We start from the raw sequence: 57,671 nt of genomic DNA on the forward strand, positions 1-57,671 counted from the left end.
ATCCCGTTTTGGCGCATGGCTAAAATGACAAGGTATTGTACTTAATAAATCTCTGGATATCATTAAGCATATCGAATCGGGGCGCTCGCAAAAAAACAAAAAAAGGTTTCGGCCGCGTTTGGCGGCCTGCAGAGCAAGGGGATCCTATGTTTGGTGTTTCTGAAAACCTTCGCCTTACGAGCCGTGAAACCGAAGTCGTCACGCTCGTCGCCCGCGGATTGTCGGCAAAGGAAGTGGCGATCACGCTGGCAATCGCGCCCTGCACGGTAGAGCGGCATGTGGAAAATGTCCGGCTCAAAACCCAAACCCGTAACCGGGTTCACATGATCGCTCACGTCCTTCAGCATGGCATGCTTTCGACCGAAATACCGATCATTGCGCACGTGGCCTGAATTTCAGGAAATCTGCGGACGTTTTGCGCACTACAACCTTAACGGACCGCTTGTCTTGTTTGCCAATAATCAGTTCTAGCATACATTTACATCTCAGGTGCCGTTCCGGGCCAGAGAAAGGGCTGGCAGCCGCAAGTTTTAGATCACTGGATTCGGGCTGCCGATCGGCGCTGGCCCTTAGGCGGTCAGTCCCGGCGCTTCGATCACTCCGTGTACGAACATCGCACAGCTCCAGACCAGCGTATTTCGCCTTTAATTTATCGAAGTTTGCGGTGCTTCGTCCTTCCTCGCGATAAATTGCCGTCGCCTTGATCCGGGGCCCTGTCCCTTGATCATCCGATAGCCTGCGCCTTAGGCAAGCGGCGCATCAGATCGTTGATTCTCGCGATTGAAACCAGCAGCCTCAGGCAATGGGTAGCGGCCAATAAATCCTGTCGCGCGGCCGCGAGGCTCGCGAATCGGTCGGTCGATATCGGTAATTTCCGAAGAATCGCTTCGAGTACGGGTCTCTCAGACCTGCTAATGCGGAATCAATGGCGCAACGCCGTCTTCGAAGGTGGAGGAGGATCGTAACCCGTGCCGTGCTCCCGAAAGCCTTGTTATTCGCCGTTTTTCCTCCAATATGGCCGCTGGCGGGGCCGCATGGAGCATCGTTGCCATGCTCTTGTGAGCCTCCTGCCGACGTCGTACAGTCGGTCCCGAGCGATCTACTGTTGATCTTGACATCTTTTCAGGCATGGTCGTTTCGGCAAGAATGCGCCGGCTTTTCCAAGTCACCCTTTCTTGTGTCCGGCGTGCTGCGGCCAAGCGCACGGACTGCTTATACAGGCCGCAGCGAAGGTACGTTCTGAGTCATGGGTTTTGATAGAGGCAATCGCGGCAGGGGTCGCGACAAGTGGGATCGCTTTGGAGATGGCGATTCCAATTCGTTCGGCGGTGGACAGGACCGTTTCGGCGGCTCCGATAGGTTCGGCGGCGGCGGCGGCGGCGATCGTTTCGGCGGCGGCGGTGGCGGCTTCGGCGGCGGGCGTAGCGGCGGTGGTTTCGGTGGCGGTGCTCCCCGAGGCGGCGGTGCGCCGTCGACGGTGATCGGTCAGGGCCGCGGTGTCGTCAAGTTCTTCAACTCGGACAAGGGCTTCGGCTTCATTCAGCCCGAGAGCGGCAACGAGGACATCTTCGTCCACATCAGCGCAGTACAGCGTGCGGGTCTCGATGGCCTGGCCGAAGGCCAGCAGCTTGAGTATCAGCTTGTCGACCGCGGTGGCAAGGTTTCGGCTTCCGATCTTTCGATCGTGGGCGACGTGATCGCTGTCACCAAGCGGGAAGCGCCCGCCCAGCAGCAGCGTGAGCTGACGGGTGAGAAGGCGACTGGCACAGTCAAGTTCTTCAATTCCATGAAGGGCTTCGGCTTCATCAACCGCGATGACGGCCAGCCTGATGCTTTCGTCCATATCAGCGCTGTCGAGCGCGCGGGCATTCAGGGCTTGAACGAAGGCGACCAGCTGGAGTTCGAGATCGAGGTTGATCGTCGCGGCAAGAGCTCTGCCGTCAACCTGGTTCTGCGCTAAGCTAAAAGCAGGTGGCCGAGCAACGTTGGTTGTTCGGCCACTTGTTGCCGACAATGGGGTGCAAAAGGTCGACCCCCACCGCCTTCCAATTGCGTAAAAGCACACTGGCGCCGTCAAAAAATCTTTCTATCCCTTTTCAAATCTTGTTCCCCGGCGAATGGTGGGGCTGGCGATAATCGGACGGGAGTTCGGTTGGAACCGCGCCCTTGCGGGCCAGGTTTCAGCATTGAGGTAAGGGTAGTGTTCCCTGCCCTGAAGTGCTATTGACGTATACGTGAACCAAGCAATCCCATATCGCTTTTCCATCGGCATTGATCCCGCTGACATTGATTTCATGGGTCATGTCAACAACGCCAGTTACCTGAAGTGGGTGCAGGCGGCTGTGTCCGATCACTGGCGCGCTTTCGCGCCGGCGGAAGCGATAGCCCAGCACCTTTGGGTCGCACTCAAACACGAAATCACCTACCGAAAGCCCGCCTTTCTCGAGGATGAGGTGATCGCCACAGTCCTGCTGGAAAAGGTGCAGGGAGCGCGCGCTTTTTATGAAACCGTGATCCGGCGCGGTGAGGAAGTGATTGCGGAAGTGAAGTCGAGCTGGTGTTGCCTGGATGCCGATACCATGCGGCCTGCCCGCATCGCTCGCGACGTGATGCAGAAATTTTTCGCGGCCGAAGAGAGCGAATCGGCCTCGCGGACATAGGCATCAGCCCGGAGTGCCCGCGCCTGACGCTACCTTCGGCCACTAAACGATCTCGGTCGGCCGAGGGAGGATTGCCCGGTCCTGCCCCCCGGCGCTGACAGCAGTGGCGGCGGCCGCGGGTGCGACGAGTGCCGAACGGATGAAGGCGTCGTTCACCGGGGCGCGTCCAAGAACCGGCGAACGGCCGCAATGGTGGGTTTGGGCTGTTCCTCCATAAGCCAGTGTCCGGCGTCCGGGATCGTCACTTCGGTAACGTCTGTGGCGGCGAAGCGCATGACTGTGGCCATCATCGGACCGAACGACTTCTCTCCGCCGATTGCCAGGATGGGCATCGTCAGCTTGCCTGCCGCGACGAAGGCACGGTCGTCTATGGCGTCCTGATCGAAAGCGGCGAACTGCGCGAAGCCGGCATGCATCGCGCCTGGCTGCGCGTAGAGCGCGGCATAGTGCACGCGCGAGGCTTCGCTGAAGCGCTCGGGCCGGGCGGAGAACTCGTTCCAGAAGCGGTCGAGGTAAATGCGCTCGCGCCCGGCGACAAGTCGTTCCATGTCCGGTCCGCCAAAGCGGAAGTGCCACAGCAGCGGGTTCTTGAGGATTTCGTCCCAGGGGCCTACGCCCGGCAGCGGGGCGTCCATCAGCACGAAGCGCGTGACCCGGGCACGGTTCTGCGCCGCAAAGGCGTATCCGACCATGTTGCCGATGTCGTGGGTCACGAGATCGGTCTTCGCGACTTTCAGCGCATCGAGCAGGCCGGCGATGTCCTGCCCCTGCGTTTTCTTGTCGTAGCCGCCCGGGGGCTTGGCGGAAAGGCCCATGCCGCGCAGGTCGGGCACGATGACGAGGTGATCGCGGGCGAGGTCTGCCGCCAGCGGCGCCCACATGTCCCCGGTCTCGCCATAGCCGTGGAGCAGGACGATGGCGGGGCCCCTGCCGCCGATGCGCGTATGAAGGACAGTGCCGTTGGTGGGCACCTCTTCAACGCGGAAAGCGGCGGGGAAGGGCTCTACCTGCGCGGCGGCAGGAGAGGTCATGGTCGTGGCGGCGGCGGACAAGGCGAGTGCCGCTGCGAGAATCCGGGTGAACATCTGTTGCCTCCTTCATTCCGCGTGGCGCGGGCTGTCGAGGACATGATGATTTCAGGTCATCGTGCGCACTAGCCGGCAAATTCCGGAACGGGCTTTCGGGAACGCCGAACGATGATGAAGTTGGAAGGGGTGGGCGCGGAAGCGGAAGGCGCGGAACTTTACATTGCCTGTTCGCCCAACTGCAGTGCCTCGGCTAAGGCCGGGGGCCGCAAATGACTTTCAGCCCGCATGTGGCGGGCCAGCCTTCTCCGGGCCTCGTCAATCGGCGGGAATGACCTGCGGTTGGGCCATTCCCTGCGTGGTCAAGACATCGAACAATTGGTCCACGGCCAGCGAGAGCCGTTCGTCCAGCAGGGCGAGCAGTTCCGTCCAGCCGGATAGTCCGTCCAGTTCGCCGGGACCGTCGGAAATCCCGCGCAGGCCGATCATGGGCACTGCAAATCGCTGGCATGCGCGCAGCACGGCGTAAGTTTCCATTTCAACCACGTCAGCGTCGATATCCGCGTAGCCGTCGCCGCCGACGATATCCCCGCCGGTCGACAGCGATGCGCGGGGCAGGTCGGGCAGGAACGTCGGCAATGGCATGATGGCAGGATGGTCGGCGAAGGGCGTAACACCCTTGGCGAAGCCGAGGCGCGAAGCGTCCATGTCGCGCCACGACACGCTTTCCACCTGATATACGCCGCCGAGCTGGCACCGCCGCGATCCTGCCGAGCCGAGCGAAACCACCAGATCGGGCAGTTCTTCCGCAGCAAGCAGTTCCTGAAGGCAGGTGGCGGTGCCGACCGCCGCCTCGACGGGGCCGACACCCGTTATCAACGGTATCATGCGCGCCTGAAGGTGCGGGCCATACTCATGATCGGTCGCCATGACGAACAGCACTCGCATGCCTGCTATCGAGGTTGGCTTCACAACTTGCTGCGGCATCATTCTGGTCCTTGCGGGCTTTGAGCATGTGAAGGACGGCGCGTCCGGCAGGCGCTTTCGCAAACGTGGCCGTTTCAGGCAACTCGGAACGGCGTTGTACGGGCCTTCAATGACGGCTTGATTTCCCGTCCGTCCAGGTGGCAGGTTGGGGGATGCATGCACACTCAAGGGCGATGATCGCCGCCGCCGCCTTTGCCATTCTCACCAGCAAGAAAGTCGCAGGTATCTACGACCATTCCGCAAAGCGAAATCTGCAGATTGCCGCGGAATTCCGAGACGGGCGGCTGCAAGGCTTCGACGGCGATCGGGCAGTGAAGTTCGGCGGGACGCTACCGGAGCTTTTCGACGCCGGCGACGGGACTTTTGTGTCCATCGAGATCGCGGGCACACAGGTGAAGGGATATGACAGAGGTTCGTCGACCTTCTTTACGGCTGAGGTCAACGACGATCTCGTGCAGGTCTATGAGCATGGGCAAGGCGCGTGGTTCGCCTACGATGTGCAGGATCCCCAATCGGTGAGCGACTATCATCGGACCGACAGGCCTGCCTAGGGCAAAACGCGTAAGGCTTGCGTCTGATTGAAAGATGAAATTCAGAACGCGGTCCTTACGCGTCTCAATTGAGAATCGTTGTCTCGTGGATGTGCAATAAAGGTGCTGGATTTTATATGTTTGCCGATGCAGGCTGCCAGTAAGGCCTGACGAAGGGGATATTGAATTGCGGCGAAAACTGGCACTTTTTCTCGCGTTGAGTGCAGCGTTTCAGGTTGGCGCAGTCCACGCCGCTGAAGGTGAAGCACCTGCCGGACCCAGCCGCACCTTTACCGGCGAAGACCTTTTTCGGTTGAGCGGCGTTACCGATCCCCAGATCAGCCCGGATGGCTCGAAGGTCGCGTATGTGCGGATGACCGCGGACGTCATGTCGGACAAGGAGGTGCCTTCGATCTGGCTGGTCGACGTCGCCACCAGGCAGCAGACACCGCTGGTCGCCGGGAAGGGTGCGCATCGTTCGCCGCAGTGGTCGCCGGATGGCAAGCGTCTTGCCTATGTATCTTCGGACGGAGCGGAAGCGCCGCAACTCTACGTCATCTGGCTCGACAGCGGGCGCAGCGTGAAGGTGACGGGCTTGCCCGATAGCCCCGGCAGTATTGTCTGGTCGCCGGACGGCAGGTCGATCGCCTATACCATGCGCGTACCGGGCGATCCTATGAAACTCGGCAAGGCGCCCGAGAAACCCGAAGGCGCAACATGGGCCGACGGGCTGGAGGTGATCGACCGGGTCGTCTACCGCGCCGATGGCGGGGGCTATGCGCAGCCGGGCCATGACCATGTGTTCGTAGTATCCACCGAAGGCGGCGCGGCCCGGCAGGTTACTTTCGGCAATTGGGACGATACCGGTCCGCTGTCGTGGAGTCCTGACGGTCGCGTGATCGTGTTGTCCGCCAATCGCCGTCCCGACTGGGAGCGAGATTCAAATAACACCGAGGTCTACGCGGTCGATGTCGCCGGTAGCACGGTGACGCCGTTGACCACGCGTAATGGTCCCGATGGCGGGGCGGTGTTCTCGCCCGATGGCAGGCACATTGCCTATCTTGGCTATGACGACGTCAATCGCAGCTACGAAAACAACGAGCTGTATCTGATGAACGCCGATGGCAGCGGCGCGCATTCGCTGACGGCGGGGCTCGATCAGTCGATCGAGGCGGTTTACTGGGCAGGCAATTCGCAGCTCTACGTGGCGTATGACGATCATGGAAAGAAGCGGGTTGCCCGGGTCGGCCTCGATGGAACGGTACGCACCGTTGCAGATGGGCTGACGGGCGGCACGCATTACGACCGGCCCTATACCGGCGGCGAGTTCACTGTCTCGAAGGGCGGCAGGGTCGCTTACACTTCCGGCAGCACCGATGCTCCGGCAGACCTGTGGGTCGATGGAAAGCGGCTTACCGACCTCAACGCCAACTGGCTGTCTGCCAAGTCGCTGGCGCCAGTCCGCAAGTTGCCGGTAGCCGCGCCGGATGGCCGGTCGATCGATGCCTGGCTGGTCACGCCGCCAGGGCTGAAACCGGGTCAGCGTGCGCCGCTGATTCTGGAGATTCATGGGGGGCCCAATTCTGCCTATGGCCCTGCTTTCTCCACGGACGTGCAGCTCTATGCCGCAGGAGGCTACGCGGTACTCTATACCAATCCTCGCGGCAGCACCTCTTACGGAGAGGAATTCGCCAACCTGATCGACCGAGCCTACCCAGGCACCGACTATGATGATCTGATGGCCTCGGTCGACGCCGCGATTGCGGACGGCGTGGCCGATCCGAACAATCTGTTCGTCACCGGAGGTTCGGGCGGAGGCGCGCTCACCGCTTGGATCGTCGGCAAGACCGACCGTTTCAAGGGCGCAGCGACGCAGAAGCCGGTGGTCAACTGGATCAGCGAGGCGCTGACCATGGACATGACGACTTTCACTTCGCGTTACTGGTTCGACAAGAAGCCGTGGGAGGATCCCATGTCCTATTGGCAGCGTTCACCGCTGAGCCTGGTCGGCAACGTCAAGACGCCGACGCTCGTGATAGTCGGCGGGGAGGATTACCGCACGCCTGTCAGCGAGGCCGAGCAGTACTATGCCGCACTGCAAATTCGCGGGGTGCCCACCGCGCTGGTCAAGGTTCCGGGTGCGAGCCACGGCGGCTTGACCGCGCGGCCTTCCCAGTCCGCAGCAAAGGCCGCCGCGATCCTTGCGTGGTTCGACAAATATCGGGTGAAGTAGGCGGTTCCTACCGCAGGCCCATCCTGTCCATCTTGAGCAAGCCCGCCTGGGAGAGGCCGATTTCGCGCGCGGTACGCGTGGGGTTGTGGCCGGTGCGGTCGAGGGCTTCGGTGATACGGCGGCGTTCAAGAATGGCCACTTCATCCCGCCGTGTCAGTCCGGGTAGGAGCGGCGTAGCGGCATCCGGCACCGGCGCGGCATCCTCTCCCATCGCGAAGGCGAGGTCGGCGATGCCATCACCAAGCTACCGCCTCCCTTGGGCGCAAGGGCTGCCACGACGATCAGCCGGTCGGCGCGGCGCACCTCGCGCGCGCCGACCGGCTGATAGCTGCCATCGGCAAAAAACGCAGTAACTTGACCTGCATGCTCGCCGGCATCTCGCCGATCTCTTCGAGGTACAGGGTTTCGTGCGTGGCGGTTTCGACATTTATATCAGCGGTATATGCCGATTGCCCGCGCCCCTAGCCCAACTTTCTATCAGCCGGCCATTGCCGCCTTTCGTGCAGCGAGCTTCTCTTCCTCGGTCCAGATTTTGCGCTCGCGCACTTTCTGAACTTTGACTTGTTTGACCGGCCCGCCGCCCAGCACCGGCGCGCGCATGGTCGAGTGTCGTGCCACTTCACAATGCCAGGGGTGATCGTCCTGAACGGTCAGGGTGCGGCCGATCTCCCGCTCCACATCGTGCAGCCAGGCCCGCTGCTCGGCATCGCAGAGCGTGACGGCGAAGCCGCTGCGCCCGGCCCTGCCGGTGCGGCCGATCCGGTGGACGTAGCTCTCCGGCAGGCTCGGGAGGTCGTGGTTGAAGACGTGCGTCACCGTGTCGACATCGATGCCGCGCGCGGCGATATCCGTGGCTACCAGAACCTGCACGGTCCCGGCGCGGAAGGCGTCCAGTGCGCGCTCGCGCTGGCCCTGCGACTTGTTGCCGTGCAGGGCCTCGGCGGTGATCCCGGCCTCGCTGATGAAGGTGCAGACTTCGTTGGCGATGTTCTTCTGCAGCGTGAAGACGACCGCCTGGCCGATCTCCGGCGTCTGCAGCAGCGCCAGCAGGGCCGCCTTCTTGTTGGCCGCATCGAGGAACATCACGGACTGGTCGATCCGGTCGACGGTGGTCGACGGCGGGGCGATTTCGACATGTGCCGGATCGCGCAGGAGGCTCTCGGCCAGCGCGGTGATGGATTTGGGCATCGTTGCCGAAAACAGCAGTGTGTGCCGGTCCTTTGGCAGGGCCTCGACAATGCGCTCGATCGGCTTGGCGAAGCCCATGTCGAGCATCTGGTCGGCCTCATCGAGCACCAGCGCCTCAAGCTCGGACAGGTTGCAGAGGCCCTGTTCGATCAAATCCAGCAAGCGACCCGGCGTCGCTACGATGATGTCCACGCCGAGGTTGAGCGCATTGACCTGGTGGAACTGGCTGACGCCGCCGAAGATCGTCGTGACGCTGGGCTGCAGATGGCGGCCGAAAGTCTCGAAGCCGACGGCGATCTGGGAAACCAGTTCGCGCGTGGGTGCGAGGACGAGGACGCGCGCGCCGCCCTTTGGCGCTGGGCGGGGATTCGCAGCAAGGCGGTGGAGCAGCGGCAGCGCGAAGGCGGCGGTTTTGCCGGTGCCGGTCTGCGCCATGCCAAGCATGTCACGGCCCTGGAGCAGCATCGGGATCGACTGGGCCTGGATGGGCGTAGGGCTTGCATAGCCCGCCTCGGCCAGTGCCTGCAGCAGGAGCGGCGCCAGCGAGAGATCGGCGAAAGTCATGTTCATCGTCAAGCGGCGCCTCCAGCGCTGAGCAAGGCTGCGCCGGATCGGGCTTAGCGTATTGAGCGCGGGCTGTTAGGTGCGATGCTGCACTGCGTCAACGCGGAAAACCGGAGTGACACCGGTTTAATGCCCCTTTTGCGATCTCACCCCGTTTTAAGGCGAAATGAGGGCGTGCAGCCGTCTGCCGGGCTCGGCGATCAGCCGAGAACACGCCGTGCGAAGGCCGTTGCGGCGGCGAGACCGTCTGGGCCGACGCTATGGCCGATACCCGGCGACACGTGCGTCTCTACAGCCACACCGGCTTCGGCGAGTGAAGTCGATGCCAGATCCATCGAGCGGAACGGTACGATGTCGTCCTCTGTGCCGTGGATGAGCAGGACCGGCGGGCGACTCCGGATGTCCGACTGCAGCTGTTCCGGCGCGACGAGCATCCCCGAGATGCCGACGATGCCTGCCATGGCGTCGGGCCGCCGAAGCCCTGCATGCAGCGCCATCATCGTTCCCTGGCTGAACCCGATGAGGAGCAGGCGGTCGCTGGACAGGCCGGCCTTGTCCAGCTCCTCCGTGATGAAGGCATCAAGGCCAGGCGTGGCCGCCGCCGCTCCGGCTGCCCGCTCGGCCATGGAAAAGGTCTCGATCGGCCACCATTGATGGGCGGCGGCCATATGGGGGATTTGCGAAGGGGCGTTGGGTGCAACGAAAGCGGCGCCGGGAAGCGAGGGGCGGATCATGTCCGCCAGCGCGATTAGGTCATCGCCATTGGAGCCATAGCCATGGATCAACACGACCAGTGCATCGGCCTTGGAACCGGACAGGGGAGCGAGGCGCGGGCCATCAAGCGGCATGGGTATCCTTTCAGCAGCGCGAACGGTTGGCGCGAGCACGTTAACGTGTGATGCTGGCTACCCGTCGGCCGGCTGTTGAGCCAGACTTTTTACCCAATGGGGCAGTGCAGACGAAACAGGGGGGGCGGCATGCGTTGATGGCCCGGCGCATAATTCTGGTTTCGGCTTGGGTATACCCATACTCACCCGAATCCATACCACCGTGCGTCAGGAAATTAAGCAGTGTCTATTTTCCTGTTCTTCCTTGAGGATACCCGAAGGGCATGCCAGCGTGAGCTTTCGCGCTCCTGCCTTTTCAGATTCGACTTCACGATTCCTGCGTTCGGCATGCTTTTCAACGGCATCATCAATACCTAAATGGCTTCCAATCAGGATCTGAAGAGAGATAGCTGGAATTTACAAGCTAGGTCAGGCAAGGGCGCCGTCAGATTCAATTTTTGTCCTGGCGAAGCGACCGTCATGGGCTGCGCACATGAGACAATGGCATACCTATGAGCAAAAACGACGACGCTGCGGATTTCGACGCACCGCTTATTGACGGGAACAGGGGGTCGGTTGCGCAGTTTATCGCCCGCGCCAAGCGCCGCGGCACGATAACCGTAAGCGAATTGAACGCTGCCTTGCCTCAGGATCAGATGACCACTGATCAGATCGAGGACATCATGGCCGCGATCTCGGAGATGGGCGTCAAGATCGTCGAGAACGACGATGAGGGCGACGAAGGCGATTCCCAGACCGATTCGCAGAACGAGGACGATCGCGAATCGGAGGACGACGCTGGCGAAGACAGCGAAATCTCCCAGCGCCGCGTGCCCGATAGCAAAAAGGCAGAAAGCCTCGGTCGTACCGACGACCCTGTGCGTATGTACCTGCGCGAAATGGGCGCAGTGGAAATGCTCAGCCGCGCAGGCGAAGCGGCGATCGCCAAGCGGATCGAAGCGGGCCGGGACATGATGATCCAGGGCCTGTGCGAGAGCCCGCTCACCTTCCACGCCATCATCCAGTGGTCCGAGGCGCTCAACGCCGGTGACATGCAGCTGCGCGAGATTCTCGATCTCGACGCGATGCTGACCAAGGAACCCGCGCCCGAAAGCCTGAACGAGGACGGCGAAGGCGACGACGACGGCGAGATCAGCGAAAAGACCGCCGGCCCTTCCTTCAAGGAAGATGACGACGTCGAGGAGGAATCCACCGACCAGGTCGACGAGGACGGCAACCCGATCCCCAAGCGCGAAGTCGAAGACGAGGAGGAGGGCAACACCATCAGCCTCGCGCAGATGGAAGCGGCCCTCAAGCCCGAAGCGCTTGAGAAGTTCCTGCTCATCACCGAGCTGTTCCAGACCTTTGAACGTCTCCAGTCCGAGCGCCTCGACGCGCTGGCATTGGGTATCGACTTCCCGGGCGCCAAGGAAGAGCATTACCAGCAGCTGCGTGAGGAACTCACGGGGCAGGTCGAGTCGGTGAAGTTCCACGCGGCGAAAATCGAACAGCTCGTCGACAATCTCTACGCCTTCAACCGCCGCCTCACCACGCTGGGCGGCCAGATGCTCCGACTGGTAGAGCGTCACAAGGTGAAGCGCGCAGACTTCCTCGAGACCTATGTCGGCCGCGAACTGGACGACACCTGGCTCGATGAAGTGGCGAAGAAGGACAAGAAGTGGGCGGCCTTCGCGGCTGCGGAAGCCGACCCGGCCGAACGTATCCGCCTCGAAGTCTCGGACATCGCCGCTGCCACCGGCATGGCGTTGCCCGAGTTCCGCCGCATCGTGAACATGGTCCAGAAGGCGGAGCGCGAGGCGCGCATCGCCAAGAAGGAAATGGTCGAGGCGAACCTGCGCCTCGTGATCTCGATCGCCAAGAAGTACATGAACCGTGGCCTGCAGTTCCTGGACCTCATCCAGGAAGGCAACATCGGCCTGATGAAGGCCGTCGACAAGTTCGAGTACCGCCGCGGTTACAAGTTCTCGACTTATGCCACCTGGTGGATCAGGCAGGCGATCACTCGCTCGATCGCGGATCAGGCGCGCACGATCCGTATCCCGGTCCACATGATCGAAACGATCAACAAGCTGGTGCGGACCAATCGCAGGTTCCTCCACGATCATGGCCGCGAGCCTACGCCTGAGGAGATGGCGGAGCGTCTGTCGATGCCGCTGGAGAAGGTGAAGCGAGTCCTGAAAATCGCCAAGGAGCCGATCTCCCTCGAAACGCCGGTCGGCGATGAGGAAGACAGCCATCTCGGTGACTTCATTCAGGATTCGAATGCGGTTATCCCGGTGGATGCCGCAATCGAGGCCAACCTCAAGGAAATGATCACCCGGACCCTTGCCTCGCTTACCCCGCGCGAAGAGCGCGTGCTGCGCATGCGCTTCGGCATCGGCATGAACACCGATCACACCCTCGAGGAAGTCGGCCAGCAGTTCTCGGTGACCCGCGAACGTATTCGCCAGATCGAAGCGAAGGCGCTGAGGAAGCTCAAGCACCCCAGCCGGTCGCGCACCATGCGCACCTTCCTGGATTAAATATCCGGCCAGCGCCGACAAAACCCCTCAGCCTTGGGCGAAGGGCTGGGCGGTTTTGTCGTAGCGTGTTTTCTTCCGGGCCGAACTTGCGATTGCGATCCGCAACCGCGAACTTACCGCCCCGATCTGCCAACAATGCACCTCGCGACATCGACGCGCACCGGGCGCAGGCCGGTTATCTGCGCGAACAGGGCGAGGTTCGAGTCGGGGAGGGGGCGGCCTCGACCGGAAAACCATGCTCCCGACTTACTTGGGGCTATGTGGATTTTTGCAGAATGACCGGCGCGATTTGGCGGCTTGCTACCTCGCGAAGCACGAAGCTGCTACGTATGCGCCGGACATGCGGCAGTACCGAAAGTTCTTTACGATAGATCATATCGTAATCTTCCAGTGACTGGACGTTGAGGATCATCAGGAAGTCGGTGTCGCCGGTGACGAAGGCGCAGAACTGCATCGACGGGCTTTCCAGCACTGCCGTCTCGAAGTCCTGCAATACCGCTTCCGTCTGCGAGACCAGCTCGATCGAAACCATCACCAGCGTCCCGTAGCCCAGTGAGCGCACGTTGAGGTTCGCGGAGTAATGCGTGATATACCCCGCTTCCTCAAGGATCTTGCGGCGGCGGGCGACCGCCGTGCTCGACAGGTGGACCTTTTCCCCCAACCAGACATCCGAAGCGCGTCCGTCCGAGACGAGAGCGCGCATCAGCCTGAGGTCGGTGTCGTCGAGCTCGTGCTGGGCAGGGCGGCCCCGCACCGCGTCGAGCCAGTGCAGTTTGCTGGACTGCATATCCATTTTGTTGAGCGCCCCTTTTTTCGATTTCGAAACCATAGTGCCGGATATCCGTTAGATTTCAAACAAAAGGGTTCGAAAGTGGCCGCTAATCGGACAGAATGTTGTCGAACCAGCCCGTATCTCCGCCAATGGGCATACCGGCGGGGATTGGTGGCCGTGGGCGGCTTTGTTTGCTGATCTCGGCATCAAGGCGCCCCGGATCGCCCAGCAGGCCCGCCATCGAAACCTGCCACAGAGCGTCTTCAGATGCGCCGCTGGCCTTACCGAACCCGCGCGCCGTGCCCTTGAGGAAGCCGTCGAGGAGGGCGGCGACGTCGGCCGGTGTGTCCGGATCGCGGCGAGCCGAGGCGATCGCGAGGAGCGTCGTTTGTGCGATCCGGCGCGAGATCGCGTCGTCATGGAGCGCGATCACCGGCGCCAACTTGCCGAGCAGCGTTCCGACGCCCGGTTGACCGGCGTCGTAGCCGTGCTGGATATGCAGCCGCGTGAGGCGTGAGGGAGCGAGCAGGCTGTCGAGCGTGACCTGCGCCGCCACTTGCGCCGCGACGAGTGGATCGAACACCGCGGAGCCGGCACCTCGCAGCATTTCGGGGGCGGCCTCCACATCGGTGCGCGCGCTGGTGCCGCTCGACAAGGTCATTGACAGCGCCGCTGGCACGGTCAGTTCGCGCGGTGACAGGGTGCCAATGAGCGCGTCCATCGCTTCCAGCTGTTCGCGGGCGAGAACAGGGGTGGGTGTATCGCGCCCGTCGCCGGCTACTGCGTATTCGTACCGCACGCCGCCGACCAGCTTGCCGGTGGCATCGATCGAGTAGCGGTGGAACAGCCAGATCGGCACGAACTTGCGGCGCAGGTTGGAGAGCGGTTCGCCCGCCAGCAGCGTGCCCGGGCCGAAGCTGGCGAGGGCGATGCGGCGAACGTCCATCGTATGGGCGAGGTCTGCGGGGGTGTCCGCGCCTTCGGTCCACATGTTGACCCCGGGGACCGCCAGGTCCGCAGCGCGGCCGTCGACGTCGGTGCCGTAGATCAGCCCGGCCTTGCGGATCGCATCGGCCTTCGCCGCTGCGTCCGCGTCGCCGTCCACGCCCGGCGCGGGCTGGCCGTAGAGCCAGTCGACCGTAAACTTGTCCCACTTGCCGATGCCGCTGGCATAAGCGTTGCCAAGGTCCAACCTGCCGTCGACGATGCCCACCTTCGGGCCCGGATAGTCCATCACCGAGGCGCGGTCCTGCAGGCTGGCCTTGAAGTTGTGCACGAAGCCGATGGCGTGGCCTACCTCGTGCGCGCCGAGCTGGCTGATGCGGGCGAGGGCGGCGCGGACCGGGTCGTTCGGGCCGCCGGTATTGTTCTGCGCGGTGCCGACGAGGCCCTCGAACACGGTGATGTCCTGCCGAACGCGCAGCGCGCCCAGCACGACCACGCCCTTGATGATTTCGCCGGTTCGCGGGTCGATCACGCCGCCGCCGTAGGACCAGCTGCGGTTCTGCCGGTCGGTCCAGTTGACGACGTTGTAGCGCACGTCCTGCGGGTCGACGCCGGGCGGCAGAATCTCCACCTTGAAAGCATCGATGAAGCCCGCCGCGTCGAATGCGTCGGCCCACCAGCGCACGCCGTCGGCCAGCGCGGTGCGGATCGGGTCGGGCGCGGCGCTGTCGATGTAGAAGACGATCGGCTTCCTGACCGGGGAGCGGGCGGCGGCGGGATCGGTCTTTTCCAGCCGGAAACGGTTGGCGTATTCGACCAGCATCGGCGTGCCGAGCGGGGTGCCGAAGTCATAGGCCTGCGTCGCGTGGCTGCCCGAGCGGATATCGAACTTGCGGGGGAGGAATCCGGGTTCGGGCAAGGCGACCAGTGAAGAATGTACGGTCACGCTCACCGCGCGGCCGTCCGGGGCGAGGATATCGAGTTCGCTGCCGGCGCTGTCCGCGGTGAAGGTCTGCACCGCCTCCAGTTCGACGTTCTTTGGGAAGACCTTCACCGACGCAGGATCGAGCGCGCTCAGCTTGTCGGACAGCTTGTAGCCTTTGGCGCTTTCGCCGATGGCGCCGGCAAGGTCCATTGCGTCGGTCATCAGAAGCGGGGTCAGGTCGACGGTGACGGGGCCGCCGGCACCCGGTTCACCCACCACGTTGAGCATTGCCACGGTGCTGAAAGGGAAGCTGGCACGTGCGCCCTTGGCGACTCCCGTATCGCCGGTGGCGCGGTAGCGCGGGTTTTCGAAAACAGCCGCTACCTTGCCGCCCATGCGGCGGAATGCGAGCATCCGGGTCTCCCCCTGCATGCCCCGGTCGATCCGGATTGCCGCCGATCCGAGGCCGGTCTTGATGGACTGCGTAAAGAGATAGCGCCCGGATACCCCTTCCGCATCGGCGGCGGGTAGCGTGAACAGAACTTTGCCCTGCGCTGCGTCGACCTGGACCGGCAGAAGTGCTCCGTCCGGCGAGGCAGTGACCGTTACCGGCGCGGCCCATGCGGACACCGGGCCGATACAGGCGGCCAAGGCGCAGCCGGCGGCAAGGAAAGGCTTCATGCGGGCGACGATCGACATCGTGATATTTCCCCTTTGGAGCGGATGGCGAGAACGTAGACCCCTTCATCTCGCCAATGCAGCAAAGCCTAGCCGAAACCCGGCGCAGCTTCCCCGAACTTATTGGGCCGGAAACGCACCGCGTTGATGGATTCCTGCGCGAATAAACAAATAGGCGCGTAATTCATGCGCTGGGCAAGGATGTGTTGCACAAGTCGAATGCTTTGAGGGCGATGCTGCGCTGCATTTCGCGAATCACGGCGCGCTCCGTTTCGGGAAAGTGCGTGTCAGGCGAAGGCCATGTCCTTTTCCTGCGCTGATGCCGGGTATGACGATGAAATCCATCACTCAGGTGTGAAATTTCCCCGAACTTTGTTGGGATCATTTGCACCCTTCCGGATAGTATCGACGGCATCAGGCAGCAGTCCGGATCGGGGCAGAACCGAAATCCAAGCGGACACTGCCCGATGATGGGCTTTCGCAAACTATGCGGCGGCGGGGAATACCGGTTTTTCAAAAGCGCTTTGCAAGCGGCACTGCGAGGGCGGTGCGTACATTCGTGTACCCGGAGAACCGCGTCTTTGCCGGTCCATTCGGGATGAGGGCGCCTGTGGCGAAGGGGATTCAGTCACAGGGAGTTTTCGCGATGCGCAATGCAGTCCAGACCTCGAAGGATCGAGGCAGAATGGAAACGTTTTCGGCGCGATCGATCCGTGCGCTGCTGCTGGCAGGCGCCGCCGCGCCGCTGCTGATCGCGGCTCCGGCCATGGCCCAAGGCGCACCGGCAGGCGAGGAGCCGGTCAACGACATCGTCGTCACCGGCTCGCGCATCGTGGGCGACGGGTACAGCGCCCCCACGCCGGTTGCCGTTCTGGGCGAGGCGGACATCGCCGCGCAGGCACCGGCGAACATCTCCGACTTCGTGAACCAGCTTCCCGCCATCGCCGGCAGCGGCACTTCGGGCAGTGCTTCAGGCGGCCTTTCGAACGCGGGCGCGGGCATCAACTCGATCGGCCTGCGCGGCCTCGGTGTTGGCCGCACGCTGGTGCTGGTCGACGGCCAGCGCTCGGTTGCCTCGACGGTGGGCGGCACGGTGGACATCAATACCATCCCGCAGGATCTGGTGAAGCGCGTCGAGGTCATCACCGGCGGCGCTTCGGCGGCTTACGGTTCGGACGCGGTGGGAGGCGTCGTCAACTTCATCCTCGATACCGGCTACAAGGGCGTCAAGCTGGGCGCAGACACCGGCATCTCGACCTATGGCGACGCCTTCAACTACCGCTTCACCGGGACGGCGGGCTTCTCGCTGCTGGACGACCGGCTGCACCTGCTCACCAACGTTTCCTACTTCAAGCAGAAGCGCGAGGAAGGCATCGACCGCGACTGGAACGATAGCGGTTACTTCCAGATCAACAACCCGGCCTACACCGCCACCAACGGCGCGCCGCAGCGCCTCGTCGGCAGCGGCATTGGCCCGGCGGGCTATACGGCCGGCGGCCTCATCTCCAGCGGCCCGCTGCGCGGCACCTACTTCCTTGGCGACGGGCAGACCGCGCAGCTCAATTATGGCACCGTTTCCAGCCCGTGGATGATCGGCGGCGACTGGCAGACCACGCTGGACGGGCACGTCGGCACCAACACCATGGTCCCGCTGGACGAGCGGCTCAGCGCCTTCCAGCGCATCGGCTTCGACCTGACGCCCGATATCGAGATCTTCGGCCAGTTCTCCTACAACCGCTCGGTCAGCGCCAGTTCGTACCAGCAGACGCCCAGCACGGGCGTCTCCATCGCGGCCGACAACGCCTATCTGCTCAGCCAGTACCCGAGCGTTGCGGCGGCGATGTCGGCGCAGGGGCTATCCTCGATCACGGTGGGCACCTCGAACGGGGGCTTCCCGATCCCGGGCAGCAACATCAAGCGCGAGGTTTACCGCGGCGTGATCGGCGCCAAGGGCAACCTGAACCTGTTCGACAAGCCGATGGCCTGGGACGTCTACTACCAGAAGGGCGTCACCAAGGCGCGCGAGGAGCTGACCAACACCTGGCAGAATTCGCGCATGGCGCTGGCGCAGGACGCGGTGTTCGATGGCTCCGGCAACATCGTGTGCCGTTCGACGCTGAGCGCGCCTGGCAACGGCTGCGTGCCGATCGACCGGCTCGGCACCAGCGGGCCGTCGCAGGAGGCGCTCGATTACATTTACAACGACGGATATCAGCCGCTGCGCCGCCAGACCATCAAGCAGGACGTTGCGGCGGCGACGATCTCCGGCAGGGCCTTTGCGCTTCCCGCCGGCGACTTGGCCTTCGCCACCGGCGTCGAATGGCGGCGTGAGCAGATCAACGGCGAGGTGGACCCGGTCCACAACTCCGGCTGGCTCTATGGCAACTTCCGCGTCAATCAGGGCAAATACGACGTGTACGAAGGCTTCCTTGAAGTCGACGTGCCGATCTTCGACGGCATGAACGTCAACGCCGCCGCGCGCGGTACGCACTATTCGACTTCCGGCTGGGTTGGCACCTGGAAGGTAGGCGCGAATTGGCAGGCTATCGATTCCCTGCGCCTGCGCGGTAACCTGAGCCACGATATCCGCGCGCCCAACCTGGAAGAACTGTTCGCGGCAGGCACCGCGCGCACCAACTCGGTCATCATCCCGGCGGGCGCCAGTGCGCCGCAGACCGGATCGTTGCAGTTCGTGCAGAACGCCTTCGGCAACCGCGCGCTCAAGCCCGAAGTCGCCGATAGCTGGACGCTGGGCGCGGTGTTCGAACCCACGTTCCTGCCGGGCTTCTCGCTCTCGTTCGATTATTACCAGATCAAGATCAAGGACGCGATCGGATCGATCACCGCGCAGCAGACGGTGGACCTGTGCTACGAACAGGGCGTCTCTTCCTACTGCCCGAACATCAAGTTCGTGGGCGGGCAGCTCAGCACGATCGACCTTACCCCGATCAACTTCGCCCGCCAGAACACCAAGGGCTTCGATATCGAGGCCAGCTACACCCGGCAGGTCGGCCCCGGCACCCTTCGCCTGCACGCGCAGACCACGCACTATATCGAAAACGTCGTCGATGACGGCATTAGCTTCCCGATCGATTACGCCGGCACCTTGACCAACACCACTTATGCCTCGCCCGACTGGGTGTACCGCCTGAGCGCGTTCTACGATCTCGATCCGGTGACCTTCAACCTGGTGGCGCGCGGCTTTACCAGCGGCGTCTATGGCAACGACTGGATCGAATGCACCAGCAACTGCCCGACCAGCACCGCGCAGTACCGCACCATCAACGACAATTCGATCAAGGGCGCGACGTATTTCGATGCCTCGATCGACTTCAAGTTCCCCGCCATGAACGACGGCGTCGGGCACCTGACCTTCATCGTCAACAACATGCTGAACAAGGACCCGGTGCTGGTCGGCAACGGTCCCGACGGCAACAACGTGCCCGCCTACGCCCAGACCAACCGTGGCCGCTACGACGTGATCGGCCGCACCTTCCGCGTCGCCGCCAAGGTCGAGTTCTAAGAGAGGATATCTTAACATGAAAACCTTCAAGCGCGCCGCCCTTGCCGCCGCTCTCACCACGGCCGCGCCGATCGGCGCCTTGCTGGCCACCCCGGCCCATGCCGAGGCCCCGCAGGCGCTTAAGGCCGAGGTCGCCACCGAAGTCGAAGCGCAGCGCAAGCAGATCCAGGTCATGGTCGACCAGATATTCAGCTACGCCGAACCCGGCTTCCAGGAGATCAGGACCAGCGAATACCTCACCGGCATTCTCGAAAAGAACGGCTTCAACGTGGAGCGCGGCGTCGCGGGCATTCCCACCGCGTTCACCGCCACCTGGGGCAAGGGCGGCCCGAAGATCGCGCTGGGCAGCGATATCGACGACGTTCTCGGTGTCTCGCAAACGCCGGGCCTGCCTTACCTCAAGCCCATCGTCGAGGGCGCGCCGGGGCACGGCGAAGGCCATAACTCGGGCATGCCGCTGATGGTCGCGGCAGCGATCGCGGTGAAGAAGGTGATGACGAAGCACGGACTTGAAGGCCGCCTGATGGTCTGGCCCGGCGTGGCCGAGGAACTGCTGGCGACGAAGGCGTATTATGTGCGCTCGGGCATGTTCAAGGATGTCGACGCCTCGATCTTCACCCACGTCAGTTCCGATTTCTCGACCGGCTACGGCGAGATGGGCGGCAATGGCATGGTCTCGGTGGAATATACCTTCCACGGCAAGACCGCGCACTCGGCCGGCATGCCGTGGGAGGGCCGCAGTGCGCTCGACGCGGCGGAGATCATGGACGTGGCATGGAATTTCCGGCGCGAACACCTGCCGCTGACGCAGCGTTCGCACATGATCATCACCAATGGCGGCGGGCAGCCCAACGTCGTGCCCGACAAGGCCAGCATCTGGTATTTCTTCCGCGAACGCACCTTCACCGACATCCGCAAGCTCTATGAAACCGGCAACGACATCGCCAAGGCCGCAGCGCTCGCCACCGGCACGACGATGAGCCAGCAGACCCTTGGCTACGCCGCGCCCAACTTCGGCAACAAGCCGCTTGCCGAGGCCGCCTATGCCAACATCAAGGCGGTGGGCATGCCCAAGTGGAGCGCCGACGATCAAGCGTTCGCCAAGGCCGCGCAGACCTTCAACGATCGCAAGGTGGAGCCGCTCAAGGACGAAGTGACTGAACTTTCGACACCGGAAAACCGCAAGCCCTCGACCGGCGGCGGCTCGGACGACATCGGCGACATCATGTGGGCGGTGCCGACGATCACCATCCGCTTTCCCTCGAATATCCCAAACATGATCGGCCACAACTCGACCTCGGCCTTCGCGATGGCCACGCCGATCGCGCACAAGGGCGTGGAGGCCGGGGCCAAGGCGGTGGCGATGACCGTGCTCGATATCCTGACGACGCCCAAACTCGTCAGCGATGCCAAGGCCTACTTCACCGATGTGCAGCTGAAGACCGACACGTACGCCCCGGTGCTGACCGAAAAGGACGTGCCGGCGATCTGGCTCAACGAGCGCAACATGCAGCTCTACCGGCCGCTGATGGAGAAATATTACTACAACCCGGCGAAGTACCCCAGCTACCTCGACCAGCTTGGCGTGAAGTATCCCACGCTCACCAAGCCGGCCGAAACGGGGGCGGCGCAGTGAAGCGGGCGATGAACAGGCGCAGCCTGATCGCGGCTGCGCTCGCGGCGACGGCGATGGTTCCGAACATGGCTCAGGCAGCCGCAGACCCGGCGATCAAGCAGGAAGCCGCCGCCGCCGTGGAGGCGCAGCGCAAGCAGATCCAAGTCATGGTGGACGAGATATACTCGTTCGCTGAACCGGGTTTTCAGGAAGTCAGGACCAGCGAATATCTGGCCGGGATACTCGAAAAGAACGGCTTCAAGGTGGTGCGCGGTGTTGCCGGCGTGCCCACTGCCTTCACGGCGACATGGGGCACGGGCGGCCCGAAGATCGCGCTCGGCAGCGATATCGACGGCTTGCTGGGCGTTTCGCAGGTGCCCGGCGTGGCGGATGTGAAGCCGCTTACCGAAGGCGCGCCGGGGCACGGCGAGGGGCATAATTCCGGCATGCCGCTGATGGTCGCGGCGGCGCTTGCCGCCAAGCAGGTGATGACGAAGCACGGCATTCAGGGCCGCCTGATGCTGTGGCCCGGCGTCGCCGAGGAACTGCTCGCCACCAAAGCCTATTATGTGCGCGCCGGCATGTTCAAGGACGTCGACGCCTCGATCTTCGCCCACGTCAACACCGGCTTCGGCACCGGCTGGGGCGACCTTGGCCTGACCGGCATGATATCGGTCGAGTACGAGTACAAGGGCAAGACCGCGCACTCCGCCGGCATGCCGTGGGAGGGCCGCAGTGCCCTCGACGGGGTGGAGCTGATGGACGTGATGTGGAACTTCCGCCGCGAACACCTGCCGCTGACCCAGCGCTCGCACGATGTCATCACAAACGGCGGCGGCCAGCCCAACGTCGTCCCCGACAAGGCGAGCAGCTGGTACTATTTCCGCGAGAAGGACTTCTCCTCGCTGCGCGGTCTCTACGATACCGGCAATCAGGTGGCGGAGGCGGCGGCGCTGGCTTCGGGCACCACGGTAAGCCGCAAGGTGCTGGGCTTTGCTGCACCCAATTACGGCAACAAGCCGCTCGCCGAGGCGCTATATGCCAATATCGAGACGGTAGGCGTGCCGCAGTGGTCCGCCGCCGACCAGGCGTTCGCCAAGGCGGTGCAGACGAAAAACCACCTCAAGGTTGCGCCGCTACCGGACAAGGTCGCGCCGCTATCCACGCCCGACACGCGCGGAGATGCCAGCTTCGGCGGCTCGGACGACATCGGCGATGTGATGTGGACGGTCCCCACCGTCACCATCGGCTACCCGGCGAACGTGCCCAACGTGATCTTCCACCACGCCACCGCCGCGATGGCGATGGCCACTCCGATCGCCCACAAGGGCACCGTAGTGGGCGCCAAGGCGGTGGCGATGACCATCCTCGATCTGGTGACCACGCCGCAGCTTATCACCGAGGCGAGGACCTGGATGCGTGAGGTCCAGCTCAAGGACCAGAAGTACGATCCCCTGATTGCCGCCACTGACATGCCCGCGATCGACCGCAATGCCCGCACCATGGAGCAGATGCGCCCCTCGATGCAGCCCCAGTACTACGATGCCAAGAAGTACGACACGTACCTGCAGCAGCTTGGCATAGACTACGAGGCTTCGGGTCGCGAAACCTCGGGCGCCGGGAGCTAGCCTCCGAAACAAAGGCGCCGACCGGCCGGGGTGCGAACACCCTGACGAGACCGAAACTACCCCGGCCGGTCTCTTTTCTCCCGACATTCTCCCTCAACCAAAGGGATTTGCAGATGGCCCGCATCATCGTCATCGGCGCCGGTATCACCGGCGTCACCGCCGCCTATGCCCTGCTTGCGCAGGGGCACGAGGTTACCGTGGTCGAGCGCCACCGCTATCCGGCGATGGAAACGTCCTTTGCCAACGGCGGCCAGCTTTCCGCCAGCAATGCCGAAGTGTGGAACTCGATGGCGACGATCGCCAAGGGCCTGCGCTGGATGCTGCGCGCCGATGCGCCTTTGCTGTTCAATCCGCGTCCTTCGCTGCACAAATATGCGTGGATGGCCGAGTTCGTTGCCGGGATCGGCAACCACCGCGTCAACACGGTCGAGACCACCCGCCTCGCCATCGCCGCGCGCCGCCATCTGTTCGATATCGCCGAGCGCGAGGGCATCGACTTCGATCTTTCGCGCTGCGGCATCCTCCACTTCTATCGCAGCCCCGAAACCTTCGATGCGGCCCGCCGGGGCAATGTATTGCTGCGCGAAGGCGGCCTCGAACGTGAAGAAGTCGGGCCTGCCGATATCGCCCGGATCGAACCGACGCTGACCGGCGATTTCTGCGGCGGTTTCTTCACCCCGTCGGATTCGACGGGCGATATCCACAAGTTCACCACCGGGCTTGCGCGGGCCTGCGAAAGGTTAGGCGCGCGTTTCGTGCTGGGGGGCGAGGTGGATGGGGTAGCACTTCGGACCGACGGTGTGTCGGTACGGCTGCAGGCGGCAGGCGGCCTTGGGGAAGGATCCGATACCGGCCGCCTGCAGGATCTTTCAGGCGGCGATCTCGGCGGGGAAATGCTGGTCGAGAGCGACATGGTGATCGTCTGCGCGGGCGTGGCCAGTCGCGCGCTGGCAGCTAAACTGGGTGACCGGGTGAACATCTACCCGGTCAAGGGCTATTCGATCACGGTGATGCTGAACGACGAGCGCAGCCGCACTGCCGCCCCGCAGGTCAGTCTGCTGGACGAGGACGCCAAGATCGTCACTAGCCGGTTGGGCGGCGAGCGCTTCCGCGTCGCCGGCACCGCTGAATTCAACGGCTTCAATCGCGATATCCGCGCCGACCGCATCCGCCCTCTGGTGGAATGGAGCGAGCGGCACTTCCCCGACATGTGTACCCGGCAGGTGGTGCCGTGGGCGGGCCTGCGCCCGATGACGCCGACGATGATGCCTTTCGTCGGACCCGGGCGCCATCCGCGCGTTTTCTACAATACGGGTCATGGCCATCTGGGCTGGACGCTTTCGGCGGTCACCGCGCAGATGACGGCTCTTGCCGTAGAACGGGCGGGTGCCGGGGCTTGAAACACTTACCCGGCCTTGAAGGGCGGACCTGCCGCGTGCTCAGCGCCAAAAGCGCTTTGCATCCACGAATGTATCGTAGTCCTCCGCCGCCGCTTCCAGAAGGCCACCGTCGTGGCCCTTGCCGATGAGATCTGCTGCACCCGGCTGGTCGGCGAGCGCGAGGCTGGCAAGCAGTTTTGGCGTGCCTGCCCGGTCGTTAAGCAGACCCAGACGATCCTGAAGCGCCTCCAGCGCCGACACAAACCGCTTGAGTCGCCGCTTTTCGCGCTTCTCGCCGTAGAGGGCGGCGAAGAATTCGGTGGCATAGCGCAGTTTCTTCGCTGCCTTGCGGACTTTGTGCCTGGCCTCGTCCTCCAGCTTCTCCAGGTTGCGACCGTCCTTCTTCACCTTCCGACGAAAGCGCTGGAGGGCCCCATCGGCAAAGGACCTCGATTGCATCTGGCGCAGGTCAGAATTGCCCTCCAGCGATAGCCACTCACCCAGAGCGATCCATTCCACGATGTCGAGCATAAGGGCGCGCGCGCGATTTGATCGCAAAGCGGTTATGGCATCGTCATAGGCCTGCGTCCGGGCGGGCAGCAGATGGGGCTGTATCGCACTATCGCCGGCCTGCTCGATCAGCACGTCAAGCTCGCGGGCCATGCCGAGTTCGCCTGCCAACCAGCGCAGCCCCTTGTTGAAGCGTGCGGTGTGGCCGTCGGTCAGCATGTCCCTGAAGATGGCCAGAGCCGATCGCAGCCGCCTCAGGGCCACCCGCGTCTGGTGCAGCGCCTTGGCGTCCCGCTGATCCAGCACGAGCGGCACGTTGAGCCGGAAATGCTGCAGGCATGCATAGGCGATCGTCTGGAAGGCGGTCGCCGCGGTCATCGTGGCGTTCAGTTTGATGGGGGCCGCCTTGGACCGCGATGGTATCGGGCCGAGCAGCCGATAGCCGCGCTCCGCCTTGCTCAGCACGGCAAGGTGGACAGGAGTCACCGCATCGATATTCCGTGCCAAGGCGAAGAGAGTAGCGGGATCGCCGCTCTTGCGCTCCAGTTCGACTTCGAAAACCGACGATTCCCGGTCACCCGCGATGATCCTGCTTCGATCCAGAGCCACCTCGATGCCGGCGTCGTCCCAGATACGTCGCTCGTTCTCTACCACGAAGAGCGGGGCGATGGCCGCAACCTTGTCTCCGAGCAGCGCGGAGATGGGGGTGGAATGATCGATGATCGGCTCGTCGTCCGCGACGTCGCACTCCCACTCCGGACGGATGAACATGCCCGCTGCGCCGCCGCTGGCCTTCACCGTCTGAACACGTTGATCGCCGCTCCGCCTGATGCGCAGGGACAGGCCGCTGCGGGCAAGATCGTGATCGGGCGTGTCGAAGTAAATCGCATACTGCCGGATGGCCTTGGCCGTGCCGGGAAACAGACCAGAGGCTTCCAGGGTGTCCGCCCCTTCAGGGCTGAGTTCCAGCTTCAGTTCGACCTCGACTTCGACGGAGTCGGGAGACATCACGCGCGGTCCTTGGATAATTGATCGATAGCAGACCTCATCTCAAGATTTGTTCGCCCGCCAACGTCAGGCTGGAAAATTGAGAACAAAGCCTGCGCCACTGGTTGCACCCTACGCGAGGATTGTGAACTGTGCGAGACCCTTGGCGCCCAATTCCTTGCATCTCAGATCGTCGCCATGCTCCCCAGTATCACCGTTGCCTGGCTGGAAAGCGTACCGCCGTTGCCATGTGCAAGGGCGAGATCGATACCGGGTAACTGGTTTGCGGCCACTCCGCGTATCTGCCGGGCGGCCTCGATCACGGCGAACAATCCGTACATGCCGGGATGGCAGCACGACAGGCCGCCGCCGTTGGTGTTCACCGGCAGGCTGCCGCCCGGTGCGATGGCGCCGCTGCTCACGAACCGCCCGCCTTCTCCTTTGGGGCAAAAGCCGAGGTCTTCGAGGAACAGCACCGTGTTGATCGTGAAGGCATCGTAGAGCTGTGCGGTCTGGATATCGGACGGGGCGACACCCGCCATCGCCATCGCCCGAGCGCCGGATTCCTTGGCGGCGGTGACGGTCACGTCCTTTGACTGCGCGACCGAGTTCCACCACGTTGCCGCCGCCGCGCCCAGCAACGGAACGGGCGCCGCCGGCAGATCGCGCGCGCGGTCGGTGCGGGTCATCACGATCGCCGCTGCGCCGTCGGTGACGAGGCAGCAGTCACGCACCGAGATCGGGGTGCTGATCATTCGAGCGCAAAGGCAGTCCTCCATCGTCAGCGGCCCCCTCGCGAAGGCTTCCGGGTTGGTGCTCGCCCAGGCCCGCGCGGCCAGCGCCACGGCCGCAAGGTCTTCGCGGGTCGTGCCGAATTCATGCATGTGCCGTGCCGCCGCCAGCGCGTAGGAGGTGAGCGGGAACAGCGGCGCATAAGGCGCGTCCCAGGCATTATGGGTGATCTTCGTCGCCAGCTTGCCCCCGTTGCTACGCTGGTTCGAGCCATAGGCGATCAGCGCGCAGTCGATATAGCCCGCATCCAGCATCAGCGCGGCGCTGGCCATATGGCTCATGAAGGCAGAGCCGCCGGTGCGGTTGTTGTCGGTATAACGCGGCTGCAGGCCCAGATATTCGGCGAAGGACAGGCCTGCGAAGAAATCGTCGGGCTGGCAGATGAACAGCGCGTCGACTTCGGGCAGCGTCAGCCCGGCATCTTCCACCGCCAGCAAGGCGGCCTTGGCGGTCAGCTCCATCGAGCTGTAACCGGGTGTCTCGCCCACGCCGAACGTGGCGAGGCCGGCAATCGCAGTGCGGCCGCGCGGGAAAATATCGCCCATGGTCAGTCCTCCAAGGCGCGGAAAAGCAGCAGCGGCTCTTCGCCGCTGCTGTCGATGAAGGCGGACACGCGCTGGCCGATCCGCAGGGTTTCGGGCGTCATGCCTTCCACCCGGCTCATCAGCCGCGCACCTTCGTCGAGGTCTATCAGCACGACGTTGTAAGGCTCCGCCGGCGGTCTGCGCTGCACCCATGAGAGGGTGTAGACGGTTCCCAGCCCGGACGCCTCGATCCATTCCAGATCGTCCGTCCCACTACCCGGAGCGGTAAGGCGCGGCGGAAATACCGCGCTGCCGTCACCCGCGCGCTGTAGCAGGAACCGGCCCTGCGCCAGCGCTTCGCGCCAATGGTTCGCCGGGCTGGTCATGCCGCTGCCTGCACAGCGCCGCGTACCATGAGATCGGCGATTTCCGCGTCCGAGAAGCCTGCCTCGCGCAGCACGTCCTCGCTCTCGCCGCCCAGCGCCGGGCCGGGGTCGCCGATGGCGCCGGGGGTTTCGGAGAACGTCGTCGGAATGCCGGGGAAGCGCAGGGTGCCCTGATCCGTCTCGCGCTCCTGCCAGAAGCCGGTCTCGACGAGGTGGGGGTCATCCAGCAGGTCGGTCAGGCTTTTTATCGCCGTCGCCGGGATATGCGCCTGCCGCAGCAGGTCGACCCATTCCGCCGTACTGCGCCCCTCGATCACCTCGGCGACCTTGGCCAGCACTGCCGTGATGTTCTGCGTGCGGGACCGCATCGAGGCGAACATCGGGTCCTGCGACCATTCGGGATTGCCCAGCGCATCGAAAAAGGCGCGCCAGTGCTTGTCGTTGTAGATCATCACGCCGATGTAGCCGTCCGCCGTGCGATAGGGGCGCCGAGCTTCGGATGTGGCGCGGGGGTATTCGGGCGGACCTTCAGGCGGCACGAACAGCGATCCGCACAGATGTTCCACCATGGCGAAGGACACCAGCGTCTCGAACATCGGTACCTCGATTTCCTGACCGGCGCCGCTTTTCTCCCGCGCGAACAGGGCCGCGATCACCGAGTAGGCGCCGGTCAGACCGGCCACCTTGTCTGCGATCACGGTCGCGGCATAAGTCGGCTCGCCGCCGGAAAGGCGGGCCTGCAGGTCGACGATGCCTGACGCGGCCTGCACGATGTCGTCATAGGCGGGATAGTCGCGGTAGGGTCCGCTCCGCGCAAAGCCGTAGAGGTTGGCGTAGACGATCTTCGGGTTCGCGCCCCGCAGCGCCGCATAGTCCAGCCCCAGCCGCCCGATCGCGCTCGATCGCATGGAGTGGATGAACACGTCGGCGCTCTCGGCCATGCGCAGCAGGGCGGCGCGTGCCTCCGGTTGCTTGAGGTCCATCACCACGCTGCGCTTGCCGCGATTGACGTTGAGGAACATCGCCCCGCGCGACGCATCCGGGCCGGGCGGGATGAAGCGGGTGGTGTCGCCGCTCGGGCTTTCCACCTTGATCACGTCCGCGCCCAGATCCGCGAAGATCTGCGTGGCATAAGGCCCCATCAGCACGCTGGTGAGGTCCAGGACTTTCACGCCCGCCAGCGGTCCTTGTCCGCGTCCGCTCATCGAAATTCTCCGGTCATTGCCAAGTCTCTTCCCGAACTTATCCTCGTGTACGCGCAACGCACGCACGAGGGGAGTTTGCCAAAATGAAGGTTCACCTGATCGCCGCGGGGAAATTCCACGACATCGATTTCGCCCGTCTCGAACTGCTCAAGCTGCTGGCCGAGCGTCCGCAGATCCGCACCTCGGTTGCGGCCGATTACGGCGATCTGGCGAACCTCGCCGCCGCCGACCTGCTGATAACCTACACCTGCGACCTGATGCCGGACGGCGCGGAGCAGGTCGCCGCGCTGGAGGCGTTTCTGGCGCGCGGTGGGCGCTGGCTGGCGCTGCACGGGACCAATGCGACACTGCGGTTCGGCGCCGACGGCGTGGTCGACACGCCGGATGCAGTCCCCGCTTTCACCCGGATGCTGGGCACGCGTTTTGCGGGCCACCCGCCGATCGCGCCGTTCAAGGTTTTCGTCACGCGCGGCGATCATGAGATGACCGAGGGCCTGCGCGATTTCCGCGTCGAGGACGAACTCTACCTCACTCACCGCACGGCCGAGATCGACATTTTGCTGCACACCAGCTTCACCGGCCGCTGCGACGAATTCCGCGATGCCGACTGGGACGAGGCCGAGGTGCCCGTGCTCTATGAGCGCAAGGTGGGCGAAGGCCGGGTCCTGTACCTCACACTGGGGCACTGCCGGGGCCATTACGACCTCCAGCCGGTAGCCGAGTTCTGGCCGCATCCGCAGCGCTGCGCGTGGAATTATCCGGTGTTCCACGAACTGCTGCGGCGCGCGATCGGCTGGGGTCTGGCTCATGCGGCCTGATCTTCAGAAGAGGGTCGCAGCGCATGCATCTGCTCCTCCAGCGAATTGAGGAGCGGCTCCACCAGTGCGGCGTCCATCGCCCCGGTCAGCAGGTTGATCGCCATGCCCTCCATGGTCGCCTGGGAAACGGCCATGGCAAGGGCGAAGCGCTGCGGGCTGGCCTGCCATTCGGGATAGAGTTGCACCGCAAGCTGGTTGAACCGCTCGCGAAATTCCACCTGCAGGGGCATCAGCACGGCCGCCAGTTCGGTGTTCGTGCGCGCCGCCACCGCCAGTTCGTGAAAGGCGATGAAGGCTGGTTTCTGGATCTGCCGCCAGTAGGTGCGGACCATCGCATTGTGGTCAAGGGCGCTGCGCTCTGCTGCGCGGCGAAAGGCGCGTAGCCGCCTTTCGTGGAGGTGGGTGATGGTCGCCTTGATGAGCGAGATGCCGTTGTCGAAATGGTGCAGCATGGCCCCGCGCGAAAGCCCTGCCTCGATGGCGACCTGCGGCGTCGTGGTACGGGCATAGCCGCTGCGCACCAGCACCCGGATGGTTGCATCGATCAGGCGTGCGCGGGTCTGGGCGCTTTTGAGCGCCTGCATCGTCGGTTCGTCGGCGGCGCCGGGCAGCCCGGTCCGGGCCTTGTCGGCGCTCGTGCGTTTCACAGGCAAGCGGCGCTCTCCCACGATGGCCTCCAGCCCTCTTTCCTAGCGCATGGACGAACATAAAAAAAGACATCCATGAATGTCTTTTATGGATATGTTCACGGCGACAATCAAGCGAATCGCATGACCTGTGCAGATCGCGCCGAAGGAGAGGTCAGATGAGCGGAGCGGGCCGTTTTCCCCTGTCGCTGCACCAGCTTACCGCGCTCGATGCGCCGCCCGCGCAGCTGGTCGAACTGGCAGGGCTGGCGGGGTGCGCTCATGTCTGCCTGTTCACGTACGTGCCCGAGGCGGCGCGCGGCCGCTACCCGCTCGTCACCGCCGCCGATGTGCCGGACCTGCACGCGCGCATGGAGGATGCTGGGGTGAGCCTGTGCAACCTCGAAGTGTTCCCGCTCGACGGGCGCGAGGATTTGGATGCTTTCGCGGTGGCGCTGGAGACCGGCGCGGCGCTGGGGGCCACGAAGGCCACTGCGCATATCCATGAGATCTCGGGGAGCGAGGAAGCGACCGCGCGCTTCGCCGCTTTTTGTGACCTTGCAGCGACTTACGGAATTATGGGAGGGCTGGAATTCAACGCTTTCACCGGCGTGGCTGATATCGCCTCTGCCGCTGCCATCGTGCGCGCGGCGGGGCGGGCGAACGGGCAACTGGTGTGCGATGCGCTGCATCTGTTTCGCAACGGTGGCAGCGTGGCTGACCTTGCTGCACAGGCTGATATCGTCGGCTACGCCCAGCTTTCGGACGGCCCGCTGGTCCGCCCGCGAGAGGAGTGGTGGGGCGAGGCGGTGCGCGTCCGCGCGTTGCCGGGGCAGGGCGAACTGCCGCTCGTCGAACTGGTTACGGCGCTGCGGGATGGTACCGTGATCGAAATCGAAGTCCCCCGCGCCGACGATGCCAAGGCCGGGATGGCCGCTGCCGAGCGCGTTGCGCGCGCCGTTGCCGCAACGCGCGCCGTCATGGCGCTGGCCGGTGAGCTTGCCTGATTTAATCCGTCGTCCGGGCGCCCAGCAGCGTCTCCATCCGGTCCACCAGCCCGGCGAGCCGATCCACGTCGGGGAGCGGCGTCGGAGCGATCGGAGCTGTCAGTATGCCTCCGAGCAGTACCTCGACGAAGCGCGTTGCCTCGGCATCGATGTCGAGCGGGCGGCCGATGAAGCTGGTGCGCATGGCGATGTGTTCCAGTCCGCCGAACAGCATGTCGCGGATCATCACCGGGTCCACGTCCGCCCGCGCCTTTCCCTCGGTTTTGGCGCGTTTCACCGCGTCCACCACGGTCTGGGCAAAGGTGTGGTTCTGCGCGTGGAGCGTGGTGCCGCGATAGTCCGCCCAGCGCAGTTCCTGGTAGAAAACGCGGTGCAGCTTGGGCGTTTCCTCCATCGAGCGCAGGAAGCGCACTGCGATCAGCGTCAGCTGCGTGCGCAAATCGGCGATGTGCTGCAGTTCGCCGGTCAGCCGCTCGACGAAGGGCGTGGCCCAATCGGTCAGCACCTGGTTCACCAGTTCCTGCTTGTTGTCGTAATACTTGTAGACCGTTGCTTCGGACACGCCGGCCAGCTTCGCGATCTTGGCCATCGAGGTGGCCTTGGCGCCTTCCTCCTCGATCAGTTGGCGCGCAGCGGAGAGGATTTCCTGCGGGCGGAAGTCCTTGCGCCGCCGCCAAGCGAGCTGTTCAGCTTCGGCAGGCTTCATCGCGGGGCCTCGGATGGTAATTGAACTATCCTCATTTGCGGTTGACTCCCAGTGGGCCAATCGGCAGCTTTACGCGCAATCGAGCGACTTGCAACAAGTCAGGCTCTACGTATCAAGCGGGCGATCGACAAGCCCGGCCCGGAGAGACATGGACGCCACCGACAACCCCATCGGCAAGGCTATCGGCGGGGCCGCCTGCACCGCGCAAGGTTTCGTAATTCCGCCGGGCGCGTTCCACCTTTCGGCCAGCCTCGATGATGCCATCCGCCGCTCCTGCGCCGCGCCGCTGCGCGACGGGGAGCAGGCACATCCGATCTTCGCCTTCATCGCCGCGCTGGGCGGGATGGGCAGCCGCGTAGGCGATGTGTGCCGGGGTCTTGGCCTCGCGTTCGACAGCGGCGCCGTGCTGGGCCGCTGCCGTATCGACTACGATGCGCCGCTGACCGTCGATACCCGCTATGACGTGGCAACCAGCGTGGTGGCGCTGGAACGTAAAAGCAGCCGCCGCTTTGGCGCGGCCGATCACCTGACGCTGGGCATGAGCATAAGCGCCGCCGGAGACGTGCGTGCGCGGGTGCGGTTGACCACCATCATGCCGGCGCCAGCATGACTTCCAGCCGCTGGGAACTGCCCTTGGTCCCCGCCGAAGCGATGGCGCTGTGGTGCGAGGCGCTGGGCGATGACAATGCCATCCACGTCGACCCCGCTGCGGCGGAAGCACTGGGCTTTGGCCCACGCACCGTCAATCCGGGGCCGACGAACCTGGCCTACCTGCTTAACATGGTGATGGAAGCGCAGCCGGACGCGTGGGTGCGCTGCGTCGAGGCGGCGCTGCTGGGCAATGTGCTGGCGGGAGACGGCGTGACCGCGCAAGGGACATGGGACGAATACGGCATGATCTGCGACGCCGAACTGGCCTTAGAGACAGGTCACGTCGTTCTTAAAGCAAGAATAGAAATAGAAAACGGGAGAGATGTCGATGGCGATGGAGAAGGCATTCGCAGCCAGCGTCTATGATCTTGTCGCCATGCGGGCGCGGGCTAACCCACGCGCTCTGGCGATCGTCCAGCGGGATCTGCGGCTGGACTACGCCGCGCTATTGGCTCGGGTAGAGGCCATTGCCGCCGATTTCGCTGCGCGCGGGCTGAAGCGGGGGCAACGCATTGCAATCCTTTCCGAAAACCGCTTCGAATATACAGGCGCGCAGCTGGCCTGCGCCAAGCTGGGGCTGATCGCCGCCTGCCTCAACTGGCGGCTGGCCGAGGCCGAACTTCATCACTGCGTGGACCTTGTGGAATCGGCGCTGCTGGTGACCTCGCCGCGCTACCGCGAGGTGGCGGAAACGGTGGCGAAGGGGCGGCCTGTCGCGGCCATCGACGCGCTGGGTACAGCCCTGGGCGCCGGGGCCGAAACGCAGAGCGCGGCGCAAGGCGAGGACGGCCTGCTCATCATCTATACCAGCGGCACCACCGGCCTGCCCAAGGCGGCGGTCATCAGCCACCGCGCCGAGATCGCCCGCATGTGCGCCATGCGCCTCGACATGGGGGTGGAGATGACCGACGCCTATGTCTCGTGGGCGCCGATGTTCCACATGGGCGGCACCGAGCATCTGCTGGCGACCCTGATGTGCGGCGGCACCGGGGTTATCGTCGACGGTTTCGATGCCGATGCGATCGTCGACGCGCTGGAGGAATTTGCCATAGGCTGGCTTATGCTGGTGCCTGCCACGATCGAACCGCTGCTGGAATGCCTCGCCGCCCGGCAGGCGAAAGTGCGAGGGGTGAAGGCGGTGGGCTGCATGGCAGACCTTGTCCCCTCGGCCACGATCGCGGCGATCACGCGGGCTTTGGGCGCGCCCTATCTCAACTCCTTCGGCGCGACCGAGACCGGGATGCCGCCGCTTTCCGCCGATCTCATTCCGGTCGGCGCCACGCCCGATGCTTTCCCCAAGCAGCTGAGCATGATGGTCGATCTGCGCCTGCTCGACGCGGCGGGCAACGAAGTGGCGGATGGTGAAACGGGCGAAGCCTGCGTGCGCGGGCCCACGCTGTTCAGCGGCTACTGGAACGCGCCCGCCACCAATGCCGAGTGCTTTGCGGGCGGCTGGTTCCACATGGGCGATCTGTTCCGGCGCACGCCTCAAGGGTATGATTTTGTGGGACGCTCCAAGTACCTCATCAAGTCGGGGGGTGAGAACATCTATCCGGCGGAGATCGAGCGGGTGCTGTTCGCCGATGCGCGGGTCAACGATGTCATCGTCGTGCGCAGGCCCGATCCGCAGTGGGGCGAAGTGCCGGTTGCCGTCATCGCCCGCAACGATGCCTCGCTGGACGAGGGCGCGGTCCTGCAACTGTGCCGCGATGCGCTGGCGGGGTACAAGCGGCCCCGGCACGTGCGCTTTATCGAGATGGAGGCGTTTCCGCGCAGCGCCAGCGGCAAGATCATCCGCGAGGAAGTGGAAGCGATGATCGGGTGAAAGCGGATAAACCCACATTGACAGTTATAACCGTATAGGTTAAATGCCGCAATGTGACGGGTCGGGAGTGTGTAGCTGACACTCCATGCTCCCGAAGCGGTCGGCGTCCGGTGCGGACCGGACAAGCCGCAATTCATGGATGCGTGGATGAACTTGAGGGTATGCCCTCAGGGAAGAGGGCAAGAGTGCGAACCCGCCCCCTCACCCCCATGCACCGCAGGGTCGAGCTGGAAGTCACACGAGGTCACGCCCCTTACCAGCCGTTCGCGATCAAAAGGCAGGGCCCAGCACTAGTCGCCTGATGCTGGCGACCAAACTTAGCGCCGGCCGCAGCCCGTCCGCTGAATTTCCCGGCGTCATAATCCGCGTTCGCCTGCGGAGGGGTTTTGTCGTCCCGGCTCGCGTCCGGGACGACGGATCGCCATCAGCCCCTTCCGCGCGACTTTTCGTAGGCGACCCAGGTCGGCAGATTTTCCGGAAAATCGGCCGGTTTCGGCTCGGCATAGGCGTGGTTGCGCAAGAGGGTGGCGAGGATGTTGGGGTATTCCTCGATCGGCACGTAATAGAGAAAACCGATGGTGCGCTCGGCGAATTTCCAGCCTGCATCGGTGTTCACGTACTTGTCGTCGTAGCGGATGGCGGTGACCATCATCTTGCCGTTCCGCCACAGTTCCGCATGGCCGATCACGCGGCCGGTCGCCTCTGCGGCGCCGTCGCCGACGAAGTCGATCTGGACGTCGTGCATGAAATGGTGGCCGGGGCCGAGGACGTCGAAGCGCCCGTCGTACTGCGTCATGATCGCATCGACGCCGGTGGCATTCATCACCCCGTCGGCGGATTTCAGAACGGCATCGGGCGCGAAGAGGGCGCGGATATTGGGGATGTCGCGGTCGTCGATGGTGAAGCAGTAGCGCGCGATCAGCTGGCGGATCTGCGATTCGGCTTCGAGCCGGGCGATACGGTCTTCAAGGGTGCTTTCAGGCTTGGGCATGGTTCTCTCTCCGGTAAGTGTCAGCGGGCATCCTCGAGGATCATGGCGGCGCATTTCTCGCCTATCATGATCGAGGGGGCGTTGGTGTTGCCGGCGGGCAGGCTGGGCATGATCGAGGCGTCCGCTACGCGCAGGCCCATGACGCCGCGCACGCGCAGGCGTGCATCGACGACGGCGTCCTCGCCCACGCCCATGCGGCAGGAGCCGACCGGGTGCAGGTTGGCGATGGCATTTGCGCGCACGTAGGCTTCGATCTCGTCATCGCTGCGGGCCTCGGCGCCGGGGGATATTTCCCCGGCATTGTAGGGCGCCAGCGCGGGCTGGGCGGCGACGCCGCGCACCACCCTGATCGCGGCGATCATCGCGTCCACATCGACCCGCTCGGTCAGGAAGTTCTGGCGGATTTCGGGATCGGCGAAGGGGTCGGCGCTGCGCAGGCGCACGGTGCCGGTGGCGCGCGGGTTGAGGTGGACCGGGCTCATGGTGAAGCCGGGGAAGGGGTGGGCTTTCATGCCGGCGGCGGTGCGGCTCTGCACGGTCCAGATGTTGGTGTTGACCTGAAGGTTGGGGCGGTCCTGCCGCTCGTCGGTGCGGGTGAAGATGCCGGCGAAGATGCCATTGCTGGCCAGCGGCCCGCGCTTGAACAGGACATAGTCGATGCCCGCCTTCAATTGGCGCAGCGGGCTGTTCGCCAGTTCGTTGATGGTGATCGGCTGCGTGCAGCGGAACATCAGCGAGATGTAGAAGTGGTCCATTAGCTTTTCGCCCACGCCGGGCAGGTCGACCAGCGGCGCGATGCCGCGTTCGCGAAGGTGCGCGGCCGGGCCGATGCCGGAAAGCTGGAGAAGCTGCGGCGATCCGAAGGCCCCGCCCGAGACGATCACCTCGCGCCGCGCCCGCGCCACTTGCAGGCCGGCTTTCGTCCGGTACTCGATGCCCGCCGCGCGGCCGTTCTCGAACAGTAGGCGGGTGGCGTGGGCGCCGGTCGCGACCTTGAGGTTGGCGCGCCCCCGCGCCGGTTTGAGGTAGGCCTGCGAGGTATTCCAGCGCCGGTTGCCCCGGGTGGTGGTCTGGAAAAAGCCGGTGCCTTCCTGCTCGGCGCCGTTGAAGTCCGGGTTATAGGGAATGCCCGCTTCCTGCGCGGCGGCGACGATGGCGTCCGCGATTTTGGAGCTGCCGGGCTGGTCCGATACGGTGAGCGGGCCGCCGGTGCCGTGGTATTCGTCCGGCCCGCGCTGCTGGTCCTCGGCCTTGCGAAAGAAGGGCAGGACGTCGGCGTAGCTCCACCCCTCGCAGCCGAGCTGGCGCCAGTAGTCGTAATCGCGCGCATGGCCGCGGATGTAGAGCATCCCGTTGATCGAACTGGTGCCGCCCAGTACTTTGCCGCGCGGCTGGTACATGCGCCGCCCGTTCAGCTGGGCTTCCGGCTCGCTTTCGAACATCCAGTTCACCTTGGGGTTGGCGAACAGCATGGGGTAGCCCATCGGCGGCCTGATCCAGAACGCGGTGTCGGCAGGGCCGGCCTCTAGCAGCAGGACGGTGTACCTGCCGTTCTCGCTCAGCCTTGCGGCGACCACGCAGCCGGCAGAGCCTGCGCCGCTGACGATGAAATCGAATTCTTCGCTCACGCCTCCCGCCCCGCAAGGTGGCGCCCGGCGATATAGGCGAAAGTCATGGCCGGGCCGATCGTCGCCCCCGCGCCGGGATAGGCACCGGCGAAGACACTGGCCTGGTCATTGCCCACGGCATAGAGGCCGCCCACCGGCGCGCCGCCCTCGTCCAGAACGCGGGCGTGGCGGTCGGTCCTGAGGCCCGCGAACGTGCCGATGATCCCGGCTTCAAGGCGCACGGCGTAGAACGGCCCCTTGGTCAGCGGGCCAAGGCAGGTGTTGGGCTGATGTTCGGGATCGCCCTGATAGACATCGTAAACGCGCCCGCCGCGCCCGAAATCGGGGTCGACGCCGGCCTGCGCATTGGCGTTGAAGGCAGCGATCGTGGCGGCCAGCGCAGCGGGGGCGATGCCGCAGACCTGCGCCAGTTCCTCCAGCGTATCCTCGCGCTTCAGGTAGCCGCTGCGCAAGTGCTTGCCGTGGGGAATGGGGAAGGGGCGGACCATGCCGATGCCCCATTTCTTCACCGCCGCAGCATCGCCGATCAGCCAGGCGAAAGCGCTGGAATCGCCCTCGCTGGCCTCGATCATCTGCGGCACGAAATCGTGATAGGCGCTGGATTCGTCGCCGAAGCGGCGGCCATCCGGGCGCACGGCAAGGAAGCCGGGCTTCTGACGGTCGATCAGGTGCGGCCAGACTCCGGTGAAGTCCCTGGAGCCGGGGATCACCGAAACCGGCATCCACGGCGCCGGATGGGCGACATTGCCGTTGAACGCGCCGCCCATGCTTTCGGCCAGGCGGATGCCGTCGCCGGTGTTGCCGGGGTTCGTGGGATTGCGGTGGTCGCGGTTACCGGCAGGCCCGGGGAACGTGGCAGCGCGGCGGTCGGGGTCGTTGGGATAGCCGCCGCAGGCCAGCACCACGCCTTTGCGCGCCGTGACGCGCACCACGCCGCCGGGGGTGACGATCTCCGCGCCGGTGACGCGCCCGTCCTCGCGGGTCAGCGCGCCAACGGGAGAGGACAGCCAGATCGGCACGTCGAGGTCGAACAGCGTGCGGGCAAGGCGCGCCACCAGCGCGCGGCCGCGCACCACCTGCTGCCCTTCGCCGTAGCGCAGGACATCGACGAAGTGCTTCATCAGCTTTTTCGCCACGAAGCCCAGCGCCTTGACCGAGCGGCCGGCCTTCATGAACTGGATCATCTCCACGCCCGAACCCACCGCAAAGCCGAGGAACAGCGTCTGCGGCAACTGCTGCTTGAGGTTCTTGAGGTGCTTGCCCAGCGCGCGCGCTTCGTAATCGACGGTGCCGATCGAGCGGACGATCGAGCTATGTGCGCTTTCCGAGTGATAATCGGGATAGTCCATGCCGTAGAAACGGACGTGGCTCTGTTCCTCCAGAAAGCGTACCATGCGCGGCGCGGTGTCGAGGTAGGCTTCGACGCGGTCCGGCTCGATGTAGTTGCCGGTTTCCTCGATCAGGTAGGCGCGGGCGTTCTCGATGTCGTCGCTTTGGCCAGTGGCGCGCTGCATGGCCGGGGAATAATGGTTGCCGGGCACCCACAGCACCCCGCCAGACGTGGCGGTGGTGCCGCCGAACACGGCTTCCTTTTCGACCACGAGTACGTCCAGTCCCGCCCGGCGCGCGGTGACGGCGGCAGTGAGGCCCGCCGCGCCGCTGCCGGCGATCAGGACGTCGACGGTCTTGGTTTCGATCGTCATGCGGCTGCGGTCCTTGTCATCTGGGTTTTTTCAAGGGCAGCACCCCGGCCGGCGATGCGGCCGAAGATCACGGCGTTGCCGATCGAGGCGCCGCCCGCTGCGTAGCATTGGCCGAACATGCCGCCGGTCGTTTCCCCGGCAGCATAGAGGCCCGGCACCGGCCGGTCGGCGGCGTCGAGCACGCGGGCCTGCGTGTCGATGCGGATGCCGGTGCCGGTCCAGCAGATGATGCCGGGGCGGATGTGGGCGGCATAGAACGGCCCGTCGGCCACGGGGCGCAGCATTTCGGCGGGCTTAAAAAAATCGCCGTCTGTACCCATCTGGTTAAATTCGTTGTAGCGCTCGGCCGTGGTGGCCAGCCGCTTTGCAGGGAGGCCCAGCTTATCCGCAAGCTCTGCCAGAGTGACGCCGCGCACCAGCGTACCGGCCTCGACATGCTCGGCAAGGCGCTCGGCGGTCCAGCTTGGCGCGGGGCGGTAGCGGGTGGTGCGCGAGGCGAGGCGCGAGGCTTCGTCGAAGATGGCGTAGCAGTCCTGTCCCGGCTGTTCGTCCAGCACGGCGGCGAGCACCGAATATTCGATGGTCTCGTCCACGAAGCGGCGGCCATCGCGGTTCACCATCATCAGCCATCCGGGCAGGTAGCTTTCCAGGTCTTTCGCAAAGCCGGGTGTGATGAGCAGCAAGCCGCGATTGTGCTGGCTGACCTGCCCTTCGACCTGCTGCGCCAGCTTGATGCCATCGCCCCTGCAGGTGGGGGCGCCGATGTACCAGTGCAGGTCACCATAGCGCGCGGCGTCGGGGTAGAGCTGGGCCAGCATCTCGGGGTTGGCGCCGAAGCCGCCGGTGGCGAGGACCACTGCGTTGCTGCGCACCGGCTGGCCGTCCGCCACGATACCGGCGACGCGGCCCTGTTCCACCAGCAGGCTCTCCACCCGCGTTTCGAGCACGGTATCGACCGCCTTGCCGGAGAGGAACCCTTCCAGCACCTCGACGATGCCCGCGCCGTCGCCGCTGGCGCGGTGGCCGCGCCGCATCTTGTCGACGCCCGAGGCGTAGAGGTTCTCGGTGGTGAAGCCGACGCCGAGTTCGCGCAGCCATTCGAACGCCTCGGTCGACTGCTCGCACAAGGTGCGCACCAGCGAGGCTTCCAGCTTGTACTGGTTGAGCGTCATGTAATACTGGTACATCGCCTCGGTGGTATCGTCCGCGATGCCCGCCTCGCGCTGGAGCGAGGTGCCGGCGGCGTAGAACACCCCGCCCGACAGCGCGCTCGATCCGCCGGTGCGGTCCGCCGCTTCCACCATCAGCACGCTGGCGCCGTTTTCCACCGCCAGCGCCGCCGCGCTCAGCCCTGCCGCGCCGGTGCCGATGACGATTACGTCGTAGTCGGTTCCATCGTAGTCGGGCGCGCTCATCGGCGGGCCTTGCGGGCGCTGTGCGCTGCATCGCGATTGTTTCGAGCCTGAACCGGCATCGCTCGCCTCTCCATCCGTTTTTCGTTGGGCGCACGCCGTCCGCCGGGGGCGGGCGATGCTGCCTGTGACTTCAAGCATGACTTCGCGAAACTAATAAGTCTAGCTCAATTGCATCGTTCCGGGCTTTGCCGAATGCGCGGCGCGCCGAACCCCGCAGGGAAGGCCGAAAAAGTGGCGCCGCTAAAATATAAAAAGCAATCATGCCGGACTTTTTTATTGTCAAGTTGAAGGACTGTGCGCATAAAGCGGGGCATAACAGAAAAGGGAATGGCCAAGGACGAATCGTTCGGGCCTCCCCGGGAGTGGGTGAAGACTGGCACGGCCTCTATGATCCGGCAGTGAATCCGGGCGAGGGCGCCGCCTTCAATTCTAAAATAAGTCATCCTTCGCAGTATGGGGGTGACCGGGAGGAAGAGGATGAAGGATCTGAAAAATATCCATCGCGCGTGCCTTGTGGCCGGGCTACTGACTTCGGCGTCCGCGCTGGGCCTGTCGAGCGCGGTCATGGCGCAGGAAGCGCCTGCTCCCGAGGCTCCGTCGGCGGCGCAGCCCGCTGGCGGCCTTGAGGAGATCGTCGTTACCGCCCGCAAGCGCTCCGAGTCACTTCAGGACATCCCGGTCGCGGTGACCGCCTATTCGCCCGCGCAGATCGCCCGGCAGGACATCTCCAATATCGAGCGCATCGCTGCCTCCACGCCGAATCTCACGGTCGGACGCGCAACTACCGGGTCGGGCGCGCAGATCTCGCTGCGCGGGATCGGTACACCGGCCAGCGCACTGGGCATCGAATCTTCCACCGCGATCATCGTCGACGGCATCTATTACGCCAGCGGACGCATTCTGAACGAAGGCTTCTTTGATCTGGCGCGGATCGAAGTGCTGAAAGGCCCGCAGGCGCTGTTCTTCGGGAAGAACGCCACCGCCGGCGTGATCTCCATCACCACCGCCGATCCGGGGTCCAGCTTCGAGGGATCGACGCGGGTCGGCTACGAAATCCGGGCCAAGCGGCCCTATATCGAGCAGATGATCTCCGCTCCGATCACCGACACGCTGGGCATTCGCGTGGCACTGCGCGGGTCCAAGATGTTCGGCGGTTACACCCGTAACTACGCAACCGCGCAGCCCTTTACCGTGACGGATCAGGCGGGCGGCCCGGTGCAGAACCTCGTTGCGGCACCGGGCGATCGGACCGGGCCGAAGGAAGGCGAACTCGTCGGCCGGGTCACGCTCAAGTGGGAGCCGACCGACAACATCACCAACACCTTCAAGGTTTCCGCCAACCAGAGCACGACCAACGACGGCGCCTGGAACAATATCGTGTTTTCCTGCGCCAACGGGTTCAGCACATTGCAGCCTACCGTGCGCTGCAAGCGCGACTGGAAGTATTACCACAATGAGATGCCCAAGGAGATCGCGGCGAATTTCCCCTTCGCGCGCGATGATGGCGAACTCTACACCAAATATCGCTCGTTCCAGGCCACGAACAATCTGGAGTGGAAACTGGGCGATGTCACGCTGACATCGGCAACGAATTTCCAGCACCAGAACAACCGCTGGCTGACCGACAGCGACTATCAGCAGCGCGCAACCCAGATCTACGTCGGCTCGCGTGAGAAGTGGACCGCGTTCTCCGAGGAACTGCGTGCGCAGACCAATCTCGACGGCCCGCTCAACATGATGGTCGGCGTGCTTTACCAGAAAACCAAGCTGCAATCGGACCAGTATGTCTATTCGGGCAACGTCCGCGTCAGCACGCAGCGTCCCGATTGGGAATATGTCGCTTTCGGCAAGGATTCCTATACGAAGGGCGAAACGATCTCGCCTTTTGCGCAGGTTACCTGGAAGGTCATCCCCGAAATCGAACTGGGCGGCGGTATCCGCTATACCCATGAGACCAAGGATAGCTTTTTCGTCCACCCGGTGAACCGTCCCGGCCAGATCAACCGCCTGAACGATCCGATCTATGCCGACCAGACGTTCACCAACTGGAGCCCGGAACTAACCGCGTCTTACAAGCCGGTGCCCAACGTCAATATCTACGGCGGCTTCAAGACTGGCTACAAATCAGGCGGTTTCTCCAACCAGAGTTCGTACACCCAGGCTTCGGCACCGGGCGACCTTTCTTTCGGGCCGGAGCGCGCCAAGGGCTTCGAAGGCGGTGTGAAGACTACGCTGTTGAACAACCAGCTCCGCTTCGACGTGGCGATCTACAACTACAAGTATACCGACTTGCAGGTTGACTTCTTCGAAGCCCAGACCTTCCGTTACGTGACCACCAATGCCGGTTCGGCCCGCACCAAGGGTATCGAAGTTTCGACCGAATTCGCCCCGCATTCGATGCCGGGCCTGATCCTGCGCGGTGCGATCAATTACAACAAGGCGCGCTATCTCGATTTCATCGCGCCTTGCGTCACCGGGCAGACTCCCGCGCAGGGCTGCAATCCCACGGCGGCCAGCCCTTATGGCGGCCTGTTCGTGCAGGACCTCAGCGGCAAGCCCACCGCCAACGCGCCGCGCTGGACCGGCGCCGTGGGCGCCAGCTACGAGATGGATGTCAGCCAGGGCATGTCGGTCGCGCTGTCTGCGGATGCGCGCTATTCCGGCAGCTACAACGCCTCGCCTTTCGCCAATCCGCTAGCGACGCAGCCCAAGTACGTGAACCTCGACGCCTCGCTGACGTTGAAGTCGAAAGCGGGCTGGGACCTTGCTGTCATCGGCAAGAACCTGACCAACCAGTTCGTCATCTCGGGCGCGCTGGATTCTCCGGCCACCGGCAGGGGCACGGGCACCGATGGCGGCGTTCTGGGCGACCAGCGCGGCTATGCCAATACCCCGCGCACGGTGCAGTTGCAGGTGACCTACCACTACTGAGGCACCGCACCGGATCGTCTGCCCCGGCAAGTTCCGGCGGACACCTATCCTCTCCTGGCCGGTGCGCGCAAGTTCGTGCGCCGGCCTCTTGTTGTTGAAGGGCACGCATGACCATCGACCCCGGTCTCATCTTCCACACCGGCATTGCCGTGACGGATCTGGCGCAGGCGCAGGACTTATATGCCCGCACGCTCGGGGTCGAATGGGCGCCGGTGCACCGGTATCGTCCGCTGCCGTTGTGGATCGCGGGCCAGGGGTGGTGCGAGGTGGAGATAGACGCGGTCTATTCCCGGCACGGCCCGCACCGGCTGGAATTGATCCAGGGGTCGAAGGGTAGCTTCTACGACCCGGCGCTGATGCGCAGCGCCAGCCATACCGGTATATGGGCCGCGAATGTCGGCGCTGAGGTGGAGCATCTGACGGGCATCGGCTGGCGCGTGATGGCGGCCAAGGGTTCCCCGCAGGAGCGCTATGGCAACATGGCCTATGTGACCGACCCGGCAGGCGATATGGTGCTGGAACTGGTCGACCGCGAACTGCAGCCGATGCTGGAAGCCTGGTTTGCCGAGACCTGAAAAGCTGTGCTCAGGCCAATCTGATCGGATTGAGGATCAGGCGGCGATAGGCCTTCAGGCTGAGCCAAAGCGCCGCGCAGCTGAGAAGCGCGGAGACGGCGCAGACGATGCCCAGCGAGTCCCCCACGCGCAGTTCGTCGCGAAACACCTTGTCGGTGAGGAAGGCCACGGTCACCGGCGCGATGCCCAGCCCCATCAGCGTCACCAGCACGATGTACAGTGAGGAGGCAAGGCCGCGCATCCGGTTTGGGGTCACCACTTGAAGCGCGGTAGCGGCCATGGCGGTGGGTATGGAATAGCAGAAGCTGATGATCCCGCCGATGGCCAGCACCATCTCGTAACCACTGCGCAGCAATAGTGCAGCGCAGCAGGCGAAGACCGCCAGCGCACTGATCACGCCAAGGCGCATGTTGGCGTCGGGATAGCCGGCGCGGACCAGCCACCGGCCCAGCGTAGGCCCGGTCAGCACGCCCAGCGATCCGCCGACCAGCGTGAGCAGGCCATATGTCATGCCGATCTGCCCGATCGAGACGCCGTACTGGCGGATCGCCACGGTCGGCAGCCAGGCCGGGAAGGCGTAGATCGGGATGATAGCCAGCGCCATGCCGATATAGAAATATCCGTAGAACCCGCGATTGGCCCAGAGGATCGAGAGGGCCTCTCCCAAGGTAAGCGGCGGGGGGTTGCCGGTCTGGTCGGGGTCCACCGCGCCGCGCGGCGGCTCGCGCATCACCGCAACCATGGCGATGCATACCAGTCCCAGAGCGCTGACGATCACGAAGGTGATCTGCCAGGGCGCCAGCGCGCCGATCACTGGTACGGCGGAAAGGTCGGCGCGGGTGGCCCATTCGATCACCACGCCCCCCAGTAGCAGGGCCAGACCGCTGCCGATATAGGGGCCCATGTTGTAGATACTGAGCGCGCGGGCAAGGCGCTTTTCGTCGAACAGGTCGCTGAGCAACGACCACGAGGAGGGCGTCAGCCCCGCCTCCGCCGCGCCCACGCCCGAACGCGCGGCGAACAGTGCGCCGAAGCTGCGGGTGAAACCGCAGGCGGCGGTGAACACGCTCCACACCGCGATGCAGCCCAGCAGGATGCGGCGGCGGCCCGAAACGTCGACCCAGCGCCCGAACACCGGGCTCATGATGAGGTAGGCGATGGAGAATGCCGCGCCTTGCAGCAGGCTGATTTCCAGGTCGCTGAGCCCGAAGTCGGCCTTGATCGGCTGCACCAGCAGGTTGAGGATCTGGCGGTCTACGAAGCCGACGCTGAAAGTGATCGTCAACGCCGCTAGCGCGAACCACGGCGAACGGCGCAGCGCGGAAAAGCTCAAAGACCCGCTCCATCGAGGCGCGCAAGCTGCGCCGTATCGAGTTGCAGCCGGGTTCCGGCGACGAGATCGCCGAGTTGTGCAGGCCGCGATACGCTGGCGATGGGCGCGGTCACGCCGGGCTGGGCCAGCATCCAGGCGACGGCGATGCTCACCATCGAGGCGCCGGTCTGCGCGGCGACTTCGTCCATGGCGGCGATCACCTCGGTTACGTTGGCGCGTTCGAACAGAGGTTTGAGGTACTGTTCGCGGGCATGGCCGGCGACGTCGTCGATGCTGCGGTACTTGCCGGTAAGCAACCCGTTCGCCAGTGCGAAATATGGAACGACCGCAAGGCTTTCGCGAAGGGCAAGCGCCTGCAGCGCGCCTTCGTAGCCATCGCGTTCGAGCAGGTTGTAGCGCGGTTCGATCACCGCGAAGCGGGCCCAGCCGTTGGCGTCGCTTATTTTTAGCGCGGTTTCGAGCCGATCGGCTTCATAGTTGGAAGCGCCGAGCGCCCGGACCTTGCCGGACTTCACCAGCCGGTCGAAGGCGTCCAGGGTTTCTTCCAGCGGAGCCGAAGGATCGTCACGGTGGGCGAAGTAGATGTCGATATGATCGGTGCCAAGGCGCTGCAACGATTCCTCTACCGCGCCGGCAATGCGCGACGCTGACAGGCCCTTGCCGCCCGCGCCGTCAAGCAGGCCGACCTTAGTGGCGATCAGCAGGCTTTCGCGCCGTCCGCCGCTGCGCAGCCAGTCCCCGATCAGGGTTTCGGATTCCCCGCCGACGTTGCCCGGCGCCCACGCCGAGTAGACGTCCGCGGTGTCGAGCAGCGAGCCCCCGGCATCAACGAAAGCGTCGAGGATCGCAAAGCTCTCCTTGCGGCCGGCGGTCCAGCCGAACACGTTGCCGCCCAGCATGAGCGGGGCGGCGCTGAGGCCGGTCTGGCCGAAGGGGCGCGGTGTCACGTCGGGTCTCCGGCAGCCATCAGTAAGCACGCATGGGATCGCGTCCATCCCAGCCTTGCGAGGCGGCGCGCATGCGTTCGTAGATTTCGGTCATCACCGGCACCATGTCGATCAGTTCGATGATCGGACCCGGCGCACCGGGCGGCGGTTGCAGATAGGCGAAGCGGGTGCGCTGTGAGGCGCCTTCGGTGGCGACCGTCATGCCTGAGGCGATGGCTGCCTCGCGCTGTTCGTCGAAGCGGTCACTTGCCATGCCGAGGTGGTGCATTCCGCTCCTGCCGCTGCCCAGAAAATCGCGGTAGGTCGAGGGGGCAGGGCCGGGGACGATGAGTTCGATCTGGATATCGCCGCTCTGCGCCAGGGCGACCTGACCGATGATGTCGGTGCGCGCCGCGTCCTGTCCGCCGTGGCGCAGCCATGCGAATTGGGGCGGAGGCATAACGAAGAACGGTCCTATGCCCAGCGTACCCGTCCAGAACGCGATCGCCGGTTCCAGGGCTTCGACAAGGTAGCCTGCCTGAATGGCATTTCCGTAGAGCCTGCTCATGGACCTCTCTCTTTGTCGCGGTTCCGACCACCTCTTTGTCATGCCTGTAAAACAAGCAGTCAAGACTGTATTATAATTGATGGTGTCGGATGCGTCCACCTTGCTGCATGATACTCATCGGATACGTGAAATAGTCCCTGAGAATGAGCGTAGCGTCGGGCTGCAGAGGCAATTTTCTATGTGCGCACGCGGTGGAACGAGCCGGGAAGCATCTGGTGCCTGCGGGTTGCAACACTGCATAAGATCGATATAAAACAAGCATCACTGAATGTAAAAAAATGGAGAGATGATGATGCGGCTCGGCGGCAAGGTCACGGTGATCACAGGCGCCTCCAGCGGGCTCGGCGAGGCGACGGCGCGGCGCTTCGCTCGCGAGGGTGCGTTGTTGGTGTTGGGCGACATTCGCGAGGATGCGGGCCTGGCTCTGGCCGATGAACTCGGTGCGCAGTTCGTGCCTTGCGACGTGACCCGCGAAGTGGATGTGGCAGCACTGGTCGCGCGGGCGAGCGAGGTGCACGGGCGGCTTGACTGCATGATCAACAATGCCGGGCAACTGGGCGCGGTGGGCCGGGTGGAGGAGATCGAGGACTGGGCCTGGCGCGATACTCTGGCGGTGCTGCTCGACAGCGTGTTCTACGGCATGAAGCACGCGGCCAGGGCGATGCGGCCGCGCGGGCAGGGGGTGATCCTTTCCACCTCCAGCGCGGCGGGCCTCGCGCCGCTGGGGCCGCACGCCTATACGGCGGCCAAGCACGCGGTGATCGGGTTGACCCGCTCGGTCGCAGCGGAACTGGCGGGAGACGGTATCCGGGTGAATGCCGTGGCGCCGGGTAACGTGCCAACGCGGATGACCGAACTGGCCTATGGCGACGCGGAGGCCATGCGCAAGGCGGCACAGGCGCGCAATCCGCTGGGCCGGGTGGTCGAGGCGGACGAAATCGCCGGGGCTTTTGCCTATCTCGCCAGCGACGACGCTATCAACATCACCGGGCAGGTGATCGCCCCCGACGCCGGGCTGGTGGAGTGCCGTCTCGATGCCTCGTACTACGCGCGGCAGGCCACTTACTTCGATGCGGACGGCGACCGCGCGGCGCGTTGATCAGGCAGGCCGCAGGGCCCTGATCTTTTCTTCCAGCATGGCGAGCAGGGCGGGGACCATGGCTTCGTCGAGCGCGCCGGTCAGCAGGCTCATCGCCATGCCTTCCATCAGCGTCTGCGAGAGGGCCATGGCCTGCGCGAACTGTTCCGGTGCGGAGTGCCATTCGGGGAACAGGGTGAAGGCTTCGGCGTGGAAGCGTTCGCGGTACTCAACCTGCAAGGGCTGCATTATCTGGGCAAGGTCGGCATTCGTACGCGCGGCCAGCGCCAGTTCCTGGAATGCGACGAACGCGGGTTTCTGGACCTGGCGCCAATAGGCGCCGACCATTGCCGAGGGATCGTGGTGCGTCACTTCCGACGAGCGGCGAAAAGCGCGCAGGCGCCTTTCGTGCAGTTCCACGATGGTGGCGCGGATCAGCGTGGCGCTGTTCTCGAAGTGGTGGAGCATCGCCCCGCGCGATAGGCCGGCCTCGGTAGCGACGAGGGGGGTGGTCGTGCCCGAATAGCCGACTTTGACGAGGCACTGGATCGTGGCCTCGATCAGCCGCCCGCGCGTCTGCGCGCTCTTGAGCGACTGGCGAGTGGGGGCGGCGCTTTCGGCGGACTTGGGAGCGGCAGTTTTGGGGGTCGTTATGCGCGGCGCGGTGCGTGGGGCGCGCTTGGGGGCAGGACTGACGGCCAAATTGGGCTCCCGGAAGACTGGTAAGACAGGATTGAAAGCCCTCCTGCAACCAACTCGCGGGTTCCGGCAATAGTAAAGTCGTTTCGCTCTTGCCCCGGCGGGGTGAATTCAGACCCGGCTGGCCAGTGCGACGACCGCGCAGGACAGCGTGAGGAGCCCGAGACGAGCCCAGGACGCGCCCTCGCCCAGCAGTACAACGGCAAGCAGGATCGCGCCCATCGGCACCACGGCGGCCATCAGCGGCATCAGCAGGCTGAGGGCTGCGCCTTCGTGGAGCAGCAGCGCCAGGCAGTAGAGCGATACCGCGTAGACGGCGGCGCAGAGCAGTGACCAGCCGGGGCTGGTGAACCCGGCCGTGCGCGCCAGCAGCACACTGCCGCCGATCTGCCCGGCGACGACGATGACGAACAGGACGATGGCCCGCAGGGACAGGGCGGCGGTCATTGTGCCGTCAACCCGCCGTCGACGACGAATTCGCCGCCGGTCACGTATTTGGCGCGGTCGGAGATGAGAAAAGCGATCATATTGCCGATGTCGTCGGGTTCGCCCATGCGGCCCATCGGGATCGCGGCGTTGATGGCGTCGTACTGGTCGGGATTGTCCTCGATCGCGACTTTCTGCATGTCGGTCCAGATGACGCCGGGGTGCACCGAATTGACGCGAATGCCCTGCTTGGCGACTTCGAGCGCCAACGCCTTGGAGTAAAGCCGTACCCCGCCCTTGCTGGCGGCATAGGCGGACGCTCCGGGAACACCGACGAGGCCGGCGATGGAAGAAAGGTTCACGATCGATCCCGCCGCCTGCGCCTGCATCACCGGCAGCACTGCGCGGCAGCCCAGGTAGACGCTCTTGAGGTTGACGTTGATCTGGCGGTCCCAGGCGTCGACGTCGAGGTCTGCGGTCCACTTCAGCACGGCGATGCCCGCATTGTTGACGAGGCCGTCGATGCGGCCGGTGTCGTTCTTCACGCGCTCGGCCAGCGCGGCCCAGCCGGCTTCGTCGGTGACGTTCTGGGCAAGGCCGGTGGCGGTCAGGCCTTCCGCGCGCAGTTCTTCGGCGCGGGCGGCAGCGTTGCCACCGTCAAGGTCGGTGAGGGTTACGGCATGGCCTTCGCGGGCGAGCAGCCGGGCGGCCGCGAAGCCGAGCCCGCCTGCCGATGCGGCGCCGGTGACGATGATGCTTTTCTGGGTCACGATGAATGTCTCCGGTTCAGGCTGAGGCGAGCCAGGCGCGGTCGTAGGACCGGTCCTGCATGTCGTGACGGCCCATCAGGCAGGCTGCGAGATCGGTGGTGAGCACGGCGTCGGCGGCAGGTTCCTTGCGGGCCCAGTCGACGAATTCGGAGCGGTGGGCGAAGCGCCACTCGCCGCCGCGCTGCTCGTAGCGGTCGAGGTAGCGGCCGGAGATCACCATGTCGGTGGGCACCTCGCCGTCGAGGATGCGGTGGAACGCGTAGTAGTAGACCTCGCCGAAAGCGCGCGTGGGATCGGCGGGATCGAACTCGATCAGGTGCTGGCCGATGATGTGCTGGTTGGCGAGATGTTCAGTCAGCAGGCTTTGCGCGAAATCCACGAAGGCGGGGCCGCTGCCTTTGAAGATGCCGTAGTCGGTGGTCGAATCCGGCCAGAAGGTGGCCAGTTGCAGCGCGTGGTCGAGACGGTCCTGGCCGCGCATGTAACGCGAAGCGAGGTCGCGGATTGCGTCCTTGGCGATCAGGGTGGCAAGATCGGTCATGCCGGTTCCTTCGTCTGGAGGGGGAGGGCCGGCGACGGACTTTTCCGCCGCCGGCCTGCCTTGTCAGAACTTGACGCTGGCCTGGATCTGGACCGTGCGCGGCAGGTTCACGAAGCCGATCTCGTCGGACATGACGGCGGCGTTGGTGCCGGTGCCCGAGCCCGTGTTGGGCCCATCGACCGAACCGCCGACGATGAACTGGTTGGTCAGGTTCTTGCCGATCAGCGCGATTTCGAAACGCTCGTCGTTGAACTTGAGGCGCAGCGTGCCGTCGAGGGTCAGGTACTTCGTCTGTCCCGAAAGCGGGTGAGCGAAGCTGGAGGCGAGGTAGGAGCTGGAATAACGGCTGTCGAGCGTCGCCCCGAACACCGTGCCCTGGCCGACTTCGGTTTCATAGCCGATGCCCAGCGAACCGGTCCACTTGGGTGCGACGGCGGTGGGCGCGCCGCTCAGGTCCTGGCCCGGAGCCCCCTGGAAGGTAGTGTTGCAGCCCTGAGCGATCGACTGGCCGCCGTAACATGGCGCAACGTAATCGAGGTAGCGCGCCTTGTTGTAGTTGATCGAGCCGTGCAGGTTCAGGCCCGGCACCGCGTAAGGTGCGAATTCGAATTCCAGCTCCGCGCCCTTTGTGCGCGCGGACCCGGCATTGGTGGTGATGAAGGCGAACGTCTGGGCGTTGAAGAAGTCAACCTGCAGGTTGACGTACTTGTAGCTGTAGACGTCGAAGTTGAGGCGTAGCTGGTTGTCGAGGACCTTGGACTTGATACCCACCTCGAAGCCGCGCGCTTTTTCGGGTTGGAACGCGACATCGCTGGGCACGGTGCTGGCGCTGACGAAGCCCGAGTTGGAGAATCCGCCCGATTTGTAGGCGGTCTTGTAGGCGCCGTAGATGGTGACGTCGTCGGTGGCTTTCCAGCTGAGGGTAGCTTCGGGTGACCAGTTGCTGAAGGTCTGGTCGGCGGCGACCGGAGTATTCTGCAGGAACAGGCCTTGCAGCGCCGCATTCACGTAAGGCTGGATGAGGTAGCTGTCCTTGGTCTCGTGAATATAGCGCACGCCTGCGGTGGCTTCCAGCTTCGGCAGGATCTTCCAACTGACCTGGCCATAGGCGGAAAGCGTCTCGCCGTGGGTTTCCGAATGCTTGTAATAGCCGAGGTAACGGTACTGCGCCGGCGCGGTCGAATCCTCGATATTGCCGAACGAGCCGGTCTGCTGGTGGTTGCGGTGGGTCTTCTGGTAATAGGCGCCGGCCAGGAGGTTAATCGGGCCGTCCAGCTTGGTCTGCGCGCGCAGTTCACTGGAGAAGGCGTGGTAGACCGAGTGCTCGGTGGAAGGCGCGGCGGCGATGTCGCTCGACACGAACGTACAGTCGCAGGCCCACTGGTTGACGTTGCGGTTGTAGTTGTTGACCCAGGTGACGTCGACGTCCTTGAAGGCATATTCTGCCGTGCCGGTCACGGCCCAGCTGGTGTACTTGTTGTAAAGCGCCCCGTCGTCACGCGACCACGGGTTTGTGCCCGCGAGATCCTTGGGGAAGTAGTTCTGGTAGACCGTGAAGTCCTTCTTGCAGGCGATTGCCGGGTTGGTTGAATAGGTCCCGGTGGCGCATCCGTAAGGCACATAGTTCCACGAGTTGTTGTTGACCCTGGAGCGTGAACCGTTGGCCTTGACGGTGAACTTGAAGTCGTTGCCCGGATCGTAGACCAGCGTCACGCGGCCCAGCAATTCCTGTGAGCCGGGGTTGTCGCCGTCATACGCAGGCGCGAAATGCGGAGTGGTGACGCCGGTGGCGACGTCGAAGGTGTTGTACGTCTTGTCGATGCCGCCGTTTTTGAAATAGCCGCCGAACATGTTGGAAGCGCGTAGTGCGACGCGCACGCCCAGCGTATCGGTGATCGGACCCGAGCCGACGAATTCACCGACCAGTTCCTTGGAGCGGAATTCATAGCCCATCTTCGCCTTGAATTCCGGCGTGGCGGTGGGATTGGCGGTGCGCAGCGAGATCACACCTGCGGTCGCGTTCTTGCCGAAGAACAGCGATTGCGGGCCCTTCAGCACTTCGACGCCGTCAAGGTCGAGGAAGCCTTCGTTGATGACGCGGCCCTGGCCGTAATAGACGCCGTCGACGACTACGGCGACCGACTGTTCGATGCCGATCGAAGTGGAGGACGAGCCGATGCCGCGAAGCGTCAGCTGTGCGCCCGATCCGTTCGATGAGCGGCCGATGGTGAACTGCGGGGTTTGGGTGGAGATCTTCTCCAGGCTGGTCATGTCGTATTTCTGGAGTTGCTCTGCGGTGATCGCGGTGACGGCGACCGGCACGTCCTGCAGGCTTTCCGCGCGGCGGCGGGCGGTGACGACGATATCGCCGAGGCCGCCTTCGATGGCGTGGTCCTGGGGCGCTGCCGGTGCGGCCTGCGGTGCAGGCGCTGCCTCAGCGGCGGCGTCCTGGGCGTAGGCGGGTGTGAGTGCGAAAGCCGAGATGACGGCGCCAGCCATAAGAGCGGCGCGCGCAGTTGGTCCTGCCAGTAAAGACATGAAAAAGATCCTTTCCCCTTAAACCGGCAAAAGGGCCTTTTCTACTTGGTCGCCCCCCGGTGCCTCTTTTCTGAGGTAGGCATCAGACTACACCCGGAAATAAATGCAGTGGACTGCAATTTATGCTAGGCGGTCACTTGCCGACTGCGACAGCACGCGGGTGTGTTTTCGGGCTTCTTCGCGTAACGCATCGTCGAGTGACGGCTCGGCATAGGGCAGCAGCACCTGACAGATCGCAAGGCGCAGGTACGTCTCCAGGGCGGAGTCGGCGATCTCGCGCTTGGCCCACAAAACGACGGTGCCCACCATGCTCATGCAGATGAGGCGCGAGACGAAGGCAATGTCGTCCACCGCGACCTGTCCGTTCGCCCGCATCGCCCGCAATGCGCCGCCCGCGAAGTGTTCGTAGACTTCGGGCAGGCCCACCATGTCGGCATGTTCGACAAGGATCGGGGCGAAGGCGCGGGCAAGCTCAGGGGCCTCGAAAGTCTTGTTCGCCAGCTTGCGGGGCAGGATGTTGAAAAATCCGATGCCCATGCCGCCGTCCCGGTGGGCCTCCGAGATGGTCTCCTCGCTGCGTTCGCGGGCGCTGAAGGCGAAGAGGCGATCCTTAGATCCGTAGATGTTGAATAAGGTGCGCTCTGCCACTCCGGCGGTCTGGGCGATGAGCTTCATCGACAGCATCTCGCCGCCGTGGCGGGCAAGCAGTTCGAACGTGGCGGCCTGAATGCGCTCACGCCGTTCGCGCTGGCGCGGCGTGAGTATACGCACAGGCGGTTCGATTTCGCGGGATGGTGGAGCAGCAGCCATGAACGATACTTAGAATGAACCGCCGCCAGATCAAATGCGCTCGTACGGATCATTGCGAAAGGCGGTGCCTTCGTTAGGGCAATGTACTCGGGCCGGGCTGGAATCGGGGTGCGGCGAGGTACAGATCTGCCTACCGGCTGGAGCATTCAGCGTCATTGTCCTGACATCACGGCCTGCCACTGGGCCCGAAGCGATTTGACCGAGCGCTGCCGCTGCATCGGTGTTTCCCGCGATAACCCCACGGATTTGCGCCGTTTGTGGGGAACACGCGGGCCAGCTATTCATGAAATCGTTACCACCAGTGTTGCTTTGATCGCAACGAAGTTCGCCGATTGGCTTCATTGAAGCGCAACCGGGTGCGTGTGACGTTCCTTTCATCCGGTGAATGCGGGGACACTTGCTGTCGCGCCGGCTACAACAAAAGTGGTTGAAAGGGGTTCCATGAACATCAAGAAGAACGGGTCGCTCAGGCTTTTTGTATCCGGCATCATGGCCGGCACCGCTCTCTGCGCCGTGCCTGCGTTGGCGCAGGATGCCGGCGCCGCCAGCGGAACCGGCGGTGACATCGTCGTCACGGCTTCCAAGCGTACCTCCTCGACCATTCAGGACACCCCGATCGCCGTCCAGGCGCTGGGCGGCGACGCGCTCAAGGACAAGGGCGCAGTCGACTTCGCCGATTTCTACCATGCGATCCCCGCGCTTTCGGTTCAGGATGAGGGTCCGGGCGACAAGCGTTACGTGATCCGCGGCATCAACTCGGCAGGTGCGAGCACCGTCGGCCTTTACCTCGACGAAACCGTCATCACCGGCGAGAACTCGCAGGATGGTGGCGGTCAGGCCCCTGATATCAAGTTGTTCGACATCGACCGCGTGGAAGTGCTCAAGGGGCCGCAGGGCACCACTTTCGGCGCCAGCTCGATGGCCGGTACGATCCGCTACATCACCAAGAAAGCCGATCCCGATGCCGGTGTGAACGGCTACGTCCAGTCCGCCCTGCGCGCCACCAAGGGCGCATCGCTGGGGATGCAGACCGACGGCGCCGTCAACCTGCCGATCATCCCCGGCGTTCTTGCGGTGCGCGCATCGGGCTTCTATGCCGATCTGCCGGGCTGGATCGACAACCGCTTCGAAAAGGGCGCCAACGCCGAAAAGAGCAAGGCCGGACGCCTTACCGCGCGCTTGCAGGCCACGCCTGACCTGACCGTCGACCTGACCGCGATGTATCAGGACGTCCATCAGGACGCGAAGAACTTCTACAACAAGGTCGACTACGACGGTAACACGCTGCCCTCGGACTACCAGGCCGACGAAGTGCGCGCGCCTTACAATGACAAGAGCGAAATCTACAACGCGACCGTCAACTACAAGCAGCCCTTCGGTACGTTCACCGGTACCGTTTCGCGCTTCGTGCGTGACACCGAATTCGTGCGCGACGCCTCGCTGGCGGCACAGGCCTTCTTCGGCCTGCCCCACGCCGGCACCGGCCGCAGCGCGCTGAAGCAGGACAAGCACCGCCGGGTGGACAGCGGCGAACTTCGCTTCGCTTCGGACTTCGGCGGCCCGTTCCAGATCCTGGTCGGCGGGTTCTTCCAGAATGAAAACCGCGATTACCGCAGCTCGTGGCCTAAGGCCGATGCCTCCGGCAACTTGTCCGATGCCAGCGCCGACCTGCTCCTCGACCGCACTGTCGCCACCCGGATCAAGGAGCGCGCGCTGTTCGGTGAAGTCAGCTACGAAATCGTGCCCGACCTGACCTTCACCGCCGGCGGCCGTTTGTTCGACTTCAAGCTTGAGCAGGTTTCCACCGCCATCGTCTCGGCCGGCGGCGGCACCGGCGCCGGCGTTGGTCCCAAACTGAAGACCAAAGACAACGGCCTGATTGGCCGCTTCAATCTGGCGTACAAGCTGAGCGATCAGGTCAACACCTATATCCAGGTCGCGCAGGGCTACCGTTCGGGCGGCACCAACGACCAGACCGCAGCAGCCATCGCCAATGTCGTCATCCCCGACGGCTACGGTTCGGACTCGCTGTGGTCCTACGAGTGGGGCGTGAAGACCACGCTGATGGACCGCAAGCTGTTCCTGAACGGCGCGCTTTATTACATCGACTGGTCGGATATTCAGGTCTCGCAGCAGGCGAGCAACGGCACGCTTTCGTTCGGTTACACCGGCAACGGCGGCAAGGCTGAAGTGAAGGGCGTGGAAATGACGCTCGAAGCGCGTCCGATCCCCGGCCTCGACATCAACCTGTCGGGTAACTACAACACCGCCAAACTGGCGCAGGACAATCCGCTCCCCGCTACTGGCCGTAAGGGCGATCGCATTCCCTACGTGCCGGAGTGGACCGGCTCGGCCAGCGTCAACTACTCCACCCCCGTCGAGGCGCTGGGCGTGGAGGCCTCGTTCGGTGCCGATGCCAGCTATCAGGGCGCCATGGCCACCAAGTTCAACCCGACTATCGACAACTACCAGACGCTCGGTTCGTACTGGCTGGTCGGGCTGCGCGCGGGCGTGAACAATGGCCCATGGTCGGTGAATCTCAACGTCACCAACCTGTTCAACAACCAGACCACGATCAACTACAACGAGATCGTGCCGGGGGTTTATCCGCTGGGCTACTACACCAACCGTCCGCGTACCGTCAGCCTCTCGGGAATGGTCAAGTTCTGATTATGATTGCCGCTGTCTCGAAGTTCGCCCTCGGGTCGTACCAGGCGGCAACGTCCCGGAGAGCTTTGCTCTCCGGGATTTCCGTCGCCGCTCTGTGGAGCATGCCAGCACTCGCCGCCGAGGCGGACAAGCCCTGGCTCGATGCCGCCCGCAGCCCGCAGGAGCGGGCCCAGCTGGCGGTCGCCGCGATGACGGACGACGAGAAGCTACAACTGCTTCAGGGCGATACCGAACTCGATGCTAACGGCACCGGCGTCAACGCCTGCGTCGGTCACATCAGCGGTATTACCCGGCTGGGGCTGCCCGGTCTGTGCATGGGCGACGGTCCCGCCGGTGTCGGCAACGGCATGAAGGGCGTGACCCAGTTCCCCGCCCCGATCATGGGCGCGGCGACTTTCGACCGGGCGCTCATGGAAGGCTACGGCAAGGCGCTGGGTGCCGAACACGCGGGCAAGGGGCGCAATGTCGTGCTCGCCCCCACGATCAACATCATCCGAACCCCCAAGTGGGGCCGCCTCGCCGAAACGCTGAGCGAAGACCCGTTCCTCACCGCGCAGCTTGGCACCGCGATCACCACCGGTATCCAGTCGCTGGGCCTGATCGCAACCCCAAAGCACTTCGCCGCGAACAACCAGGAATGGCTGCGTCTGGGCGATGGCCCTACCTACGAGGCAGTCGACGCCGTGATCCCCGAGCGGGCGCTGCGCGAAATCTATTACCCGGCGTTCGAAGCCGTGGTGAAGACGGCCAGGGCCGGCTCGATCATGTGTGCGTACAACCGCGTCAACGGGCACTACGCCTGCGAGAACCCGGCGATAATGGGCCATCTCAAGGACTGGGGCTTCGACGGTTTCGTGGTTGCCGACTGGTACTTCGCCCATCGCAGCACCGTGGCCTCCGTCAAGGCCGGGCTGGATATCTCGATGCCGGGAGGGGTCAGCCCTTTCGGTTTCGCCGAATTCTATGGCGTAAAGGAACTCAAGGCCGCGCGCGCCAAGGGTGAGATTGCGCAGGCCGATATCGACGGCATGGTATCGCGGATAGTCACGCCGATGTTCCGCCTTGGCCTCGTCGACAAGCCGCTTCCCGGAAGCGCCACCGCAGACGTGCGCAACCCCGCACACCTCGTCCTTTCAGAGAAGATCGCCGAAGAAGGCACCGTGCTGCTGCGCAATGAGCGCGGCGTGCTGCCGCTCCTGCCGGGCAAGCTGGCCAGCGTGGCGATCATCGGCGACGATGCCGGCGCCAACGTCCAGACTTCCGAGCGCTACGGCGGCTTCGTGAAGACCGAGGACGTGGGTACGCTCAAGACCCCGCTCGATGCCGTCAAGGCCGCGCTGGGGCCGGATACTTCGGTCACTTACGCACGCGGGACTCTGGGCATCCTGCCCTTGCCGGCTATGCCTGCTGCTGCGTTCGAGAACCTGACCGCCACCTACTACGCCTCGCCCGACTGGACCGGCAAACCGGTTGCAGTCCGCAAAGAAGCCGCGATCGATTACGCCGAAGCCGGCCCCAAGGCCGGCGTTACAGGCCTGCCGGCTCTGTGGTCTGCCCGCTGGACGGCCAGCTTCGTACCCGCGAAATCGGGCGTCTACCGCTTCTCGCTCAACGGTGGCGGCGAAATCGCGCTGAACATCGACGGCAAGCGCGTCGCCTATGTTCCCAAGCAGAGCTTCCGCCTTGCAACTCACGGCACGGTGCAGCTTGAAGCGGGCAAGCGCGTTTCGCTCGAACTCGCCTATTCCAACGCGCCGACGCTTTCGGCCAACGAACTGCGCCTTGGTTGGGAGGCCCCCGACAGCACGCTGATCGACGAGGCCGTTGCCGCTGCGAAGAAGGCCAAGGTCGCGGTCGTCTTTGTCGCCGATCACGTTTCCGAAGGCGCGGACCGCACCGACCTCAAACTGCCCGGCGATCAGGACGCATTGATCGAGGCCGTCGCCGCCGCCAACCCCAATACTGTCGTCGTGTTGCACACGGTGGGGCCGGTCCTGATGCCGTGGCAGG

47 protein-coding genes (1 of these 47 only partly in view) are annotated in these 57,671 nt (G+C 64.2%); 20 read left to right on the forward strand and 27 right to left on the reverse strand.

Going from position 1 to position 57,671, the window contains the following annotated elements; genetic code table 11:
* Positions 1-146 precede the first annotated feature (146 nt).
* The 3 genes from GVL61_RS14635 to GVL61_RS14645 all read left to right on the forward strand — a co-directional run bounded on the left by GVL61_RS14635 (position 147) and on the right by GVL61_RS14645 (position 2,660).
* On the forward strand, positions 147-392 hold the full coding sequence (locus tag GVL61_RS14635) for a response regulator transcription factor (RefSeq protein ID WP_159981366.1): 246 nt from the start codon (positions 147-149) through the stop codon (positions 390-392).
* An 854-nt stretch (positions 393-1,246) separates the two neighbouring features.
* Entirely contained in the window at positions 1,247-1,960 is a 714-nt protein-coding gene (locus GVL61_RS25350; RefSeq protein ID WP_159981368.1) for a cold-shock protein, read from the forward strand.
* A 274-nt stretch (positions 1,961-2,234) separates the two neighbouring features.
* Entirely contained in the window at positions 2,235-2,660 is a 426-nt protein-coding gene (locus tag GVL61_RS14645) for a thioesterase family protein (RefSeq protein WP_159981370.1), read from the forward strand.
* 152 nt (positions 2,661-2,812) lie between these two features.
* On the opposite strand, the gene GVL61_RS14650 is transcribed toward GVL61_RS14645, so the two are convergent.
* Positions 2,813-3,745 (reverse strand): alpha/beta fold hydrolase, encoded by a 933-nt coding sequence (locus GVL61_RS14650; protein WP_159981372.1) that lies wholly within the window; start codon positions 3,743-3,745, stop codon positions 2,813-2,815.
* A gap of 258 nt (positions 3,746-4,003) precedes the next feature.
* Positions 4,004-4,675, reverse strand: a complete 672-nt coding sequence (locus GVL61_RS14655) for a 5'-methylthioadenosine/S-adenosylhomocysteine nucleosidase (RefSeq protein ID WP_200844779.1) — start codon at positions 4,673-4,675, stop codon at positions 4,004-4,006.
* Between the two features lie 170 nt (positions 4,676-4,845).
* Between GVL61_RS14655 and GVL61_RS14660 the strand changes: the two genes are divergently transcribed.
* Positions 4,846-5,223, forward strand: coding sequence for a hypothetical protein (locus GVL61_RS14660; RefSeq protein WP_235037707.1), 378 nt, complete (start codon positions 4,846-4,848; stop codon positions 5,221-5,223).
* A gap of 196 nt (positions 5,224-5,419) precedes the next feature.
* Entirely contained in the window at positions 5,420-7,435 is a 2,016-nt protein-coding gene (locus tag GVL61_RS14665; protein ID WP_235037708.1) for a S9 family peptidase, read from the forward strand.
* Positions 7,436-7,442: 7 nt separating this feature from the next.
* Here the strand turns inward: GVL61_RS14665 and GVL61_RS25270 are convergent, their stop codons facing one another.
* From GVL61_RS25270 to GVL61_RS14680, 4 genes are all read right to left on the reverse strand, one after another.
* A complete protein-coding gene (locus GVL61_RS25270; protein ID WP_255456544.1) occupies positions 7,443-7,574 on the reverse strand; it encodes a helix-turn-helix domain-containing protein in 132 nt (43 codons plus the stop codon).
* A gap of 142 nt (positions 7,575-7,716) precedes the next feature.
* Entirely contained in the window at positions 7,717-7,812 is a 96-nt protein-coding gene (locus GVL61_RS25010) for a sigma-54 factor interaction domain-containing protein (RefSeq protein WP_235037709.1), read from the reverse strand.
* Between the two features lie 100 nt (positions 7,813-7,912).
* Complete coding sequence (locus tag GVL61_RS14675; RefSeq protein ID WP_159981380.1) at positions 7,913-9,193, reverse strand: DEAD/DEAH box helicase; 1,281 nt, start codon at positions 9,191-9,193, stop codon at positions 7,913-7,915.
* Between the two features lie 194 nt (positions 9,194-9,387).
* The gene (locus GVL61_RS14680; RefSeq protein WP_159981382.1) at positions 9,388-10,035 is read right to left on the reverse strand and encodes an alpha/beta hydrolase; all 648 of its coding nucleotides are present in this window, start codon (positions 10,033-10,035) and stop codon (positions 9,388-9,390) included.
* A gap of 491 nt (positions 10,036-10,526) precedes the next feature.
* Here GVL61_RS14680 and rpoD point away from each other — a divergent pair, with 491 nt between their 5' ends.
* Positions 10,527-12,557 (forward strand): RNA polymerase sigma factor RpoD, encoded by a 2,031-nt coding sequence (rpoD, locus tag GVL61_RS14685; protein ID WP_159981384.1) that lies wholly within the window; start codon positions 10,527-10,529, stop codon positions 12,555-12,557.
* Between the two features lie 256 nt (positions 12,558-12,813).
* On the opposite strand, the gene GVL61_RS14690 is transcribed toward rpoD, so the two are convergent.
* Positions 12,814-13,386, reverse strand: a complete 573-nt coding sequence (locus tag GVL61_RS14690; protein ID WP_200844780.1) for an Lrp/AsnC family transcriptional regulator — start codon at positions 13,384-13,386, stop codon at positions 12,814-12,816.
* Positions 13,387-13,435: 49 nt separating this feature from the next.
* Positions 13,436-15,898: a zinc-dependent metalloprotease gene (locus GVL61_RS14695; RefSeq protein ID WP_159981386.1), complete on the reverse strand. Its 2,463-nt coding sequence runs from the start codon at positions 15,896-15,898 to the stop codon at positions 13,436-13,438.
* A 664-nt stretch (positions 15,899-16,562) separates the two neighbouring features.
* On the opposite strand from GVL61_RS14695, the gene GVL61_RS14700 reads away from it, so the two are divergent.
* The 4 genes from GVL61_RS14700 to GVL61_RS14715 all read left to right on the forward strand — a co-directional run bounded on the left by GVL61_RS14700 (position 16,563) and on the right by GVL61_RS14715 (position 24,043).
* Entirely contained in the window at positions 16,563-19,400 is a 2,838-nt protein-coding gene (locus GVL61_RS14700; protein ID WP_235037710.1) for a TonB-dependent siderophore receptor, read from the forward strand.
* A gap of 16 nt (positions 19,401-19,416) precedes the next feature.
* Positions 19,417-21,036 (forward strand): amidohydrolase, encoded by a 1,620-nt coding sequence (locus tag GVL61_RS14705; protein ID WP_159981388.1) that lies wholly within the window; start codon positions 19,417-19,419, stop codon positions 21,034-21,036.
* A gap of 8 nt (positions 21,037-21,044) precedes the next feature.
* A complete protein-coding gene (locus GVL61_RS14710; RefSeq protein ID WP_159981390.1) occupies positions 21,045-22,643 on the forward strand; it encodes a peptidase dimerization domain-containing protein in 1,599 nt (532 codons plus the stop codon).
* Positions 22,644-22,756: 113 nt separating this feature from the next.
* Positions 22,757-24,043, forward strand: a complete 1,287-nt coding sequence (locus GVL61_RS14715; protein ID WP_159981392.1) for a D-amino acid dehydrogenase — start codon at positions 22,757-22,759, stop codon at positions 24,041-24,043.
* Between the two features lie 39 nt (positions 24,044-24,082).
* Here the strand turns inward: GVL61_RS14715 and GVL61_RS14720 are convergent, their stop codons facing one another.
* The 4 genes from GVL61_RS14720 to GVL61_RS14735 all read right to left on the reverse strand — a co-directional run bounded on the left by GVL61_RS14720 (position 24,083) and on the right by GVL61_RS14735 (position 28,426).
* Positions 24,083-25,540 (reverse strand): CHAD domain-containing protein, encoded by a 1,458-nt coding sequence (locus GVL61_RS14720; RefSeq protein WP_159981394.1) that lies wholly within the window; start codon positions 25,538-25,540, stop codon positions 24,083-24,085.
* 164 nt (positions 25,541-25,704) lie between these two features.
* Positions 25,705-26,856, reverse strand: coding sequence for an acetyl-CoA acetyltransferase (locus tag GVL61_RS14725; RefSeq protein WP_159981396.1), 1,152 nt, complete (start codon positions 26,854-26,856; stop codon positions 25,705-25,707).
* Positions 26,857-26,858: 2 nt separating this feature from the next.
* Complete coding sequence (locus tag GVL61_RS14730; protein ID WP_159981398.1) at positions 26,859-27,221, reverse strand: Zn-ribbon domain-containing OB-fold protein; 363 nt, start codon at positions 27,219-27,221, stop codon at positions 26,859-26,861.
* On the reverse strand, positions 27,218-28,426 hold the full coding sequence (locus GVL61_RS14735) for a CaiB/BaiF CoA-transferase family protein (RefSeq protein WP_159981400.1): 1,209 nt from the start codon (positions 28,424-28,426) through the stop codon (positions 27,218-27,220). The genes GVL61_RS14730 and GVL61_RS14735 overlap by 4 nt, the downstream gene beginning before the upstream one ends.
* A gap of 83 nt (positions 28,427-28,509) precedes the next feature.
* Here GVL61_RS14735 and GVL61_RS14740 point away from each other — a divergent pair, with 83 nt between their 5' ends.
* Positions 28,510-29,244 carry a ThuA domain-containing protein gene (locus tag GVL61_RS14740; RefSeq protein WP_159981402.1) on the forward strand — a complete coding sequence of 245 codons (735 nt, stop codon included), beginning with the start codon at positions 28,510-28,512 and terminating at the stop codon, positions 29,242-29,244.
* Here GVL61_RS14740 and GVL61_RS14745 read toward each other — a convergent pair.
* Positions 29,232-29,891 carry a TetR/AcrR family transcriptional regulator gene (locus GVL61_RS14745; protein ID WP_235037715.1) on the reverse strand — a complete coding sequence of 220 codons (660 nt, stop codon included), beginning with the start codon at positions 29,889-29,891 and terminating at the stop codon, positions 29,232-29,234. The two genes, GVL61_RS14740 and GVL61_RS14745, sit on opposite strands and share 13 nt — an antisense overlap.
* A gap of 158 nt (positions 29,892-30,049) precedes the next feature.
* On the opposite strand from GVL61_RS14745, the gene GVL61_RS14750 reads away from it, so the two are divergent.
* Positions 30,050-30,877, forward strand: a complete 828-nt coding sequence (locus GVL61_RS14750; RefSeq protein ID WP_159981404.1) for a sugar phosphate isomerase/epimerase — start codon at positions 30,050-30,052, stop codon at positions 30,875-30,877.
* A gap of 1 nt (position 30,878) precedes the next feature.
* Here GVL61_RS14750 and GVL61_RS14755 read toward each other — a convergent pair whose 3' ends face one another.
* The gene (locus GVL61_RS14755; RefSeq protein WP_159981406.1) at positions 30,879-31,583 is read right to left on the reverse strand and encodes a TetR/AcrR family transcriptional regulator; all 705 of its coding nucleotides are present in this window, start codon (positions 31,581-31,583) and stop codon (positions 30,879-30,881) included.
* Between the two features lie 148 nt (positions 31,584-31,731).
* Here GVL61_RS14755 and GVL61_RS14760 point away from each other — a divergent pair, with 148 nt between their 5' ends.
* The 3 genes from GVL61_RS14760 to GVL61_RS14770 are packed head-to-tail and all read left to right on the forward strand — an operon-like array spanning position 31,732 to position 34,059.
* Positions 31,732-32,193, forward strand: a complete 462-nt coding sequence (locus GVL61_RS14760) for a hypothetical protein (protein WP_159981408.1) — start codon at positions 31,732-31,734, stop codon at positions 32,191-32,193.
* Positions 32,190-32,600: a MaoC/PaaZ C-terminal domain-containing protein gene (locus tag GVL61_RS14765; protein WP_159981410.1), complete on the forward strand. Its 411-nt coding sequence runs from the start codon at positions 32,190-32,192 to the stop codon at positions 32,598-32,600. The genes GVL61_RS14760 and GVL61_RS14765 overlap by 4 nt, the downstream gene beginning before the upstream one ends.
* Positions 32,563-34,059, forward strand: a complete 1,497-nt coding sequence (locus tag GVL61_RS14770; protein ID WP_200844782.1) for a class I adenylate-forming enzyme family protein — start codon at positions 32,563-32,565, stop codon at positions 34,057-34,059. Before GVL61_RS14765 ends, GVL61_RS14770 begins: the two co-directional genes overlap by 38 nt.
* Positions 34,060-34,483: 424 nt before the next feature.
* Here the strand turns inward: GVL61_RS14770 and GVL61_RS14775 are convergent, their stop codons facing one another.
* The 4 genes from GVL61_RS14775 to GVL61_RS14790 are packed head-to-tail and all read right to left on the reverse strand — an operon-like array spanning position 34,484 to position 39,796.
* Positions 34,484-35,050, reverse strand: a complete 567-nt coding sequence (locus GVL61_RS14775; protein WP_159981414.1) for a nuclear transport factor 2 family protein — start codon at positions 35,048-35,050, stop codon at positions 34,484-34,486.
* A gap of 20 nt (positions 35,051-35,070) precedes the next feature.
* On the reverse strand, positions 35,071-36,678 hold the full coding sequence (locus tag GVL61_RS14780; protein ID WP_159981416.1) for a GMC family oxidoreductase: 1,608 nt from the start codon (positions 36,676-36,678) through the stop codon (positions 35,071-35,073).
* Complete coding sequence (locus GVL61_RS14785) at positions 36,675-38,381, reverse strand: FAD-dependent oxidoreductase (protein ID WP_159981418.1); 1,707 nt, start codon at positions 38,379-38,381, stop codon at positions 36,675-36,677. The genes GVL61_RS14780 and GVL61_RS14785 overlap by 4 nt, the downstream gene beginning before the upstream one ends.
* Positions 38,378-39,796 (reverse strand): FAD-dependent oxidoreductase, encoded by a 1,419-nt coding sequence (locus GVL61_RS14790; protein WP_159981420.1) that lies wholly within the window; start codon positions 39,794-39,796, stop codon positions 38,378-38,380. Before GVL61_RS14790 ends, GVL61_RS14785 begins: the two co-directional genes overlap by 4 nt.
* 477 nt (positions 39,797-40,273) lie before the next feature.
* Between GVL61_RS14790 and GVL61_RS14795 the strand changes: the two genes are divergently transcribed.
* Positions 40,274-42,727 carry a TonB-dependent receptor gene (locus tag GVL61_RS14795; protein ID WP_159981422.1) on the forward strand — a complete coding sequence of 818 codons (2,454 nt, stop codon included), beginning with the start codon at positions 40,274-40,276 and terminating at the stop codon, positions 42,725-42,727.
* Positions 42,728-42,834: 107 nt separating this feature from the next.
* On the forward strand, positions 42,835-43,302 hold the full coding sequence (locus tag GVL61_RS14800) for a VOC family protein (protein WP_159981424.1): 468 nt from the start codon (positions 42,835-42,837) through the stop codon (positions 43,300-43,302).
* Positions 43,303-43,312: 10 nt separating this feature from the next.
* Here the strand turns inward: GVL61_RS14800 and GVL61_RS14805 are convergent, their stop codons facing one another.
* The 3 genes from GVL61_RS14805 to GVL61_RS14815 are packed head-to-tail and all read right to left on the reverse strand — an operon-like array spanning position 43,313 to position 46,129.
* Positions 43,313-44,635, reverse strand: coding sequence for an MFS transporter (locus GVL61_RS14805; RefSeq protein ID WP_159981425.1), 1,323 nt, complete (start codon positions 44,633-44,635; stop codon positions 43,313-43,315).
* The gene (locus GVL61_RS14810; RefSeq protein ID WP_235037711.1) at positions 44,632-45,582 is read right to left on the reverse strand and encodes an aldo/keto reductase; all 951 of its coding nucleotides are present in this window, start codon (positions 45,580-45,582) and stop codon (positions 44,632-44,634) included. The genes GVL61_RS14805 and GVL61_RS14810 overlap by 4 nt, the downstream gene beginning before the upstream one ends.
* A gap of 19 nt (positions 45,583-45,601) precedes the next feature.
* A complete protein-coding gene (locus tag GVL61_RS14815) occupies positions 45,602-46,129 on the reverse strand; it encodes a VOC family protein (protein ID WP_159981427.1) in 528 nt (175 codons plus the stop codon).
* A gap of 289 nt (positions 46,130-46,418) precedes the next feature.
* On the opposite strand from GVL61_RS14815, the gene GVL61_RS14820 reads away from it, so the two are divergent.
* Positions 46,419-47,228: an SDR family NAD(P)-dependent oxidoreductase gene (locus tag GVL61_RS14820; RefSeq protein WP_200844783.1), complete on the forward strand. Its 810-nt coding sequence runs from the start codon at positions 46,419-46,421 to the stop codon at positions 47,226-47,228.
* Here GVL61_RS14820 and GVL61_RS14825 read toward each other — a convergent pair whose 3' ends face one another.
* From GVL61_RS14825 to GVL61_RS14850, 6 genes are all read right to left on the reverse strand, one after another.
* On the reverse strand, positions 47,229-47,861 hold the full coding sequence (locus GVL61_RS14825; RefSeq protein ID WP_159981468.1) for a TetR/AcrR family transcriptional regulator: 633 nt from the start codon (positions 47,859-47,861) through the stop codon (positions 47,229-47,231).
* 156 nt (positions 47,862-48,017) lie between these two features.
* Positions 48,018-48,353 carry a hypothetical protein gene (locus GVL61_RS14830; protein WP_159981428.1) on the reverse strand — a complete coding sequence of 112 codons (336 nt, stop codon included), beginning with the start codon at positions 48,351-48,353 and terminating at the stop codon, positions 48,018-48,020.
* Complete coding sequence (locus GVL61_RS14835; protein WP_159981429.1) at positions 48,350-49,102, reverse strand: SDR family NAD(P)-dependent oxidoreductase; 753 nt, start codon at positions 49,100-49,102, stop codon at positions 48,350-48,352. The genes GVL61_RS14830 and GVL61_RS14835 overlap by 4 nt, the downstream gene beginning before the upstream one ends.
* Positions 49,103-49,118: 16 nt before the next feature.
* A complete protein-coding gene (locus GVL61_RS14840; RefSeq protein WP_159981430.1) occupies positions 49,119-49,643 on the reverse strand; it encodes a nuclear transport factor 2 family protein in 525 nt (174 codons plus the stop codon).
* 63 nt (positions 49,644-49,706) lie between these two features.
* Positions 49,707-52,181 (reverse strand): TonB-dependent receptor, encoded by a 2,475-nt coding sequence (locus tag GVL61_RS14845; RefSeq protein WP_200844784.1) that lies wholly within the window; start codon positions 52,179-52,181, stop codon positions 49,707-49,709.
* A gap of 120 nt (positions 52,182-52,301) precedes the next feature.
* A complete protein-coding gene (locus GVL61_RS14850) occupies positions 52,302-52,952 on the reverse strand; it encodes a TetR/AcrR family transcriptional regulator (RefSeq protein ID WP_235037712.1) in 651 nt (216 codons plus the stop codon).
* Between the two features lie 480 nt (positions 52,953-53,432).
* Between GVL61_RS14850 and GVL61_RS14855 the strand changes: the two genes are divergently transcribed.
* Both GVL61_RS14855 and GVL61_RS14860 read left to right on the forward strand, forming a co-directional pair.
* Positions 53,433-55,661 (forward strand): TonB-dependent receptor, encoded by a 2,229-nt coding sequence (locus GVL61_RS14855; protein ID WP_159981432.1) that lies wholly within the window; start codon positions 53,433-53,435, stop codon positions 55,659-55,661.
* Between the two features lie 101 nt (positions 55,662-55,762).
* A protein-coding gene (locus GVL61_RS14860) for a glycoside hydrolase family 3 protein (RefSeq protein WP_159981433.1) crosses the window boundary here: on the forward strand, positions 55,763-57,671 show its 5' portion. It continues 617 nt past the right edge of the window; the window shows 1,909 of its 2,526 coding nt (coding positions 1-1,909); it begins with the start codon at positions 55,763-55,765; its stop codon lies beyond the right edge, outside the window.

The organism is Novosphingobium sp. 18050 (assembly GCF_902706195.1).
Taxonomy (GTDB): domain Bacteria; phylum Pseudomonadota; class Alphaproteobacteria; order Sphingomonadales; family Sphingomonadaceae; genus Novosphingobium.

What these genes read in the sequence shown, in the direction of transcription:
- GVL61_RS14815 (WP_159981427.1), bottom strand. Translation starts at nt 46,129, where the DNA reads ATGAGCAGGCTCTACGGAAATGCCATTCAGGCAGGCTACCTTGTCGAA.
- GVL61_RS14700 (WP_235037710.1), top strand. Translation starts at nt 16,563, where the DNA reads ATGGAAACGTTTTCGGCGCGATCGATCCGTGCGCTGCTGCTGGCAGGC.
- GVL61_RS14725 (WP_159981396.1), bottom strand. Translation starts at nt 26,856, where the DNA reads ATGGGCGATATTTTCCCGCGCGGCCGCACTGCGATTGCCGGCCTCGCC.
- GVL61_RS14785 (WP_159981418.1), bottom strand. Translation starts at nt 38,381, where the DNA reads ATGACGATCGAAACCAAGACCGTCGACGTCCTGATCGCCGGCAGCGGC.
- GVL61_RS14720 (WP_159981394.1), bottom strand. Translation starts at nt 25,540, where the DNA reads ATGTCTCCCGACTCCGTCGAAGTCGAGGTCGAACTGAAGCTGGAACTC.
- rpoD (WP_159981384.1), top strand. Translation starts at nt 10,527, where the DNA reads ATGAGCAAAAACGACGACGCTGCGGATTTCGACGCACCGCTTATTGAC.
- GVL61_RS14710 (WP_159981390.1), top strand. Translation starts at nt 21,045, where the DNA reads ATGAACAGGCGCAGCCTGATCGCGGCTGCGCTCGCGGCGACGGCGATG.
- GVL61_RS14635 (WP_159981366.1), top strand. Translation starts at nt 147, where the DNA reads ATGTTTGGTGTTTCTGAAAACCTTCGCCTTACGAGCCGTGAAACCGAA.
- GVL61_RS14795 (WP_159981422.1), top strand. Translation starts at nt 40,274, where the DNA reads ATGAAGGATCTGAAAAATATCCATCGCGCGTGCCTTGTGGCCGGGCTA.
- GVL61_RS14820 (WP_200844783.1), top strand. Translation starts at nt 46,419, where the DNA reads ATGATGCGGCTCGGCGGCAAGGTCACGGTGATCACAGGCGCCTCCAGC.
- GVL61_RS14800 (WP_159981424.1), top strand. Translation starts at nt 42,835, where the DNA reads ATGACCATCGACCCCGGTCTCATCTTCCACACCGGCATTGCCGTGACG.
- GVL61_RS14750 (WP_159981404.1), top strand. Translation starts at nt 30,050, where the DNA reads ATGAGCGGAGCGGGCCGTTTTCCCCTGTCGCTGCACCAGCTTACCGCG.
- GVL61_RS14735 (WP_159981400.1), bottom strand. Translation starts at nt 28,426, where the DNA reads ATGAGCGGACGCGGACAAGGACCGCTGGCGGGCGTGAAAGTCCTGGAC.
- GVL61_RS14760 (WP_159981408.1), top strand. Translation starts at nt 31,732, where the DNA reads ATGGACGCCACCGACAACCCCATCGGCAAGGCTATCGGCGGGGCCGCC.
- GVL61_RS14790 (WP_159981420.1), bottom strand. Translation starts at nt 39,796, where the DNA reads ATGAGCGCGCCCGACTACGATGGAACCGACTACGACGTAATCGTCATC.
- GVL61_RS14650 (WP_159981372.1), bottom strand. Translation starts at nt 3,745, where the DNA reads ATGTTCACCCGGATTCTCGCAGCGGCACTCGCCTTGTCCGCCGCCGCC.
- GVL61_RS25010 (WP_235037709.1), bottom strand. Translation starts at nt 7,812, where the DNA reads ATGCCGGCGAGCATGCAGGTCAAGTTACTGCGTTTTTTGCCGATGGCA.
- GVL61_RS14755 (WP_159981406.1), bottom strand. Translation starts at nt 31,583, where the DNA reads ATGAAGCCTGCCGAAGCTGAACAGCTCGCTTGGCGGCGGCGCAAGGAC.
- GVL61_RS14775 (WP_159981414.1), bottom strand. Translation starts at nt 35,050, where the DNA reads ATGCCCAAGCCTGAAAGCACCCTTGAAGACCGTATCGCCCGGCTCGAA.
- GVL61_RS14740 (WP_159981402.1), top strand. Translation starts at nt 28,510, where the DNA reads ATGAAGGTTCACCTGATCGCCGCGGGGAAATTCCACGACATCGATTTC.
- GVL61_RS14855 (WP_159981432.1), top strand. Translation starts at nt 53,433, where the DNA reads ATGAACATCAAGAAGAACGGGTCGCTCAGGCTTTTTGTATCCGGCATC.
- GVL61_RS14655 (WP_200844779.1), bottom strand. Translation starts at nt 4,675, where the DNA reads ATGATGCCGCAGCAAGTTGTGAAGCCAACCTCGATAGCAGGCATGCGA.
- GVL61_RS14830 (WP_159981428.1), bottom strand. Translation starts at nt 48,353, where the DNA reads ATGACCGCCGCCCTGTCCCTGCGGGCCATCGTCCTGTTCGTCATCGTC.
- GVL61_RS14840 (WP_159981430.1), bottom strand. Translation starts at nt 49,643, where the DNA reads ATGACCGATCTTGCCACCCTGATCGCCAAGGACGCAATCCGCGACCTC.
- GVL61_RS14690 (WP_200844780.1), bottom strand. Translation starts at nt 13,386, where the DNA reads ATGGTTTCGAAATCGAAAAAAGGGGCGCTCAACAAAATGGATATGCAG.
- GVL61_RS14770 (WP_200844782.1), top strand. Translation starts at nt 32,563, where the DNA reads ATGGCGATGGAGAAGGCATTCGCAGCCAGCGTCTATGATCTTGTCGCC.
- GVL61_RS14695 (WP_159981386.1), bottom strand. Translation starts at nt 15,898, where the DNA reads ATGTCGATCGTCGCCCGCATGAAGCCTTTCCTTGCCGCCGGCTGCGCC.
- GVL61_RS14715 (WP_159981392.1), top strand. Translation starts at nt 22,757, where the DNA reads ATGGCCCGCATCATCGTCATCGGCGCCGGTATCACCGGCGTCACCGCC.
- GVL61_RS14765 (WP_159981410.1), top strand. Translation starts at nt 32,190, where the DNA reads ATGACTTCCAGCCGCTGGGAACTGCCCTTGGTCCCCGCCGAAGCGATG.
- GVL61_RS14730 (WP_159981398.1), bottom strand. Translation starts at nt 27,221, where the DNA reads ATGACCAGCCCGGCGAACCATTGGCGCGAAGCGCTGGCGCAGGGCCGG.
- GVL61_RS14705 (WP_159981388.1), top strand. Translation starts at nt 19,417, where the DNA reads ATGAAAACCTTCAAGCGCGCCGCCCTTGCCGCCGCTCTCACCACGGCC.
- GVL61_RS14680 (WP_159981382.1), bottom strand. Translation starts at nt 10,035, where the DNA reads ATGCCGCTTGATGGCCCGCGCCTCGCTCCCCTGTCCGGTTCCAAGGCC.
- GVL61_RS14675 (WP_159981380.1), bottom strand. Translation starts at nt 9,193, where the DNA reads ATGAACATGACTTTCGCCGATCTCTCGCTGGCGCCGCTCCTGCTGCAG.
- GVL61_RS14845 (WP_200844784.1), bottom strand. Translation starts at nt 52,181, where the DNA reads ATGTCTTTACTGGCAGGACCAACTGCGCGCGCCGCTCTTATGGCTGGC.
- GVL61_RS25350 (WP_159981368.1), top strand. Translation starts at nt 1,247, where the DNA reads ATGGGTTTTGATAGAGGCAATCGCGGCAGGGGTCGCGACAAGTGGGAT.
- GVL61_RS14660 (WP_235037707.1), top strand. Translation starts at nt 4,846, where the DNA reads ATGATCGCCGCCGCCGCCTTTGCCATTCTCACCAGCAAGAAAGTCGCA.